The sequence below is a fragment of the Curtobacterium sp. NPDC087080 genome (assembly GCF_044745105.1).
Taxonomy (GTDB): Bacteria; Actinomycetota; Actinomycetes; order Actinomycetales; family Microbacteriaceae; genus Curtobacterium.
Genome location: NZ_JBIUZP010000001.1, coordinates 574,865 through 631,155 on the forward strand (window position 1 = coordinate 574,865; position 56,291 = coordinate 631,155).

A 56,291-nucleotide genomic window follows, 5' to 3' on the forward strand; every position below is an offset into this window, starting at 1 on the left:
GGCCACCCCGCGCCCCCCCCACCCCCCGTGTCTATTTCCCCCCCCCCCCCCCCCCGGCGGGGGGGCGGGGGCCCCGGGGCCCCCGCGCCTCCCGTTCGTTCGTGGGTCGCGTCCGTGTTCCTGGGTCGCTTCAGGCGATCCGCTTGAACGCCTTGTCGACGTAGCGGTCGACCGTGGCGCGCGCCTCGCGTGCGTACCGGTCGATGGTCGCCGTCCGCTCCGGGTCCGGCGCGTACTCGCGACCGAGTCGCGTGGTCGCGGCAGCGAGCACCGCGTCGGTCAGCTGCGGGTTGAGCGGCAGGATCGGCCCCTGTGTGTGCGTCCCGAAGGACGGACCCGAGACCGCTCCCTCGACAGCGGCACCGGCCTGGTTGCCGCCCCCGGAGACGACGTCCGCGAAGGGCTCCACGCCCGGGCCGAGCTCGATGCGCGTCGCGTGGTCCTCGAACCCGGCGAGACGCGTCGACGCTCCGGGCAGGAGGGGGTAGCGCGTGTCGAGCACGAAGTAGTTCACCCGGCGCTCGGCACCACGGACGGCCCGCGCGTCGAACACGCCGAAGCCCGCGACGGGCGAGCCCTCGGTGGGGACGACCTCGTTGGTGGCGAGGTCGAAGCCCCCGCCGACCGCCACGACGGGCACACCCGAGGCGGCGAGGTCGCGGAGCGGCGCCCCGATCCGCGTGACGTCGGCCCCGAGCGAGCGCATCGCGCTGAGCGGACCGTTGCCCACGACGACGACGTCGGCCGCGGTCGGCAGGTCGTCGCCCGGCGCGTACTCGACGACCTCGGTCGCGATGCCGGCGGCCTCGGCACGACGCGTGAGGGCCACGACGTTGCCGCGGTCCCCCGAGACACCCATCTGACGCGGGTAGACGTGCAGGATGGTCAGCCGTTCGGCCGTCATGCGGTCTTCTCCATGTCCCCGTGGCCCAGGGCCTTGCGGGCGATCATCATGATCTCGTAGTTGACGATGAAGTTCTTCGTGCCCGACGTCGTCGAGCCGAGCTGCTCCATGTGCCGGATCGCGGCCTCGACGTCGGGCTCGACCCGGCCGATGCGGACACCGGCGTGCTCGAGCGCGATCGCGATCTGCCACGCCTTGTCACCGGACACGACGTCCACGTGGTCGAGCTTCGAGAAGTCGATGTCGTAGATCCACGAGATGTCCGGCGTGCCCTCGTCGATCGCCATGAGGACCTGCTCCGGGCGGTCCGGCAGGGCGTCGAGGTTGAGCTGCAGGCTGGCTGCGTTCTTGAACATCGTGAACTCGGCGGACTCGCCGGCGATGGGCAGGCGCTCCCCGCGGCCGTACGCCGGCTTCATCGTACCGAAGGCCTTCGTCACGGCGTCCGCGCGGAACTGTGCGCCGAGCGCGGCACTCGCGGTCGCCGTCGCCGCAGCGGCGTCCACCGCGTAGTGCAGACCGCGCGCCGGCAGGCGGACGGGGATGTCGGTGCCGTCGAAGCGGATCGTCGCACCGTCGCCCGTGTTCACCACGACCTCGGACTCCGCCGGGTTCGGTTCACCGGCGGTCCGGTCGAAGTCGTCGGCGTTCTGCAGGCCGTTCGGGGCTGCGGCGACGACCTCGGCGCTCGCACCGAAGCGGAGCACGCGCTGACCCGAGCGGGCCGCGTACGCGTCGAGGAACTGGTCGTCGCGGTTCGTGATGACGTTCGCCGTCGACAGCGCCGCGGTGTCGAGCATCATCGTCGCGACGCGCTCGGTCTCGAAGAAGCGGTAGAGCTGGTCGACCTGCACGTTGAGCATCGTCACCGTCGACGGCGACAGGATGCCGGCGAGCTCGACCGCGAAGGCCTCGTCCACCTCGAGGATGCCGATGTCCGCCTTGAGCCGGCCGGTCAGCGACACCTCCGACAGCAGCGCCGAGGCGATGCCCTGCGGCAGGTTCGCGCCCGACGGGTTGGTGAAGACGCGGAGGCCGTGTGCACGGACGATGTCCGAGATCATGTGCGTCGTCGTGGACTTGCCGTTCGAGCCGAGCACGAAGACGACGCCGTTCGGGAACTGCTTCGTCACGTGCTGCAGGAAGTCCGGCACGAGCTTCAGGACGATGTAGCCCGGGTAGGCGGATCCGCCGCCCCGCGCACGAGCGAGGGCGCGGAGGATCCGCCCGACCAGGATCGGGATGAGGAAGCGCATCGGCCTACTCGAGGTAGTCGCGGAGCGACTGCGACCGGGACGGGTGGCGGAGCTTCGCCATCGTCTTCGACTCGATCTGACGGATGCGCTCGCGCGTCACGCCGAACGTGTCGCCGATCTGGTCGAGGGTCTTCGGCTGACCGTCACCGAGGCCGAAGCGCATGCGGATGACACCCGCCTCGCGCTCGGACAGGGAGTCGAGCAGGCTCTCGAGCTGCTTCTGCAGCATCGTGAAGCCCACCGCGTCGGCCGGCACGACCGCCTCGGTGTCCTCGATCAGGTCGCCGAACTCCGAGTCGCCGTCCTCGCCCAGCGGGGTGTGGAGCGAGATCGGCTCGCGGCCGTACTTCTGGACCTCGACGACCTTCTCCGGGGTCATGTCGAGCTCGCGGGCGAGTTCTTCCGGCGTGGGCTCGCGACCGAGGTCCTGCAGCATCTGGCGCTGCACGCGGGCCAGCTTGTTGATGACCTCGACCATGTGCACCGGGATGCGGATCGTGCGTGCCTGGTCGGCCATGGCGCGGGTGATCGCCTGACGGATCCACCAGGTGGCGTACGTCGAGAACTTGAAGCCCTTCGTGTAGTCGAACTTCTCGACCGCACGGATCAGACCGAGGTTGCCCTCCTGGATGAGGTCCAGGAACTGCATGCCGCGGCCGGTGTAGCGCTTCGCGAGCGAGACGACCAGGCGGAGGTTCGCACCGAGCAGGTGCGACTTCGCGCGCTGGCCGTCGCGGGCGACCCAGCGGAGCTCGCGCTCCTCGGGCTTCGACAGCCCGGTCGAGTGCTGCAGCTTGTCCTCGGCGAACAGGCCGGCTTCGATCCGCATCGCGAGCTCGACCTCCTGCTCGGCGTTGAGGAGCGCGACCTTGCCGATCTGCTTCAGGTAGTCCTTGACGGGGTCGGCGGTGGCACCGGTGATCGTCGTCGAGTAGACCGGGGCCTCGTCGTCGTCCGACTGCGAGATGACGAGCGCGCCCGCGGCGACCGCTGCTGCGGCGTCCGGCTTGGCGTCCTTCTCCTCGGTCTCGGTCTCCTCGACGTCGTCGGTCGTGTCGACGGCGTCCTCCGCGGGCTCGACGACCTCGTCGTCCTCGTCCTCGTCGTCGGCCTGCTTCTTGGCGCGCGTGCTGGTCTTCTTCGGTGCGGCCTTCGCTGCGGTCTTCTTCGCGGCGGTGGTCTTGGTGGCGCGCTTCTTCGGCGCAGCCTTCCCCTCGGCCGCGTCGGCGTCGTCCGCCGCGACGGCCTCGGGCTCGGTGTCCTTCGTGGGATCGATCGTCGTGCTCCGGGCAGCCATGCGATCACCTCTCTCGTCGTGCCACGTTCGTGGGGTCGTGGCCTCCCTCGCCGCCCAGGGCCTGGGCCGCGGTCTCCCGCGTCGTCAGGTCCTACCGTTCCGGGCAGCATGAGGACCCATGTCAAGTCCCCCGGTTCCCGCGGCGCGACGAGGCGACGTGGAGACGAGGGGCCCGAACGGGTCCGTCCTCCATTATTGCACGGCCTTCTTCCGCAGGCGCGCAACGAGTGCAACCCAGAGCGGTCCCACCCGTATTCCGTCCTGTGCGTGCATCTCTCGCCGGGTGCGCCTGCGCGCGAGCAGCAGCATGACGACGCCGAAACCGACGACCACGTACTGCACGGTGAGCGCGACGCGGAAGTTCTCCCAGGCGAAGACCGTCCGACCCGTCGCTCCCGACACGACGTCGAGCAGCGTCCCGATGAGGAACATCATCACGAAGGCGGCCAGGAAGCCGCCGACGTTCACGACCCCGTTGGCGGAGCCCAGCGACCCGACCGGGTTGAAGCTGCGGGCGAAGTCGAAGCCGATCAGCGAGCCGGGGCCGCCCACGCCCATCGCGAGCACGAGCAGGACGAGCAGCCACGTCGGCGGGTGCCCCGGCCAGAGCAGGACGGCGGTCCACACCACGCCGAGCGCGAGGACGATGCCGAGCACGAGGTTCGACCGACGGAGCGGGAACCGGGCACAGAGCACGCCGAGCACCGGCCCTGCGACGAAGCCCGTGACGACGATCACGGTGAGGAAGCCCGCGGCCTCGGACGGGCTGTACCCGAGACCGCGCAGCATCGGGACGCCCCAGAGCAGCGAGAACACCGTGCCAGACGACTGCGTGACGTAGTGGGACCAGAAGCCGAGCTGCGTGCCCGGGCGGCGCAGCGCGTGCCCGAACGTGTGGAGGGCGCCGCGCCACGAGTGCGACAGGGGCAGCGGGATCGTGTCGGTACGTACCGCCACCGGGCCGTTGCGGACGAAGACGACCGCCAGCACGAGGCCGACCAGGCTCGCGGCCGCGGCGACCCCGAACGCCGGGGTCCACCCCGCGGTGTGCAGGAGCACGGCGAACGGGAAGGCCGACAGGACCTGCCCGACCTGGCCGAGGTTGCCCGTCCACTGCGAGATCTGGGGCAGGATCCGGCCGCTGAACCACATCGGGACGAGACGGATCACCGAGATGAACGTCATCGCGTCACCGGCGCCGACGAGCACCCGACCCGCGATGGCCGGGCCGATGGTGGGCGAGAACGCGACGACCGCCTGCCCGACCACGAGCAGCGCGGCGCCGAGCAGGACGAGCCTGCGCGGACCCACCCGGTCGAGCGCGATGCCCACCGGGATCTGCAGACCGGCGTAGACGGCGATCTGCACGACGGCGAGGGTGGAGAGGACCGCTGCCGACACCGCGAAGCGGTCCTGCGCGTCGACCCCGGAGACGCCGAGCGACGAGCGCTGCACGACGGCGAGGACGTAGGCGAGGACCGCGACGCCCCAGACGAGGAAGGCACGGCGGGAGTTCACCCGACCAGGCTACCGACGCGCGCCCCGCACCCGACGCGGGCTGTGGAGGACGGGAGGCGCGGTGCGGGCTGTGGACGAGCCTCCAGGCCGGACGCGGTGCGGGTGCTCCCCGTCGGCCGTTCCGCGCGCCGCCGCCGGTGGACGGTCGCCGTCAGTCGGTCGGCGCGTCGCCGTCGGGACGGCGGTCGGCCAGGAAGCGCTCCAGCTCGGCCGCGATCGCGTCGGCGGTCGGGACCTCGCCGTCGACGTTCGTCAGGGGCGACGCGACCGGGTTGCCCTCCATGTACGTGTCGTGCCGTTCCTCGAGCACGCCGACCAGGCGCTGGAGCTCGGGGTTCCCCGCGACCTGCTCGTCGACCCGGGTCCGGAACTCGCGGTCCGACTCCCGCAGGGCGTCCGTCGGGAAGATCAGCCCCGTGGCCGCCGAGATGCTGGAGAGCGCGGTGACCGCGGCGTCGGGGAACTCGGTGTCGCCGAGGTAGTGCGGGACGAGCAGGACGAGCCCGGTGACCTGCTCGCCCAGCTGCGTCAGCCGGTGCTCGACCAGGTGCAGGACGTTCGCGGGGGCCTGGGTCTCCGGCTTCCAGACGCTCATCTGCTCGACGAGGTCGGCACGGGTACCGGACACCGTCAGGCTGATCGGGCGCGTGTGCGGGACCGGCATCGGGATGGACTGCAGCCAGGTGGTGTCCGCCACCTGCAGCCGCTCGGCGAGGCCCGTGACCGCGTCGACGAAGCGGTTCCACTGGAAGTCCGGCTCGTACCCGGTGAGGAAGAGGAACGGCTGCCCGAGCTCGTCGCGCACGAGGTGCAGGGCCAGACGCGGGGGCTCGACGGCGGTGATGTGGTCGTGCTCGAACGTGATGACCGGCCGACGTGCACGCCAGTCGAGCAGGACGTCGGGGTCGAACTCCGCGACGAGCTCGTGCTCGAGGCCGTCGAGGATCGAGGTCGCGACCTGCGCGACGGCGGACCCGGCGTCGACGAAGCCGGTCAGGCCCGCGACCAGGTGCAGCCCGGCCGGGACGGTCGGCGCGCCGTCGGGAGCGGAGTACAGGTCCTCGGGGTGGTTCACCGTCCCCATGCTAGGCGGCACCCCCGACCGACCCCGCGCGGCGACCCGACGCTCTCGGCGAACACCTGCTGGCTAGGCTTGGCGCATGGTCCGACCGACGCTCTCCACCACCACCTCGACCCCCTCCGACGTCGACGCCGACGTCCTCGTGCTCGGCGTCCGCGCGGGCACCGACGGCGGCGCCCCCGCGATCGCGACGAGCGCCGCCGGCGCGCTCGACGCACTCGCCGACCTCGACCTCGGCTCCGTCGGCGTCACCGGCGCGAAGGACCAGCTCGTCCGGCTGCCCGGCACCGGCGTCGCCGCGGCCGGCATCGCGCTCGTCGGCCTCGGCTCGACGGTCGACGCCGTGTCCGTCCGCGCCGCCGCCGGCAGCGCCGTCCGACAGCTGCCCCAGGTGTCGTCGATCGCCCTCGCGCTGCCCACCGACTCGGCCGAGCTCGTCGACGCCGCGCTCGAGGGCGCGGCACTCGGCTCCTACGCCTTCACCCGCCACAAGGGCACCGGCACGACCGCTCCGGCCCGGGGCGACCAGCGCATCGAGGTCGTCGCGCCGGCCGACACCGCCGCCGACGCCACCGTCCGCCCGGCGATCGTCGCCGACGCAGCGGCCCTGGTCCGCGACCTCGTCAACACCGCAGCCGGTGACCTCGGCCCGGCGGACGTCGCCGACGTCGCCGTCGCACAGGCGGAGGGCCTCCCGCTCACCGTCGAGGTCCTCGACGAGCAGCAGCTCGAGGAACAGGGCTTCGGTGGCATCCTCGGCGTCGGCCGCGGCTCGGAGCGCCCGCCGCGCCTGGTCGTCGTCCGCTACGAGCCGTCGTCGGCGTCGAAGCACCTCGCCCTCGTCGGCAAGGGCATCACCTTCGACTCGGGCGGCCTCTCGCTGAAGCCCGCCGCGTCGATGCTCGGCATGAAGACCGACATGACCGGCGCCGCGACCGTGCTCGCCGCGACGATCGCCGCCGCGCGCCTCGGGCTCGACACGAAGGTCACCGCGTGGCTCTGCCTCGCCGAGAACATGCCGTCCGGTTCCGCGACGCGCCCCGGCGACGTGCTCACCCTGAAGAACGGCAAGACCGTCGAGGTCACGAACACCGACGCCGAGGGGCGACTCGTCCTCGGCGACGGCATGGCGGCGGCATCGCTCGAGCAGCCCGACGCGATCGTCGACGTCGCCACGCTCACCGGTGCGCAGGTCGTCGCCCTCGGGGACCGGACGACCGGCCTGATGGGCAGCGACGACCTCGTCGCCCGTGTCCGCGCGGTCGCCGACGCCGTGGCCGAGCCGATCTGGCCGATGCCGCTGCCCGAGGAGCTCGACGCGCGCCTGGCCAGCGACGTCGCCGACATGGTCAACGCGACGGTCGGCAACCCGGCCGGCGGCATGCTCCTCGCGGGCAAGTTCCTCGAGCGCTTCGTCGGCGAGGGCATCGAGTGGGCGCACCTCGACATCGCCGGCCCCTCGGAGCACAAGGGCGGCGGGTACGGCTGGCTCGGCAAGGGTGCGACCGGCGTCATGGTCCGGACGCTCGTCGGGCTCGCAGAAGAGCTCCAGTCCAGGTAGTAGGTTGGTGACCGGCGGGCTGCGCACCGACGCGCGTCCGCCGGAACCAGCGGGACGGGACCGGAACCATGCGGTCCGACCGTCGGACGCCGCCGCCGCGGTGTCCAGTGGGGTCCGACCGGGATCCCGACACGCACGAGGGAGTTGCACCAGGTGACGGAACAGACTTACGACGTCGTGGTCCTCGGTGGCGGCAGTGGTGGCTACGCCGCTGCGCTCCGGGCCGCCGAGCTCGGCATGAGCGTCGCGCTCATCGAGGGAGACAAGCTCGGAGGGACCTGCCTGCACCGCGGCTGCATCCCGACCAAGGCGCTGCTCCACGCCGCCGAGGTCGCCGACGCCACCCGCGACGCGGAGAAGTACGGCGTGATCGCCGAGTTCGCCGGGGTCGAGGTGCCGAAGGTCATCGACTACCAGCAGGGTGTCATCAACTCGAAGTACAAGGGCCTGCAGGGGCTCGTCAAGGCCCGCGGCATCACCGTCGTCGAGGGCTGGGGCCGCCTGACCTCGCAGAACACCGTGCAGGTCGGCGACCAGACCGTCACCGGCAAGAACGTCGTGCTCGCCACCGGTTCGTACTCGAAGTCCCTGCCGGGCCTCGAGATCGGCGGCCGCGTGATCACGTCCGAGACCGCGCTGAAGATGGACTACGTGCCGAACAAGGTCGTCATCCTCGGTGGCGGCGTCATCGGCGTCGAGTTCGCCAGCGTCTGGAAGTCCTTCGGCGCCGAGGTCACCATCGTCGAGGGCCTGCCCCACCTCATCCCCGCCGAGGACGAGTCGATGTCGAAGCAGCTCGAGCGCGCGTTCCGCAAGCGCGGCATCGAGTTCTCGCTCGGCGTCCGGTTCGACCACGTCGACCAGCACGAGAACGGCGTCGTCGTGACGCTCGAGGACGGCAAGACGTACGAGGGCGACGTGCTCCTCGTGGCGGTCGGCCGTGGCCCGCTCACGCAGAACATGGGCTTCGACGAGGTCGGCGTCGCGATGGACCGCGGCTTCGTCACCACGAACGAGCGCCTGGCCACCAACCTGCCGAACGTGTACGCCGTCGGCGACATCGTCCCCGGCCTCCAGCTCGCGCACCGCGGCTTCCAGCAGGGCATCTTCGTCGCCGAGGAGATCGCGGGGCTGAACCCGGTCGTCATCTCGGACACGAACATCCCGAAGGTCACCTACTCCGACCCCGAGGTCGCCTCGGTCGGTCTCTCCCAGGCCAAGGCGGAGGAGGAGTACGGCAAGGACAAGGTCGACTTCTACGAGTACAACCTCGCGGGCAACGGCCGCAGCCACATCATCGGGACCTCGGGTGCCGTCAAGGTCGTCCGTGTCGTCGACGGCCCGGTCGTCGGTGTCTCGATGATCGGCGCGCGCGTCGGTGAGCTCATCGGTGAAGCCCAGCTCGCGGTGAACTGGGAGGCGCACCCGGAGGACGTCGCACCGCTCGTCCACGCGCACCCGACGCAGAACGAGGCACTGGGCGAGGCCTTCCTCCACCTCGCGGGCAAGCCGCTGCACGCGCTGTGACAACCACGTCCACCGTGCGCACCGAGACAATGACAACCACCACCACAGCAACCCGCGAACAGGAGCCCACCCGATGAGCGAATCCGTCAACCTCCCGGCGCTCGGCGAGAGCGTCACCGAGGGCACGGTCACCCGATGGCTGAAGAACGTCGGTGACCGGGTCGAGGTCGACGAGCCGCTGCTCGAGGTCTCGACCGACAAGGTCGACACCGAGATCCCGTCGCCGATCGCCGGCGTCGTCGAGGAGATCCTCGTCCAGGAGGACGAGACCGTCGAGGTCGGCACCGCGCTGGTCAAGATCGGCGACGGCTCCGGCTCCTCGGACGACCAGGGCGCGGACCAGGACGCAGCCGCAGCCGAGCAGAGCGAGCCCGAGACGGCACCGAGCACCGAGCAGGGCGAAGAGCAGAAGGCCCCCGAGCCGCAGCAGGCCGACCCGGCACCCGGTGGCCAGACCCAGCCGGCGGCCCCGCAGGCGCCGTCCGCTCCCCCGGTCCCCCAGGCTGCTCCGGTGCCGCCGCCCGCCGCCGTGCCGGCAGCGGTCCCGGCTCCGGCCGCCGCCCCGGCTCCGGCCGCTGCCCCGGCACCCGCCGCCTCGGGTGCGACCGCCTCGGCGTCGGTGCCGAACCCGAACCAGGACGCCTCGGCCTCCGGCTACGTCACGCCGCTCGTGCGCAAGCTCGCCAACGAGCAGGGCGTCGACCTGTCGACCGTCTCCGGCTCCGGGGTCGGTGGCCGCATCCGCAAGGAGGACGTGCTCGCCGCCGCCGCGAAGGCGTCGTCCGCCGGTTCGTCGGCTCCGGCCGCCGCTGCCGCCGGTCCGTTCGTGGCCGAGACCTCGCCGCTCCGCGGCACCCGCGAGAAGATGACGCGCCTCCGCAAGGTCGTCGCCGAGCGTGCCGTGCAGTCGATGACCTCGACCGCACAGCTCACCAGCGTCGTCGAGGTCGACGTCACGAAGGTCGCGCAGTTCCGTGACGCGAACAAGGCCGAGTTCCTCGAGAAGACCGGCTCGAAGCTCAGCTTCATGCCGTTCTTCGCCCTCGCGGCGTCCGAGGCGCTCAAGGCACACCCGAAGATCAACTCCACGGTCGAGGGCGACGAGATCGTCTACCCGGACCACGAGAACGTCTCGATCGCGGTCGACACCGAGCGTGGCCTGCTCACCCCGGTGATCAAGGACGCGTCGGGGCTGTCGCTCGCCGACTTCTCGAAGGCGATCGCGGACCTCGCCGAGCGCACCCGCAACAACCAGCTCAAGCCCGACGAGCTCGCCGGCGGCACGTTCACGCTGACCAACACCGGTTCGCGTGGCGCGCTGTTCGACACCCCCGTCGTGTTCCTGCCGCAGTCGGCGATCCTCGGCACGGGCATCGTGACGAAGCGCCCGGCGGTCGTGAAGGTCGACGGGCAGGAGGCGATCGCGATCCGTTCGTTCGTCTACCTCGCACTGTCGTACGACCACCGGATCATCGACGGCGCGGACGCGTCGCGGTACCTCGTCGCGGTGAAGAACCGCCTCGAGGAGGGCAACTTCGGCCCGAACCTCGGCTACTGAGTCGACGGTCCGATCCACACCGGACGGCCCCGGTCCCCTCAAGGGACCGGGGCCGTCCGGCGTCCCGGGTCCGGGCTCGGGGCTCGGGTCTCCGGGCTCCGGGTTCCGGGCTCCGGGTTCGGGCCTCCGGGCTCCGTCAGAGCAGGCTCGTCATCGCGGTCACGAGCCCGCCGGTGACCACGGTGCCGACCACGACGTGTCTGACCGGTACCCGTCGCCCGCGACCGAGCGGGACTCCTCGCTCCACGAAGTCCCGCACCACCTGCGCCACCGTCCCGACGACGTCCCCGGCGTCGATGGGAGCGGGTCGGCCGGCGCCGGGTTCCTCGTCGAGGAACACGGAGGCGGGTCTGCTCCACCGCACGGGCCTGGGCGGGGCGGCACCGACGACGAGGTCGAGCGCCTCGGAGATCGTCCCGGCGTCGCCGCTGCGAGCAGCATCGAGGACGGGGTCGAGGGTGTGGCGCGCCCCCGACCGGGCGTCCACGCGGTCCCACACCGCCCGGGCGGCGGTGACGAGCTGACCGGCGCCGTCGAGGTCGACGGACGCCGGGAGTGGGGGCAACCGCGATCCCGGACGACCGGCCGGTGGCACCGGCTGCTGTGGCTCTGGACCAAGTGGCGCTGCGTCGGTGCAGACCGGTGCTGCCCCGGATGGGTCGTCGGCCACGATGATCGCTCCGGCCTCGTCGACGCGCACGGCTCCGAAGGGCACGACGCCCAGTTCGACGGCGCCCGATCGTGCCCGTGCCGCGAGTTCGAGCAGGGGCACCGTGAGGGTCACCGCGACGCCCTCGGTCGGGACGCCGAGCGCATCGAGGGCGTCCTCGAGGGGCCTCGCGCTCGGGTGCAGGACCTCGGCCGCGAGGTGCCCGCGCAGGCACCTGCCGACGCGGGTCACCGGTACGAGGTGCGGACCGACGCCGGCGGCGCGGTCCGCGACCCACCTCGAGAACGCGACCGGGTCGCGGGAGCCACACCACCGGATGCCGTCTGCTGTCGTCGTCATGGTGACGAGCATCGCGGAGGCGGGGCGGGCCTCCAGGCCGGGGACGAGGGTCTGTGGACGGCGCCGTTCGCCCACAGCCTGGTGCCCAGCGGTCCACGAGCGATGGTCGAGGCCGTATCCTGGTCGCATGGCACGCAGCACTCCCCAAGCAACGACGGCGAAGGAGCCGGGTCGTCTCAAGCAGATGTACCAGGTCTTCACGATGACCCGTCGGGCCGACCCGAAGTCCGTCTGGTGGTTCCTGCTGGCGTTCGTCGGCCCCGTCGTGGCGGGCGTGCTGCTCGCGCTGCTCCTGCCGGGGCAGAACTGGCTCGCGATCACGCTGTGGATCGTCGCCGGTGTGCTGCTCGGTGTGCTGCTCTTCCTCATCGTCCTCGGTCGTCTCGCGGAGCGCGCCGCGTACTCGCAGATCGCCGGCCAGCCCGGTGCCGTCGGCGCGGTGCTCTCGAACTCCCTGCGTCGCCAGTGGCGCTCGAGCGAGATGCCCGTCGCCGTGCACGGCCGGTCGCAGGCCGCCGTCTACCGCGCGGTCGGCACCCCCGGCGTCGTCCTGATCACCGAGGGGCAGCGCGGCAACCTCAAGCGTCAAGTGGACGAGGAGCGCCGCAAGGTCCAGCGCATCGTCCCGAACGTCCCCGTGCACGTGGTCCACGTCGACGACGACGAGGACGGCGTGACGCTGCACAAGCTGCCGCGGGCGATGAACAAGTACAAGAAGGCGCTGAACCGCAACGAGGTCCTGGCGGTCGCGAACCGGCTCGACTCCCTCACGCACAGCCCGGCGGCCGCGATCCCGAAGGGCATGGACCCGATGCGGGCTCGTGCCGGACGGCCGCGCTGACCGTCCCTCACGACGTCACGACGACGCCCCCGACCGTGCCAGGTCGGGGGCGTCGCCGCGTTCGGGGCTCGCGGCGCAGCGCTCGGCCGTGCGGGTGACGGTTGTGTTGCCGAAGCGACGAGCGTTGGTACGGCTTGCCGGAACGACACGGCCGCTGTCGTACGACGACGGTCTTGTCGCATTGCCCCCGCTGGCGGTCGATCAGCGGGCCGAACGACACCACCGCTGTCGTTCGACGTCGACGGTGTCGTTCCACGTCGTTCACACGCAGCGACGCCGCCGTGCCCGCCGCCGCCCCCGCCGTTCGCGCCCCGGCCGCTCGCTCCCCGCCGCGCGCACCTCCCGCCGGATCAGCGCCGGACGAGGACCGTCCCGGCGATGCGGTCGTGCGCGCCCCGGCTGTCGCGGTCGATGATGAGCGCCGGGACGACCAGGCAGAGCAGCACCGTGCGGACGATCGGTCGCCACACCCCGACGTAGCCGCCGCGGATCGGGACGACCCGGAGCCCCACGCAGACGTGCCCGAAGGACCCGGAGAGCGTGCAGATGAACAGGACCTGCAGCGCGGCGAAGATCGCGAGCTGGATCCAGGTGTGCGCGATGTCGCCGGACCCCTCGAGCGGCGACCACACCCCCGTGACGTACGCGACGAGGTCGGCGAGGATGCCGTCGATGAGCAGTCCGACCACGCGGCGACCGATGCGGCCGACACTGCGCGGACCGTCCTCCGGGAGCCCGAGGTCCTTGCCCGGCCAGCCGTCCGGGTGCTCCCCACCGGGGTGTGCCGAGGACGCCGAGGGCGGGGTGGTGCTGCGGGCCATGCCTCAAGGGTAGGCGACTCCGTGCCCGTAACACGCACGAAACAATGCAGTCATGTCCGGGAAACCCGGTGTCAATAGCCTCGTCGGAGGGTGCACCCGCGGCACCTCCGACATCACCTACCCCCCAGGAGATCGACACACATGTTCAGCGATTCCTCTGAGGTGCTCGCCTTCATCAAGGACACGGACGTCAAGTTCCTCGACATCCGCTTCACGGACCTGCCCGGTGTCCAGCAGCACTTCAACATCCCGGCGTCGACGGTCGACGAGGACTTCTTCTCGGTCGGACAGCTCTTCGACGGCTCCTCGATCCGCGGCTTCGCGTCGATCCACGAGTCGGACATGCAGCTCATCCCGGACGTGACGACGGCGTACATCGACCAGTTCCGCGCCGAGCGCACGCTGATCATGATCTTCGACATCTACAACCCGCGGAACGGCGAGATCTACGGCCGCGACCCGCGCCAGGTGGCGAAGAAGGCCGAGAAGTACCTCGCGTCGACGGGCATCGCGGACACCGCGTTCTTCGCCCCCGAGGCCGAGTTCTACATCTTCGACGACGTCCGCTACTCGGTCACGCAGAACAAGTCGTTCTACTCGGTCGACTCCGAAGAGGGCGCCTGGAACACCGGCCGCGAGGAAGAGGGCGGCAACCTCGCGAACAAGACCCCGTACAAGGGCGGCTACTTCCCGGTCTCCCCCGTCGACAAGACGGCGGACCTGCGCGACGACATCACCCTCAAGCTGATCGAGGCGGGCTTCGAGCTCGAGCGCTCGCACCACGAGGTGGGCACCGGCGGCCAGCAGGAGATCAACTACAAGTTCGACACGATGGTCCACGCCGCGGACGACATCCTGAAGTTCAAGTACATCGTCAAGAACACGGCCGACCAGTGGGGCAAGGTCGCCACGTTCATGCCGAAGCCCCTCTTCGGTGACAACGGCTCGGGCATGCACACCCACCAGTCGCTCTGGTCGGACGGCAAGCCGCTCTTCTACGACGAGAACGGGTACGGCGGCCTCTCCGACCTCGCTCGTTGGTACATCGGCGGCATCCTGAAGCACGCCCCGGCGCTGCTCGCGTTCACGAACCCGTCGATCAACTCGTACCACCGCCTGGTCAAGGGCTTCGAGGCTCCGGTCAACCTGGTCTACTCGGCCGGCAACCGCTCCGCCGCGATCCGCATCCCGATCACCGGCACGAACCCGAAGGCGAAGCGCATCGAGTTCCGCGCGCCGGACGCCTCGGGCAACCCGTACCTCGCGTTCGCCGCGCAGCTGATGGCGGGCCTCGACGGCATCCAGAACCGCATCGAGCCGCACGAGCCGGTCGACAAGGACCTCTACGAGCTCCCCCCGGAGGAGGCCAAGGGCATCCCGCAGGTGCCGGGCTCCCTCGACGAGGCGCTCGACGCGCTCGAGGCGGACCACGAGTTCCTCACGAAGGGCAACGTCTTCACCGAGGACCTCATCCAGACGTGGATCGACTACAAGCGTGAGAACGAGATCCTCCCGCTCGCGCAGCGTCCGCACCCGTTCGAGTACGAGCTGTACTTCGGGGTCTGACCCTCGCTACCACAGAAGGGCCCCGCACCACACCGGTGCGGGGCCCTTCTGCGTGCGCGGTGCGCGCTGGGAGCGCGAGTGCTCCGCTGAAGCGACAGCGTTCGGCGAACCGTTCGCGGTGCACTGTCGCCTTCGCGGAGTCATCGGCGGGGAGGCGCGCGGCCGTGTCCGCGACGGCGCACGGGCAGTGGACGGGACCGCCTGGTGGCCCGGTGCCGGTCCGGCGGACCGGCGCCGCGCCTCCAGGCCGTCGCACGTTGCTTGCCCGTTCCTTCCCATCTCGGTTGCGATGGCAAGGAGGAACGGGCGTGCCTGGTCGGAACGGACCACCAGGTACGCCCGAAACGACCAGGTACGCCCGGAACGACTGAGTATGCCCGGAACCGCCAGGTACGCCCGGAACCGCCGAGTACGCCCGGAGAGCACGCACTCACGCGAGAGCGGGGCCCGCGCCGCCCCGGCACGGACCCCGCTCCTGGCGGTGACGACTACCGCGCCGTGGCCAGCACGTCGTTCGCCCCCGCCGCCACGCTCACGGGTGCACCCGTGACCGGCGTGGGCCGCCCCAGGGAACGGACGGACCACCCCGCCTCGACCCAGTCGGCGACCGGGAGGCAGTTGCGCGCGTCGATGACGACGCGACGCCCGACGAGCGACCCGAGCGCCACGGGCGACGCCTGGACGACCTCGTCCCACTCGGTGAGGACGAGCACGACGTCGGCACCCTCGACGGCGTCCTCCTTCGTGGCGGCGTAGGACAGCGTCGGGAAGGACCGCCGGGCGGTCTCGTTCGCCTCCGGGTCCCACAGCGTGACCTGCGCACCCCGGAGGTGCAGCGCGGCCGCCACGTTGAGCGCCGGGGAGTCGCGGACGTCGTCGGTGAGCGGCTTGAACGCGGCGCCGACCACGGCCACGCGGCGGTTCAGCACGGAGCCTCCGAGCGCCTCGATCGTCATGTCGATCACCCGCTCGCGCTGCCCCATGTTGATCTCGTCGACCTGCTGCATGAGCCCGACGACCCGACCGGCGCCGATCTCGTTCGCGCGGTGCATCAGCGCACGGATGTCCTTCGGCAGGCAGCCGCCTCCGAAGCCGAGACCGGCGTTCAGGAACTTCCTGCCGATGCGGACGTCGTGCCCGAGGGCATCGGCGAGCGTCGTGACGTCGGCTCCGGTGATCGCGCACATCTCGGAGATCGCATTGATGAACGAGATCTTCGTCGCGAGGAACGCGTTCGCGCTGACCTTCACGAGCTCGGCGGTCGCGAGGTCGGTCGAGATGACCGGGGTGCCCTCGGCGATCGGCGCGGCGTAGACCTCACGGATCACGGCGTCCGCCGCGGCCGAGGCGCCGCCCCAGACCAGTCGGTCCGGGTGGAGGGTGTCGTCGACGGCCTTGCCCTCGCGGAGGAACTCCGGGTTCCAGACGAGTTCGGCCTGGATGCCGGCGGGGCTGAACTCGCGGACGATGCCCCGCAACCGCTCGGCGGTCCCGACGGGCACCGTGGACTTGCCGACGATGAGCCCGGGGTGGGTGAGGTGCTCGGCGACCCCGCGGGTGGCAGCCTCGACGTAGGTCAGGTTCGCAGCGTGCGACCCGGCCTTCTGCGGCGTGCCGACGCAGACGAAGTGGACGTCCGCCGCGGCGACGGCCTCGGCGAGGTCGGCCGTGAAGCGGAGCTTCCCGGTGGCGACGTGCTTCGTGATGAGTTCGGGCAGGCCGGGCTCGTAGAACGGCACCTCGCCGGCGGACAGGGCGGCGAGCTTCGCGGGGTCGACGTCCACGCCGATGGTCTCGAAGCCCATCTCGGCCATGGCGGCCGCGTGGGTGGCGCCGAGGTACCCGGTGCCGATGACGCTGATGACGGGAGCCGGCCGCACGTCGGCGGCGTCGGTCTTCTTCTGAGCGGTCACTGCTTGACCTCCTGCAGGTCGTAGTCGGTGTCGGTGCGGGCGATGCCCTCGGCGAAGGTCGCCAGGCTGTCGGCGCGGGAGTCGAGGCGCCAGTCGTTGGTGGTGCGGGAGCCGTCGACGATGGTCGTGGCCACCTGGCTGAAGTAGGCGAAGCCGATGACGTCGCGGTTGGCGGGATCGGCGAGGGCGTCGAAGAGCGAGGCGATCCACTGCGACTTCTGGCTGTCCGAGACGGTGCCCCCGGTCTCGGTCGCGCCGATCTCGTTCAGCAGGATGTGCTTGCCGGGAGCAACCTGCCGGAGCTGCGCGAGGGTGGCGCCGAAGGTGTTCTGGAACGTGGGCTGCTCGGTGGCCGTGCGGTAGTAGCCGCTCATGCCGACCCAGTCGACGTAGTCCGCGCCCGGGTAGTACTGCCGCATGTAGTCGAGCGTCTGGTACGTCGCGTTGCCGAGCTTGTCGATGCGCGACGGCGACCAGTTCCAGATGACGTAGTCGTTCGCCCCGTTGGCCTGGAAGACGTCGTGCACGTGCTTCCACATCGCGACGTACGAGCCCGGCGCGTTCTGCTGCTTCGACCCCTCGGACCAGTTGTACCACTGGCCGTTCATCTCGTGGTCGAGGCGGATGACGACGGGCATGCCGTTCGCCTTCAGCGCCGACGCGTAGGACGCGAGGTAGTCGTCGAACTTCCCGGAGACGATGTCCTGGTTCGTGTAGCCCTCGACGTACGGCTGGTCGTTGCCGGTCTTCGCGGGGACGGTCTCCCACGTCATCATCGGCAGGCGGCCGTTCGCCCACGACCGCTGGACCGCGCTCGCGTTGAAGTCCTGGTCGAAGCCCTGGAAGTACCCGACCATGTTCGTGGCGCGGCCGACCTCCTGCGTGACGCGGTCGTACTCTGCCCAGTTGAACGGGGACTGCGTCGTGTAGAGCCCGTACCAGCGGGACTGCTGGCCGAGGATCTGTGCCTTGGTCGGGGTCGTGATCGGCTCGGACGCGACGGGGTCCTTCGACGTGCCGGCGTTCCCACCGGTCCCGCCGGACGCGCCGGAGCCGGAGCTCCCGCCGGAGCCACCGGCGGGGTTCCCCGCGGCGCCCCCGCCCGAGCCCTTCCCGGCGGAGGAGGAGCCGTCAGCGGCCCCGCCCGAGCCGGACCCGGCTGCCGACGCCTTCCCGCCGCTCGTCGCCGCACCGAGGTCGGACTGCAGCGAGGCGATCTGCGCCTTGAGGCGGGTGATCTCCTCGGCCCGCGAACCGGCCTGTGCTCCCGAGGAGTCGAGCTTGCCCTCGAGCTGCCAGATGGTCCGCTGCGCGGCGTCGAGCTTCGCACTGAGCTCGGCGACCGTGGGCTGCTTCGTCTTCGGCGGGGTGACGCCGAGGGCGGTCTGCACGGCACTCGACACGGGGCCGGCCGGCGAGACCCAGACGGTCCACGTGATCAGGCCGAGCACCAGGACGATCGCGGCCGTGCCGATGGCGGTACGACGGGCGTGCTTGCTGGACTGTGCCCACCACGTGCTGGTGGAACGGATGAGGTCAGACAATGAGGAACGCCTCCAGTGCGAAGACCGCGAACCCGATGAGGTACGGGATCGCCGCGTAGGGATTGACACGACGGGCCTTGGCGACCGCCGGACGAGCGGGCGCGGCGGGCGCGGACGCTGCCACAGCCGCCGACCGTCGCGTGGCGAGCACCGTCGCGGTCGAGTTCGTCGTGACGTCGGCCCCGAAGAGCTCGTCGAACGCGCGGTCGGCCGCGGCCTGGTCGTCGCCGCCGACACGCGAGCGGGCGGCGTCCGCCTCCGCACGCGAGCGGACGACGTCGGTGCGGTCCACCGGCGGCAGACCGGCGTCCACCGGCGGCAGACCGGCGTCGACCGGACTGACCGGCGGTGCACCGAGTGCGTTCGGCTGGACGGCGTCCGCCGGGTCCTCCTCCATCGGACCGCCGGCGTAGGCTCCGGCGCGGGTGCCCCAGCCGGACGCGTGCGCCAGCCGGAAGAAGCCGATGAGGCGGATCGGCATGAGGAAGAACGTCGACACGATGATGAACATCGGCAGGCGGAAGAAGTCGCTCGGCTTCTCGGCGAGGTGCCGCATCTGTCGGATCGCCATGCTCAGCACGCTCGACACGACCATGAGTCCGGCGACGTAGACGAACCCCGTCGAGAAGCCGTACTGCTGCAGGATGCCCTGGTACAGGTTCTCGCCCTGCCCGGTCACGGCGCGGTAGATCCAGCCGGCGATCACACCGAAGAGCATGAACGGCAGGATGATGTCGGTCAGGAAGAAGACCGCCAGGATCGGCGCGTGCCCGAGCATCCACGGCAGCATCCGCAGCGTGTTGTACTGCGAGCCGCGCGCCCAGCGGAGCTGCTGCTTGAACAGCTTCTTCACCTGCAGCGGAGCGTCCGTGTAGACCAGCGACGTGTACTGGTACACGGTCCGGTAGCCCTCCTTGAGGGTCAGGTTCGTCAGGGTCCGGTCGTCGGACACCTCGAGGAACACCCCCATGAACTTCTCGTGCATGAACCGGTCCATGACCCGGACGAGGATGTTCCGGCGGAACGCGATCGTCCGGCCCGGCAGGCACCCGATCTGGCCGAGCACGCTCTGCGCCGGCATCGAGTAGAGCGCCCGCGAGTTCTCGAGCCAGTCGGCCCACCGGGTGATCCACGAGCGCGTCGGCTCGAGGATGCGCTGGCGGGTGGTGACCCCGCCGACGGACTCGTCGGCGAACGGCTTCAGCAGCTCGGAGAGCGTGCCGGGCGTCCACACCGTGTCGGAGTCGACGAGCACGGTGATGTCACCGGTGGACATCTCGGTGCCGACCTTGACGGCGTTGCGCTTGCCCGGGATGGGCGTGTGGGTCCAGCGGACGAGCGGGGCGAACTCGTCGCACACCTGCTCCAACGCCTCGTTCCTCGCGCCGTTGATCACGACGATGATCTCGCCGGGACCCTGTTCGACCATGCGGCCGATCACGTCGCGGAAGAGGTCGATCGGCTCGTCGACGACGGGGACGACCACGCTGGTGGTGCCGGTGTAGGTGCCGGTGAAGGGGCGGTAGCGGGCGGACAGGAGGACCTTGAGCAGCCAGAGCAACCAGATCACCGCGGAGTACACGGCGAACAGGTAGAACTCGGGGTGCCCGTCGACCATCTGCCGGATCTGCAGAATGAAGGTGAACATCGATCCCTGCTTCAACGTTCGAGGTGGGGATTCCGCTTCATCGAGGAACCGTGGGCGGTTCGGGTGAGCCCATTGAGACAGAAGCTGGGTGTCGCCGCAACGCGACCCCTGTCCGGGGGTGTTTCCGGCACGTGACGGGGTACAACTCGGTCCCCCTCACGCGGCGACGCCGTTGTCCGCACTGCTGCTGACAGCAGGAAGGTGGACCGGTCCACCGTCCTGCAGCGCGCAACACCGCGCGCCGACCGGCCGGGAGGCGCGCCGCGGTTCGCGGGGGAACCCCAGATCAGAAGCCCTTACCCCTGTTCAGGGGTCACCTGGTCATCTCGGCTCGCCACGACCTCGTCGACCGTCGATCACGGTCCGGTCACGGCCCGACGGACCGATCGTCGCGGGGTACAGCACACCGTTCCCCGGGGGACACCGCGCGACGCCGGGAATTCATCATCGACGACACGTCACGTTCCGCGGCCGACGTCGCCTCGGGCGTGTCGCGGGGCGCTCAGGCGCCGTAGAACTCCCGCTCGAACACCTGACGGGCCCGTCGAGTGACCCCGAGGTAGTCGTCCTCGAGCCGCGACGCCGAGCCCGGCGGGTACTCCATCAGCCGGGCGATCCCCTCGAGCTGCACGCGGTCGACGGGCAGCACGTCGGTGGTCTTCCCCGACCAGAGCACGAGCGCACTCCGGGTGCGGGAGGCGAAGCGCCAGGCGGCACCGAGGCGTTCGGCGTCCTCCGGTGCGACGAGCCCGGCGGCGGTGGCGGCGTCGAGGGCCTCGAGCGTCGACGTCGTCCGCAGCCCCGGCACGGTCGTCGCGTGCTGCAGTTGCAGCAGCTGGACGAACCACTCCACGTCGCTGAGCGATCCGCGGCCGAGCTTGAGGTGCCGCGCCGGGTCCGCCCCGCGCGGCAGCCGCTCGGACTCGACCCGAGCCTTGATGCGCCGGACCTCGCGGACCGCCTGCTCGTCGATGCGCTCGGGGTACCGCGTGCCGTCGGCGAGGTGCTCGAAGTCGCGGAGCAGGGCGTCGTCGCCGACGGCGCCGCGGGCACGGAGGAGCGCCTGTGCCTCCCACGTCAGCGACCACCGGGCGTAGTAGGCGCCGTACGATTCGAGCGTGCGCACGACGGGTCCGTTCTTGCCCTCCGGCCGCAGGTCGGTGTCGAGCTCGAACGGGTGGATCGCATCGTCGGTCAACCGCGACAGCTCGCGCACGATCGTCTGGGCGGCGCGCGAGGCCTGCTCCGGCGCGAGGTCCCCGGACGCCCGGTACACGTAGAGGACGTCGGCGTCGGACCCGAAGCCGAGCTCCCGACCGCCGAACCGTCCCATCGCGACGATGCCGAACGCGAGCCCGGGCGGGGCGTCCCGTCGGGCGAGGGCGAGCGCACCGGCGAGGGTCGCCTCGGTGACGTCGGACAGCGCCGGGCCGAGCGCGTCGACGTCCAGGTGACCGAGGACGGCCGCCATGCCGAGCCGCAGGGTCTCCCGTCGTCGGGCGGACCGCACGAGGGCGGCGGCGCCGTCGACGTCGGCGCCGTGCCGCGCGGTCGTCGCGGAGTGCTCGGCGAGGAGCGACGCGAGGGGCCTCGGTCGGAGCAGCGCGTCCGGCTCGTCGAGCCAGGCGACCGCCTCGGGGAACCGTTCGAGCAGACCGGCGAGGAACGCCGACTCGGACAGCACGGTCGTCAGGGAGTGCGCGGCGCCCGACGAGTCGCGGAGCATGCGGAGGAACCAGCTCGACTCCCCCAGGGTGTCGCTGAGGCGACGGAAGGCCAGGAGTGCGCGGTCCGGAGCCGGCCCCTCCGCCATCCACCGCAGGAGCACCGGCAGCAGGTTCCGCTGGATGGCCGCACGTCGGCTCGTTCCCTGGGTGAGCGCACGGATGTGGCCGAGGGCGCCGGCCGGGTCCGCGAAGCCGATCGCCCCGAGCCGGTCCGCCGCCTGGTCGTTCGTCAGCACGATGTCGCCGTCGGTCGCCGCGACCGCGGACAGCAGCGGACGGTAGAACAGCCGCTCGTGCAGTCCGCGGACCTCGAGCTTCACGCCCCGCCACCGCTGCTCCAGCGCGGCGGCCGAGGTCGCGAGACCGGTCGACCGGGCGAGCACCCGCAGCTCGTCCTCGTCCGCGGGCATCAGGTGCGTGCGCTGCAGTCGCCGGAGCTGGATGCGGTGCTCGAGCAGGCGCAGCAGGGCGTAGTCGGGTCCGAAGCGTGCCGCCTCGGGACGACCGACGTAGCCGGCGGCGGCCAGGGCGTCCATCGCCTCGAGGGTCGAGCGGACCCGCACGGACTCGTCGTCGCGGCCGTGCACGAGCTGGAGCAGCTGCACGGTGAACTCGACGTCGCGCAGGCCGCCGGGTCCGAGCTTGATCTGCCGGTCGACCTCGTCGTCGGGGATGTGGTCGGTGACCCGCTCACGCATCCGCTGGACCGACTCGACGAACCCTGGTCGGCCGGCGGAGCTCCACACGAAGGGGGCGACCGCGGCCGCGTACCGCTCCCCCAGGTCTCGGCTGCCGGCGATCGGCCGCGCCTTGAGCAGCGCCTGGAACTCCCACCCCTTCGCCCAGCGCTCGTAGTACGCCACGTGCGAGTCGAGCGTCCGGACGAGCGCGCCGTCCTTGCCCTCCGGCCGGAGGTTCGCGTCGACCTCCCACAGCGCGGGCTCGGCCGCGAGGTCGGTGATCGCGTGCGTCGCCGCGATGGCCAGGCGCGTTGCGATGAGGACGGCGCGGTCGGTGCCGACGCCGGTGTCCGCGTCGTCGTCGCGGGTCGGCTCGGTGACGAAGATGACGTCGACGTCGCTGACGTAGTTGAGCTCGCGGGCGCCGGCCTTCCCCATGCCGATCACCGCGAGGGGCGTGGCCTCGACGTCGGCGGCGGGGAACGGGACCTCGCGTCGTGCGACGGCGACCGCCGCCTCGAGCGCCGCGCCCGCCAGGTCGGCGAGCCCCGCGGCGACCGCCGGGAACACCTCGGTCGGGGCGGGGTGCAGCACGTCGAACAGGGCGATCTGCGCCAGGTGCCGCCGGTAGCGCACGCGGAGCCGGAGCCGGGCGTCCTCACCGGTCGTGTCGGCCACCGCCTCGGCCAGCGACGCCGTGTACGCCTCCTGCGACCACGGCGCGGCGACCGGTTCGAGCAGCAGGGCGATCTCCGTCGGCCGGCGGTGCAGGAACTCGCCGAGGCCCGTCGACGCACCGAGCAGTCGGACGAGCCGCTCCGTGGCGGCCGGGTCCGCCAGGACCGGCCGGAGCTCGTCCGGCGCACGCTCGAGCAGCCGCTCGAGCAGCCGGAGCGCGCCGTCGGGATCGGCCGTGGACTCCCACAGCGCCGGGGCGTCGGTGACCGGCACCCGCACGTCGGGGCCGAACCGCGCCTCCAGGCCGGCGATCCGTTCCAGGCTCTCGGACAGCTCCGCGAAGCCCAGGCGGGCCATCTCGGAACGGGACGTCCTCGTCCGACCGGTCATGCGTGGCGCTCCCGGCGGCTGCTAGAGCGCGCCGAGGTTGGTGCGGAGCTCGAACGGCGTGACCTGGTCGCGGTAGGCCTTCCACTCCTGCCGCTTGTTGAGCAGCACGAAGTTGAAGACCTGCTCGCCCAGCGTCTCGGCGACGAGCTCCGAGTCCTCCATCAGGCCGAGCGCGTGGTCGAGGCTGGCCGGGAGCTGCTTGTAGCCGAGGGCCTTGCGCTCGGCGTCGGACAGGCTCCAGACGTTGTCCTCGGCCTCCGGCGGGAGCTCGTAGCCCTCGTCGATGCCCTTGAGGCCCGCCGCGAGGAGCAGCGAGTACGCCAGGTACGGGTTCGCGGCGGAGTCGATGCCGCGGTACTCGACGCGGGCGGACTGGCCCTTGTTCGGCTTGTACAGCGGCACGCGGACGAGCGCCGAACGGTTGTTGTGGCCCCAGGTCACGAAGGACGGGGCCTCGTCACCGCCCCACAGGCGCTTGTACGAGTTGACGAACTGGTTGGTCACCGCGGTGATCTCCGGCGCGTGCTTCAGCACACCCGCGATGAAGTGCTTGGCCGTCTGGGACAGCTGGTACTCGCCACCGGCCTCGTAGAAGGCGTTCTGGTCGCCCTCGAAGAGCGACACGTGCGTGTGCATGCCCGAGCCCGGCTGACCCGACAGCGGCTTCGGCATGAACGTCGCGTAGACGCCCTGCTCGATAGCGACCTCCTTGACCACCGTGCGGAAGGTCATGATGTTGTCCGCCATCGTCAGCGCGTCGGCGTAGCGGAGGTCGATCTCGTTCTGCCCCGGCCCGGCCTCGTGGTGGGAGAACTCCACCGAGATGCCGAGGTCCTCGAGCATCCGCACCGAGCGGCGGCGGAAGTCGTGGGCGCTGCCGCCGGGGACGTTGTCGAAGTAGCCGGCCTGGTCGACGGGCTGCGGGCCGCCGTCCGCCCAGTCGCGGCTCTTCAGCAGGTAGAACTCGATCTCGGGGTGCGTGTAGAACGTGAACCCGCGGTCGCTCGCCTTCGCCAGCGTCCGCTTCAGCACGTTGCGCGGGTCGGCCACCGCCGGCTGACCATCGGGCGTCGTGATGTCGCAGAACATCCGGGCGGTCGGGTCGACCTCGCCCCGCCACGGCAGGATCTGGAACGTCGAGGGGTCCGGGTGCGCCAGGACGTCGGCCTCGTAGGACCGCGTCAGGCCCTCGATCGCGGAACCGTCGAACCCGATGCCCTCCGCGAAGGCACCCTCGACCTCGGCCGGGGCGATCGCGACGGACTTCAGCGTGCCGATGACGTCGGTGAACCAGAGTCGGATGAACTTGATGCCCCGCTCCTCGATGGTGCGGAGCACGAAGTCCGTCTGCTTGTCCATGGACGCCCTTTCCGTGGTGCTGCTGGGGCCTCCAGCCTATTGGTCCTCGTCGTCCCAGCGCTCGTTGTTCGCCTTGATGCGGTCCAGGGCGTGTTGCGCTTCCTCACGGGTGTCGAACGGGCCGATCCGGTCGCGCTGCGGCGACTGCGGGCCCTGCTCCACCTCGTGCGTCTTCTCGTTGAACCACCACTGGGACTCGATGCGTTCGTCGCTCATGGCGCCACCGTACCCACGGGGGTCGGGCCGTGCCCGGGTGCGGCGCGCGGCAGGTGCGCGGCAGGTGCACGGCAGGTCCGCAGCCGAGTCTCGGGCTGCGCGACGGTTCTCGCGCATCGGGGCGCGCGATCGGTCGCTCAGCGCGAGACTCGCGGGGTCGCGGAGCGAGACGGGACGGGGGCGGGCCGGGCCGGGGGCGGGCCGGGCCGGGGTGGTCCTGAGGGCGGGTTCGAGGCAGGGGCGTCGCCGGTGCCCCGGGTGGCGCCGCGGGACGCCGGCGTCACCGCCGGACGCCCTCGGCACGCCGAGACGCCGTCGGATGTCGCGGCGTCTCGGCACCGACGGGGCGTCTCCCGCCGACGCCGGCGTCCCGACGCGACCGAGGTGTCCCGTGCGCACGCCGGCGTCCCGCACCCGTGCCGGTCGGGTTCCCGCGCGCACGCCGGCGTCTCGCGCACCAACGGGGTGTCCCGCGCGGACACCCGGGGCCCGCGGGACGACCGCGCGCCGCACCCGGTTAGAGTGGTCGGCATGCCCCGGGACGCACACGGACACCTGACCGCCGGCCGGATCTCCCCCCAGCGCCCCGTGCCGAAGGACATCGAGCGTCCCGAGTACGTCGGGCGTGCCGAGCCGCACGAGCACGGCCTCGGCGACACCTACACGCCGGAGGAGGTCGAGCGCATCCGGACGGCCGGTCGCATCGCCTCGCAGGCCATCGACGCCGTCGGCGAGGCCATCCGCCCCGGGATCACCACGGACGAGCTCGACCGGATCGGGCACGAGTTCGTCGTGTCGCACGGCGCCTACCCCTCGACGCTCGGCTACCGCGGGTACCCGAAGTCGCTCTGCTCGAGCCTCAACGAGGTCATCTGCCACGGGATCCCGGACGACACCGTGCTGCAGGAGGGTGACCTGGTCAACATCGACATCACCGCCTACAAGGACGGCATGCACGGCGACACGAACCGCACGTTCGTCGTCGGGCAGGCCTCGCAGGAGGTCCAGGACCTGGTGGACCGCACGCGCACCGCGCTCGAGCGCGGGATCAAGGCCGTGGCCCCCGGGCGCCAGGTCAACGTCATCGGGCGGGCCATCGAGGCCTACGCGAAGCGTTTCGGCTACGGCGTCGTCCGTGACTACACGGGCCACGGCGTCGGCCGGGCGTTCCACTCCGGGCTGATCATCCCCCACTACGACGCGCCCCGCTTCGACGACGTCATGGAGCCGGGGATGGTGTTCACCATCGAACCCATGCTCACGCTCGGCGGCATCGAGGCAGACATCTGGTCGGACGACTGGACCGTGAGCACGCGCGACAAGTCCTGGACCGCACAGTTCGAACACACCCTCGTCGTCACCGAGCGCGGCGCGGAACTCCTCACCGTCTCCTGACGGTCACTCTCGAAAGGCACCGCTTCTCATGACCTCCCTCGCAGTCGGCGTCGACATCGGCGGTACGGGCATCAAGGGCGCGATCGTCGACGTCGCCACCGGCGAGCTGACGACCGACCGGATCAAGAAGGCCACCCCCGAGGGCGGCAAGCCGCACGACATCGTCGCGGTGGCGAAGTCGATCCTCGACGAGCTCGCCCCGGCTGCGGACGTGCCCGTCGGGGTCTGCTTCCCCGCGATCGTGCGCGACGGCAAGACCATGTCCGCCGCGAACGTGTCGAAGAAGTGGATCGGCTTCGAGGCCGAGGCGCTGTTCGAGAAGGAACTCGGCCGCTCGATCCACTTCGTCAACGACGCGGACGCCGCCGGGTTCGCCGAGCAGCAGTTCGGTGCCGCGAAGGGCAAGGACGGGCTCGTCGTCGTCACGACCCTGGGCACCGGCATCGGCACGGCGCTGATCAACGACGGTGTGCTCATCGTCAACTCGGAGCTCGGCCACCTGGAGATCGACGGGCACGACGCCGAGACGAAGGCCTCGTTCGCGGCGAAGGAGCGGGACGAGCTGTCCTGGAAGCACTGGGCGAAGCGCCTGCAGAAGTACTACTCGACGCTCGAGGCGCTGCTCTCCCCCGAGCTCTTCGTCGTCGGCGGTGGCGTGTCGAAGCACCACGAGGAGTTCCTGCCGCTGCTCGACCTGCAGGCGGACATCATCCCCGCGACCCTCCGCAACAACGCCGGCATCATCGGCGCGGCGACCCTGGCGGCCCGGAGCAAGTAGCGGCCGCGAGCGGGCAGGACATGCCGCGCGTGGTCCGTCGATCGGGTGCGATCGGTCAGGGAGCGGCATCGAGCGTGACAGATCTGGCCCGCTCGGCGGCCGAGGGAGCCTGGGAGTCCGGGAGCCTGGCCGCCGGCACGCCAGGCAGGACACCGGGTCGCGGTGGCAGCGGTAGACTCGGCACTGCGAACGGGTCGGTGAGACGGTCGCGTCGCTCCCCCGGGAGCGCCGAGGAACGTCCGGGCTCCACAGAGCAGGGCGGTGGGTAACACCCACCCGGAGCAATCCGCGAGACAGTGCCACAGAAAGCAGACCGCCGGCGGCGACGTCGGTAAGGGTGAAACGGTGGTGTAAGAGACCACCAGGGGTCCGGGTGACCGGATCCGCTCGGTAAACCTCGCCCGGAGCAAGGTCAGACAGAGGACGACGAGGCTGCTCGCTGAGTCCTCGGGTGGACCGCTGGAGGCCGGCGGCAACGTCGGTCCGAGAGAGATGGCCGTCACCGCGAGAGCGGGACAGAACCCGGCGTACGGCCGGCCCGTTCGCACCCACGCACCACGTGCGCGCCCCGCGATACGACGACGGACGGGAGGCGCGTGGCGGTGCCGCCACGAGCCTCCCGTCCGTCGGGTCCGGCGCGTCTACAGGCCGGACTCGGCCGTGCGCACCAGGATCGCGTCGCTGTCGGGGCACAGCACGACGTCGTCGGGCGCGGCCCGACGGATGTCCTGCAGGTCTGAGTTCGTGAGGGTCACGCCGGAGGCGGTGGACACCCCGCCCTGCAGCAGGGACGCACCGAAGCCGTAACGCGCACGCTGGCGGTCGTAGAGCGCCAGCAGGTCCTCGGGCACCTTCGCCGCGACGGCCGCACGGCTCTGCACGGCGGACTCGCGGTCGGCCTCGACGCGGGCGATCTCGGTGTCGCGCTCGGCGACCAGGGTGGCACGGTCGGCCTCGACCTGGGCGAGCTTCCCCTCGATGTCCCCGACGCGGGCGCGGTGCACGTCGAGTTGCTCCATGACCTCGAGCTCGGCGGTCTCGAGGTCCCCGATGCGACGACGGAGGGACGCCATCTCGCTCTCGAGCCCGGCGGCGTCCTTCGCGCTCGCCACGTTCTGCAGCATCGTGGTGTCCCGTTCGATGCGGGCCTGCGCCGTGGCGGTGTCGGACTCCAGACGGGCGAGCTCCCGCTCGGCGTCCTCGACCAGCCCGGTCGCGGCGGCGAGCTCGGCGCGCAGCGAGGCGGCGGTCGTGCCGAGCTCGGTGAGCCGGTCGCCCTTCTGCAGGGCGGTGATGCGGTGCGACAGACGGGTCACGTCGTTGTCGAGGCGCTGGAGGTCGAGGAGGACGACCTGGTCCTCGGGTGCTGCCTTCACGGTCGGTCTCCTTCGTGGGCGGGTGCGGGGGTGGGGGTGCCGGCCACAGGCTCGGCGGCTGCGGTCGGCTCGGCGGGCGCGGGCGCGACGGGCTCGGCCGCGGGCAGGACGGCGAAGTCCCAGGGATCGGTGCGCAGGTCGCTGACGGTCACCCGGACCCCGGCGAGCCGTCGGAGCTGCTCGGCCGCGACGTCGAGCCAGAGCCACTCGGTCGCCCAGTGCGAGGTGTCGACCAGCGCGGGACCGTCGGTGAGCAGGGCCTGCTCACGGAACTCCGACGCCGGGTGGTGGCGCAGGTCGCTCGTGACGTAGACGTCGGCAGTACGGACGGCGGGCTCTCCGAGCAGGCTGTCGCCGGCTCCGGCGCACAGGGCGACGGTCCGGACGGCCCGGTCGAAGTCGCCCGAGACACGGACACCGGTCGCGGTGGGCGGGAGCAGGTCGACGAGTTGCCGCGCGAGCGCGCCGAGGGTGGTGCCGTCGGGCAGGACCCCGACGCGCCCGATGCCGGTCGAGGGGTCGGCACCGGGCTCGATCGGGCGCTGGTCGACGAGCCCGAGCCGGTCCGCGAGCACGGCGGAGGTACCGGTCGTCACGACGTCGGCGTTCGTGTGCGCGGCGAGCAGGGCCGTCCCGCCCCGCACGAGCGTCGCCAGGACACGACCCTTGGCGGTCGTCTCGTCGATCGTGGTGACCCCGCGCAGCAGGAGCGGGTGGTGCGTGAGGAGCAGGTCAGCACCGAGGGCAACGGCCTCGTCCGCGGTCGCGGGCACGGCGTCGACGGCGAGGTGCACGTGCTCGACCTGCTGGTCCGGGTACCCGGAGACGAGCCCGACGGCGTCCCAGGACTCGGCGCCGGCGGCGGGCCACAGGTCCTCGATGACGGCCTGGAGTTCGCGGAGCGTCGGCATCCCGTCAGTCTACCGAGACGCGGGCGCGACGAGGTCGCTCGTGCAGGGCCGGGGCGCTCAGCGGCGGCCGAACAGCGAGCGCAGGCGGGCGACGAGTCGCGTCCACCAGCCGCTGTCCGCTCCGGCCGTCGTCGGCGCGGAGCCGTGGTCGTCGTCATGGTCCGCCTTGCTCGAGCTCGCGCTTGCGCTTGCGGGCAGCGACACCGCGTCCGGCAGCACGACGGGGGTGCTCGCCGTGACGCCCTCGTGCGCGGTCAGCGCCGCCGCGAACGCCGCCCGGTCGATGACGGTGGGGCCGGTCGCCGGCTGGACCAACGGGGTGGGCCGGGTCGAGGCCGACAGCGGCGATCCGACCGGGAGGCCCAGGGCCGGCCGGACGGGCGCCTTCCGTTCCGGGGCGGTCACCGCGGCGCCGGTGGCGTCGGTGGTGACGGTGCTCGTGCTCGCGGCCAGGGTCGCGCTCAGGCGGTCGGCGCTCGGCGGCGTCGTGGCACGCTGCACCGGACGGGTCGGCGTCGTCACGTCGGCGCGGGGCGCCGCGGCACGAGGGGCCACGGCTCCGCGCAGGGGCGTCGGGATCGGCGTCGTGGCAGCGCGTCGGAGAGCGGCTCGGTCACGGCGTGCTGCCTCGTCAGCGGCATCGGCGAGCAGGTCCGCGAACACCGAGCGGGCGAAGGCACGGGCAGCCTCGACCTCGGCGTCGTCGAGGTGGGCGACGGTGGCCTCCCACGCGGCGAGGCGTGCGAGGTCCTCGTCGCGGCGGGCGACCTCGTCCTCGAGCAGCACGATGCGCTCGATCGTGCTGCGGCCGCTCGTGGCGGAGACCTCGACCGCCAGGTCCTCGATGCGCAACGCGATGCGGGCGGGCGGCTCGGGGAACGACGGGGCGCAGACGGCGACGTGCCGTGCACGGTCGCGGCGACGGAAGGCGGTGGTGTCGGCGGGCTCGGCGGCTGCGGGCCGCGCGGTGTCGGCCGGCTGCGCGGTGTCGGCGAGCTCGGTGGCGGCGAGCTCGGTGTCGGCCGGCCGCGCGGTGTCGGCGGCGGGCTGCTCCGGGACGGCGTCCGTCGTCACCGGGCGCTGCACGGGACCCGTGACCGGCGGCACCACGAGGTCCGCCAGGTACGGCGCGCGGGTGGCCGGGACGTCTCGGAGCCACTCCTCGAGCTCGCGACCGAACGGGTCGACGAGGGGGGTGCGTGCACCGGGCTGGGTCTCCATGTGACGCAGGATAGATATCACACGGGCCGGGAGCGGGGAGATCCGCGGTGTGTCGCGCATCCCGAGCCCTCGGACGTCACGTTCCGGGCCGGAGGTGAGCGGCGTGTCGCGGCCTCGGGAGCGACTCCGCGAAGCCGTCGAGCATGCGCCGTCCCTCGAGCCAGGCGCCGACGCCGCTGGCCACGTTCACGTGCTGCCGGTCCCCCACGCGGAGCACCCGGGACCCGAGCACGCCGGCGAACTCCACGGCGCGGTCGGCGGAGCAGTACGGGTCGTCGTCGCTGACCACGAGCACGGTCGGTACCGCGACGGCGCGCTGCGGGGCGTGGAAGCGGGCGGCCTCGGCGGGGAACACCGGGGCGTCCGGGTCCGGGGGCGCCACGAGGAACGCGCCGAGGACCCGCCCGGCGCCGTGCCCTGCGGCGTGCTCCGCCAGCCACCGGGCGACCGCCAGGACGCCGAGGCTGTGTGCGACGAGCAACGGCGGCCGCGCGCAGGCGTCGACGGCCACGGAGATCGCGCGGTCCCAGTCGTCGGGCTCGGGCTCCGACCACGACGACGGCGCGATGCGCACGGCGGCCTCGCCCCGCTCGTCCTGCCAGCGGGACTGCCAGTGCTCGGCGTCCGATCCCCAGATGCCCGGGACGACGACCCACGGGTGCCGGTCCGCCGGGCGCAGCTGCTCCTCCATCCCGGGAAGCGTAGCGGGGCGGCCGGCGACCACGGGCGTCAGGCGTGCAGGGTGTCGCGCGGGTACTCGCCGAAGCGCTTCGCGTACGCGGCCGAGAAGCGACCGAGGTGCGCGAAGCCCCACCGGACGGCGACGGCTGCGACGGTGAGCTCGGTGGGGGCACCCCGACGGAGTTCCTCCCGCACTCGGTCCATCCGGATGCCGCGGAGCATCGCGTTCGGCGCGGTCCCGACCTGGCGCTGGAACGCCTGCTGCAGTCCACGCACGCTGAGCCCGACGTGCTCGGCGACGTCGGTCGTGGTGATCGGGGTGTGCGCGTAGGCGTGCATGTACTCGATCGCCTCGCGGACGCGGCTCGTCGCGCCCTGCGGCACCGTGACCTCGGGTGCGAGCTGCTCGTGCGGGAAGGTCCGGAGCATCGCCAGGGCGGTCTCGCGAGCGGTCTCGGCCATGACGAGCGGCGACGGCGCCGTCGCGCCGAGGACGACCTGCGCTGCCCGCCGTACCTGGGCGTTCCACAGCCGCAGGTCGTCGGTCCCGGGCCGGGCGGTGTGGTCGAAGACGATCGCGCCCGCGCTACCGCCGTGTTCCTCGGCGGCGATTCCCTCGAGGAACCGCCGGTCGAAGTGCACGAGGTTCTGGCGGACGTCCTCGACCTCGAACACGAACGGTCGTCCGGCGGGGAACACCAGCGCGTGCCCCGGAGCGAAGGACGCTTCGTCCCGCCCGATGTCGACCGTGCCGCCGCCGTCGGTCGTCCACATGACGGCGTAGTCGTCGCCGGACGACGCTTCACCCGTCGCCTGCGCGTCGAAGTGCGTCGACCGGAAGGACATCGAGGCGTCTCCGACCGCCTTGAAGCGGTAGCCGAAGGTCCGCGACGTGTGGCGGGCCGCGAAGTGCGCGCCGTCGTACGCGTCGGAGAACAGCTGGAGCGCCGCACCCAGGTCGGTGCCCGCGGCCTCGTAGCGCATCCGCGAGTCTGCGCGCGTCTCGGTCGTCACCTGGCCGAGCGTGTCACGACGACCGCCGATCGGCACGCGCGTCGGCGGCGCGTGCGCGGACCGGCTCCCGCCGTGCGGGAACCGGATGATCGGCGGTCCGGCGCGCGGACCGGACGATCGGGCGTCAGTGCCGCCCGCGGCGGACGGTCCAGCGGTTGCGGTCGTCGACCCGCTCGTAGCGCAGGTCGTCGACGACCATCTGCACGAGCGCGAGCCCACGGCCACCCTCGGCCAGCGCGTCGGGCAGGGACGCCGCCGACGGGTCGACGAGCACGGGCACGCCGTCGTCCGACAGCGACACCGTGACGTCGTCGGGGCCGACGTCCATCCGGAGCGAACAGGACACGCGACCACCGCCCGCACCGTGCTCGATGACGTTCGAGGCGAGCTCGACGAGGGCGAGCTCGAGCGCCATCCGGTCCTCCTGGGACAGGTCGGGCTCGTGGTCCCACACCGAGGACAGGAAGGTGTGCACCGCCGTCACGTCGTCGGGCGGGCAGGCGAGGTCGAGGACGTGCTCGCCCTTGGTCACCGTCATCCCCAGTTCGTCACCGCGGCGTCCCCGTCCGGGTACGTCCGCAGGATCTTGTCGATGTTGGAGAGCTTGAGCACCATCTGCACCTGCTCCGAGGGGGCTGCGAGCCGGAGGTCTCCCCCGGCCTGCCGAGCGGTCTTGAGGCAGCCGACCAGGGCGCCCAGTCCGGACGAGTCCATGAACTCGACGCCGGAGAGCTCGACGACCAGACGCGCGCGTCCGCCCTCGACGACCTTCGCGACGGTCTCGCGGAAGGCACCCGCGCTCACCATGTTCAGTCGTCCGCTGCACTCGAGCACGGCGGTGTCGTCTGTTGCCTCGTGTACGACGATGTCCATGCAGGGGCCTCCTCGGTTCGGTACGGGTGCACCAGCAACCTACCGGGTGCGAGCCGTCAAGCGGTACGGCCTCGCCGCGTCGCGAGGACCTGGACGACGACGGCGGCCGCCATGAGCGTCACCATCACCGCCCCCATCGCGGTCGCGCTCCCGCCGAGCACACCCGCGAGCGGGGTGCCCAGCCCCCCGAGGCCGAACGTGAGACCGCCCTGCAGCGCGGCGGCGGTCCCGGGGTGCGCAGCGCCGACGTGCTGCGTCCGGGTCATCGCCGCGGGGAGCACGAAGCCCCAGGCGCCCGTGACCACCGCGAGCGCGCACCACACCGCCACGGGCCCCAGCCCGGCGAGGGCGGCGACCAGCACGACCGCACTGCCGAGCGTCCCCGTGGCGAGACCGGCGGTCAGCAGGGTGTCCTCGGAGAACCGCCCGACCACGCGCCGGAACACGAGCGTCGTGACGACCATCATCGAGGCGTTCGTGGCGAACACGAGCGTGTACAGCGCTTCCGAGAAGCCGTACTGCTGCTGGAACACGAACGAACTCGTCGCGATGTAGGCGAAGAACCCGATCGTGGACAGCACCCCCGTCAGCACGTACGCCCGGAACCGCCCGATCGCGAGCAGGTCGCGGATGCGTCGCCCGTTCGCCCGGAACCCGGTGCCGCCCCGCGCTGCCGGCGGCAGGGTCTCCCCGAAGCGCAGGACCACCGCGACGGTGAAGGCCGCGCCGAGCACCGCGAGGACGACGAACATCAGGCGCCACGAGCCGACCGTGAGCACGGCACCGCCCGCCAGCGGTGCGACGACGGGGCCGATCGCGTTGATCGCGGCGAGGGTGCCGAACACCTTCGCGGTCCGCGGTCCGGTCGTCGTGTCGGACACCATCGCGCGCCCGGCCACCGCTCCGGCCGCTCCGGCGAGCCCCTGCAGCACCCGGGCGACGACGAGGATGCCGGCGTCGGGCGCGAGCGCGCACCCGATCGAGGCCAGCGCGAAACCGGCGGTCCCGACGAGCAGCAGCGGCCGACGTCCGATCCCGTCGCTCACCGGTCCGGCGAGGAGCTGCCCGACGGCGAACGCGACGAGGAACGCCGTGAGGGACAACTGCACGACGCCCGGCGTCGTCCCGAGCTCGCGCGCGATCGTCGGCAGCGCCGGGATGTACATGTCCGTCGCGAAGGGCGACACCCCGACGATGAGCGCCAGCGGGACGATCGGCGGCAGGACCCCGCTCGTCTGGGTCGTCGGTCCGGTCCCCGCGCGCTCCGTCGTCACCGACGCCACGCTACGCCCGTGCGGATCGACCCGACGACGGACGGGAGGCGCGGTACCGTCCGGCACCGCGCCTCCCCTTCGTCTCGCGGTCGCGTCCGCGTCCGCGTCCGCGTCCGCGACCAGCGGGCTCAGCCCGTGTTCTGCAGGCCGGCCGCCACGCCGTTGACGGTGAGCAGGAGCAGGCGGTGGTCGCCGTCCGTCGGGTCGGTGCTGCCGGAGGTCCGGATCGCCCGCAGGGCACGGAGCTGCAGGTGCGACAGTGCGTCGACGTACGGGCTGCGCAGGCGCACGGCACGGGCGAGCACCGGGCGGTCCTCGAGCACGTCGCTGCCGCCGGACACCCGCAGCACCCACTCGCGGGTGCGGAGCATCTCGTCGAGCACCTTCGCGGCGAGGTCGTCGCGGTCGGCGAGCTCGAGGTAGCGGCGGGCGATCTGCTCGTCGGTCTTCGCGAGCGACATCTCGACGTTCTTGATCATCGCGCCGAACAGCGGCCACTCGGCGTACGCGGCGCGCAGGGCGTCGACGTCGCCGACGGCCTCGAGCGCGGAACCCAGGCCGTACCAGCCGGCCAGGTTGATGCGCGCCTGCGTCCACGAGAACACCCACGGGATCGCACGGAGGTCCTCGAGCGACTCGACGCTCAGGCCGCGTCGGGCGGGGCGGGAGCCGAGCGGCAGGAGGCCGATCTCCTCCATCGGGGTCACGCGGGCGAACCACGGCGCGAAGCCGTCGGCCTTCACCAGGTCGTAGAAGGCGCGGCGCGAGACGTCGTCGAGCTGCTGCGCGAGGTCGGCGAAGCGGGTCGCCGCGACGGCCGTGCGCTCCTCGTTCGACGGCGACGACGCGAACAGCGTCGCCGAGGCCATCTGCTCCAGGTGTCGTGCCGCGATGTCCTGGTCGCCGTACTGGGCGAAGATGACCTCGCCCTGCTCGGTGAGCTTGAGCCGTCCGTCGATCGACCCCGGCGGCTGCGCGAGGACGGCCTCGTTCGCCGGACCGCCGCCACGGCCGAGCGACCCGCCGCGGCCGTGGAACAGCGTCAGCTCGACGTCGTGCTCCCGCGCCCAGTCGGCGATCCGCGCCTGGGCGTCGTACAGCGCCAGGTTCGCCGACACCGGGCCGACGTCCTTCGAGGAGTCGGAGTAGCCGAGCATGACCTCGAGCCGGCGCCCGGTCGCCGCGAGCCGCCGCTGGAACGGCTCGGTGCGGACGGCCTCGTCGAGGATGTCGACGCTCGCGTGCAGGTCGGCGAAGGTCTCGAACAGCGGGATGACGTCGAGCACGGGGGCCGCGTCACCGCAGGCGGCCCGGGCGAGTTCGTGCACGTTCGCCAGGTCGGCGGCCGACTGCGTGAAGGAGACGATGTAGCGGTGCGCCGCCCGGACGCCGTAGCGCTGCTGGAGGTCGGCGACGGTGCGGAACACCGAGAGGACCTCCTCGGTCGTCTCGGACAGCTCGCCACCGGCGTGGATCTCGGCCAACGCGGTGCGGTGCACCTGGGAGTGCTGGCGCACCTCGAGCTCGGCGAGGTGGAAGCCGAACGTCTCGACCTGCCACACGAGGTTCTGCAGGTCGCCGTTCGCCGTCCGGACCGCACCGGCGGCGACGAGCGACGCCTGGATCACCCGGAGGTCGGCGAGGAGCTCCTCGGGACTGCCGTACGCCAGGCCGTCCTGACCGCGGCGGGTGGCGCGGAGTCGGGCGGCGACGAAGAGCAGTGCGCGGCGGTGGGTCTCGTTCGGGGCGCGGACACCGATGCGCTCGGCGATGCCCGGGTCGAGCTGCTCCTGTGCGGCGACGAGGGCCTGCAGGCCGGCGTCCGCGGGGGTCTCGGCTGCGTCGAGCGTCAGTGCCGAGCCGATACGGGTCGCAGCGCGGGCGAGGCCGAGCAGGATGTGCTCGGCGGCGATGTCGGCGGCCTGCTTCGTGACGGCGGCGGTGACGTGCGGGTTGCCGTCCCGGTCGCCGCCGATCCACGTGCCGAAGCGCACGAAGGCCGGGGCGGTCACCGGCACCCGACCGGCGTCGTCCCCGAGCAGCCGGTCGTCGAGCAGGCGGTAGACCTGCGGCACGATCTCGAACAGGGTCTGGTCGAACACGCTCATCGCCGTGCGGACCTCGTCGAGCGGGGTCGGGCGGGTCGTGCGGAGCGGCGAGGTGCGCAGGAGGGTCGTGATCTCCTCGAGCAGCCGACGCTCGTTCTCGGCACGCGCGGTCGCGTTGCGGGAGCGGTCGCGCTCGTCGATCAGGTCCGTGATGCGACGCACCGCCGTGGTCACCGCGCGACGGCGGGCCTCGGTCGGGTGCGCGGTGAGCACCGGGTGGAACCGCAGGTCGGCCAGGCGCGCGGCGGCCTCGTCCTCGCCGACCTGCTCGACGAGTGAGGCGTAGGTGGCGGGGAACGAGTCGCCCGGCAGTCCGCCGTCGTCACCGCGGGCCCGGAGGACGCGCACGCGGTGGTGCTCCTCGGCCAGGTTCGTCAGGTGGAAGTAGGTCGTGAAGGCCTGGGCGACGGCTTCGGCCCGCTCGGCGGACATGCCGGCGACGATCGCCTCGGCCCGGGCGGCACCCTCGGCGTCGGAGCCCTCGTACGCCTCGATGACCGCGGCGCGCAGGCTCTCGACGTCGCGCAGCAGCTCGTCGCCACCGGTCTCCCGCAGCACCCGCCCGAGCAGGTTGCCGAGGTACCGGACGTCCGCGCGCAGGTCGCTGTCGACCGCGCCGCTGACGTCGTCCCGTGCGCGCCCGTGGCGCGTCGATCCGTCGATCGCCGTCATGGGTTCCTCTCACGTTGCGCCGGGACCGTGTCCCGGGTCTCCAGCACTGTACCGGCGCGCGCGGGCACGTGACGACGACCGTCCGGACGGACCGCGGGCGACACGATCGGGCGACACGATCGGGCGGGGAGCAGCAGCCGGTCAGGCGGGGAGCAGCGACGCGACGCGGTCGTCCTCGGCCGTCGGGCGACGCACCGACGCCACGAGCGCCCGGTCCAGGCTCGCCGCCAGCTCGACCTCGGCGAGCACGGCATCGCGTTCGGCGTCGGACCAGGGTGCCGCGTCGAGCTGCGCCCGGTACGTGTCCTCGAACGCCGCGGGGTCGGCCACCTGGTCGAAGATCGTGAAGAGCACGCCGTTCGTGTCGAAGCCGAACCGGTCCTCGAGCAGCCGCGCCAGGGTGGGGCCGCCGGTCAGGTCGCCGAGGTACCGGGTGTAGTGGTGCGCGACGAACGCCCCGGGCGAGGTCGCCGCGACGGCGCACAGGCGACGGACGTACGCGGTGGTCGCCGCGGTCGGGCAGCAGAGCTCGGACCAGTCGGGCCCGACCAGGTACTCGAGGTCGGCGCGGATCGCCGGCATCCGGGTGAGCTGCGTCGTGACAAACGGTGCGGCGACGGGGTGGTCGGCCATCCGTTCGGCCGCGCGCTCGAGGGCGTCGTACACGACCGCGTACTGGCCGAGCAGGTCGGCGTAGTCGGCGATGTCGCACTCCCCCGCGAGCAGGTCGTGCGCACCCCCGGTCCACACGGCCGGGCCCGCAGCGGTGCGGGAGCGCCGGCGCAGGAGCTCGGAGAACGGCGTCACGGTCGGACTCATGAGGTGAGGCTAACCTCAGTAGCTGGCAAGGTCGAGCACCGGAAGAGGAATCCCAGGATGAGTCCCACGCGCACCCAGCACGTCTTCGTCGTCGAGCGGACGGAGCGCCTGACCCCGCACATGGTCCGGGTCCACCTGGGCGGCCCGGCCTTCCGGGACTTCGTCGACGGCGCCGACCCGGACCGACTCGCCGCCACCGACGGGTACGTCAAGCTCCTGCTCGCGCCGCCGTCGAGCGGCCTGACCCCGCCCTACGACCTCGAGGCGCTGCGCGAGTCCCTGCCGAAGCACGAGCGGCCCGCGCGCCGGACGTACACGGTCCGCTCCGTCGACCACGTCGCCGGGACCATCGCGATCGACTTCGTGGTGCACGGCGACGAGGGCCTCGCCGGACCGTGGGCCGCCGCCGCCGAGCCCGGTGACCTGCTCGCCCTGTCCGGGCCCGGTGGCAGGTACGCACCGTCGCAGGACCCGTCCGTCACCCACGTGCTGCTCGGCGACGACAGCGCGCTGCCCGCGATCGGTTCGGCCCTCGCCGCGATGCCTGCCGACGCGCGCGGCGTCGCGCTCGTCGAGGTCGGCGGCGCAGCCGACGAGCAGCCGCTCGCGCACCCGGTCGGCGTCGACCTGCGGTGGCTGCACCGGGACGCCGCCGGCGCCGAGCCGGGCACGCTGCTGGTGGCCGCCGCACGGGAGCTGCCCCGTGCCTCCCGGCCGGTGCAGGTCTTCGCGCACGGCGAACGGACCGCGGTGAAGGCCCTGCGGCGGCTGCTGCAGGACGACTGGGGGCTCGAGAAGGCGGAGCTGTCCCTGTCCGCGTACTGGGCCCTCGGCCGGGCCGAGGACCGGTTCCAGGAGGAGAAGCGCGAGCCCGTGGGCGTCATCTTCGCGGACTGACCGGGACGCCGCCGGGCCGCGGGCAGCGGGCGCGGGCCACCCGTCGGCCGGGAGGCACGGGGTACGTCGGTGGCGCGCGCTAGCGTCCGGCACGTGGTCACCCCTCGTGCCGTCCCCGCCTGCTGCGTCCCCGGTTGCGACGCGCCCTGCGCCGACGGCTTCGCCGCCGTCCTGCCGCTCTGCGGTGGGCACGTGACGCTGGTCGCGGACGCGGCGGCCGAGCACGTCGGCACCGAGGACGCCCTGCCGGGTCCCTGCCCGCTCTGCGGCTCCCGGGTCGGGGTGCGGTGGCCGAGCGCCGTGCTCTGCGCGACGTGCGAGTGGCCGTGGGGCGACGTGCCGGACGGCGAGCTGCCGCCACCGCGGGTCGACGTCGTGTACTACCTGCGGCAGCGCGACGACTTCGGCGACCGCGTGAAGATCGGCACGACCACGAACCCGCGACAGCGGCTCGCTGCGGTGCCGCACCAGGAGCTCCTCGCGTTCGAACGGGGTGACCGGCACCTCGAGCGGCGGCGGCACGCGGCCTTCGCGGACGACCGGTTCCCCGGCACGGAGTGGTTCCGGACGACCCCGGCGCTGCTCGACCACGTCGCACGGGTCGCCGGCGGCGTCGAGGACCCGTGGACGCTGCACGCCCGCTGGACGAGCGAGGCGCTGGCGCTGCGCGGGTGACGCGACGTCGCCCGCGCAGCGCTCCGCTCTCAGGCCGCGGCCGCCGTCGTGCGCTGGCGGTCGGCCGCCGGGTCGTCCCGCAGGAACCGGTCGGCGGTGCGCAGGGACAGCGCCATGATCGTGAGCGCGGGGTTCGCGATGACGGCGCTCGGGAAGACCGAGTTGTCGCACACCCACAGGTTCGGCACGTCCCACGAGCGACCGGCCGGGTCGACGACGGACGACCCGGCGTCAGTACCCATGCGCGCGGTGCCGATCGTGTGGGCGGTGCGTTCGAGCACCCGGACGTCGGTCCCGCCGGCGGCTTCGACGATGGCGGTCATCGTGCGCACGGCGTGGGCGCGGATCGCGTCCTCGTTGGAGCCCGGCGAGAACGTCACGCGGGCCCGCGGCACGCCGTGCTCGTCGAGGTCGTCGGAGAGCACGAGCCGGTTGTCGTCGTACGGCAGGCACTCGGCGTTGATGCCGACCCCGGCCGTCCGCGGGTAGTCGCGCATCGCCCGGACGAGCTCGGCACCGCGGAGGCCCCCACCGCGGACCAGCGTGGTCGCGAAGGTCAGGGGCTGGACGCCCAGGCTCTGGATCAGGTACCCGCCGGCGAAGTCGGCGTCCGCCGGCCGGACGAAGTCCTCGGTGATGATCGACGACGGGTAGCCGCGGTACGAGCGCATCGACTCGTCGAACGTCGCCCACACCTGGGTGGCCCCGTGCGCAGTGAAGTTCCGGCCCACCTGCCCGCTGCTGTTCGCCAGCCCGGTGTGCAGGAGCAGGCGCGGCGTCTCCACCCCGCCGGCGGCGAGCACCAGGGAGCGGCACCGCTGACGACGTTCACGGCCGTCGCGCGTGTAGCGCACCGCGCACACCCTGCCGTCGCCGTCGAGCTCGATGCCGTGCACGAACGAGTCGGGGCGGATCTCGGCGCCGAACGCGACGGCGGCGGGCAGGTAGGTCGTGTCCATCGACACCTTCGACCCGTTGCGGCAGCCCTGGTGGCACGAGCCGCAGGACACGCAGGCCTGGCGCAGCCCGTGGTGCTCCTGCACCCGGTCCTCGGTGGTCAGCGCGACCGGCGCGTCCGTCGCGGTGATGCCGAGCGCCGCGGTGCCGCGCATCATCATGTCCGACGAGGCGTTGCGCGCCGGCGGACCCATCCGGTACCGGCGCTCCGGGTCCCACGGGTAGTGCGCGGGCCCGGCGACGCCGACCTCGTGCTCGACCCGCTCGATGTACGCGGTCAGCTCGGCGTGGTCGACCGGCCAGTCCTCACCCTGCCCGCTCTCCGTGCGCAGGCGCAGGTCGTGCGTGCTCGGGCGGGGGGTGAACGCACCCCAGTGCAGGGTGGACCCGCCCACGCCCGTGCCGCTGTTGTTCGGACCGAAGGCCGTCGGGGCGGCACCACCGCTGATGCGCTCGTCCATCCAGTTGATGTCCGCGGGCGCCTCGACCTCGTCGGGGGTGTGGTCGCCCGGCTCGGTGTTCCGACCGGCCTCGAACGCGACGACGGTCAGGCCCTCGCGGGCGAGCCGGGCGGTGAGCGGGGCTCCGCCGGCGCCCGTGCCGACGACGACGACGTCGACGACCTCGTCGTCCTGGTGGTGGCGCTGTGCGTCGAGTCTCATCGTGCTGCTCCCTCGGGTTCCCACGCTTCCCGCTGCCCGGCGCCGAGCAGCTGGAAGCCCTGCTTCCGGACGCCGTCGCCGCCGTTGGCGAAGCCGTCGTAGTCGATCTCGGACATGGTGGCGGGGTGGGCGAGCCACTGCTTCACCAGGTCCACGCTCGCGTCCTCGAACCAGACGCGCAGCTGCTCGGCGTCGAGCGGACCGTCCGAGCGGTACCGGCCGGCGGCGACGTCCTCGAGGGCCGAGGACAGGTCGTCGGTCGACACCGCTGCGAGCACGTCGAGCGCGCCGCGGTAGGCGTCGACGTCGGTCGGCATGCCGTCCGGCCGCCATCCGTCGCCCTGCCCTGCGGCGAGCTGGCGGTCCACGCGGAGGGCGAGGTCCACCTCGCCGTCGCCCGACTGCGGCACCACGATCCGCGCGACGTCCCGGAGCACGTCGAGCTGCTCGGGCGTCAGGGCGTCGGGCGTCGCGGCGGGGTCGTCGGGCAGTGCGCGCACGGCCAGCACCCCGCGGGTCCTGGCGCTCACGCGCGGCGACGCGATGACCCGGGCCTGGTCCGCGGGGACCACCGGGCCGTGCGCGATCCGACGTTCCCAGAAGTCGCGGACGAGCGTGGCGACCTCCTGCGGGCGCTCCCACGGCAGCAGGTGCGCGGCGCCCGCGACCTCGTGCAGCTCGGCGGCCGGCCAGTGCGGCATCGTCAGGCGTCGCTGCGCGTCCGCGGCGAGGTCGCCGTCCTCGGCACCGGCGAGCACGAGCGCGGGCACGGGGTTCGGCTCGGCCGTGGTCGACCAGTCCTCCCGACTGCCGCGGAGCAGCCAGTCACGCCAGGCACGCGGGTCGGTGCGCTGCACGTCCTGCACCGCCTGCTCGTGGCGGTCGGGGGGCAGGACCTCGGCGGTGTTCGCGTCGACGAACTCGACCGCGTGGTGCGGCTCGATCGGACCGTCCGCGGCCCAGGAGAGCATCGAGCTGCGGCGGCTCTCGTCCATCGGCTCGGGCGCGAGGGGCGAGGCTGCGAGGAGCACGACGGCGCGCAGCCCGAACAGCCCGTTCGCGCCCGAGACCGTCCGGTCGGCGACGACGGTCGCGACCTTGCCGCCCATCGAGTGGCCGATGACCACCCACTCGGTCGCACCGCTCGCACCGATCGCACGCTCGACCAGCACGGCCATCTCCTCGACGGTCGTGCCACCGGACGCCGGGCTCCGGCCGAAGCCGGGCAGGTCGATCCCGACGAGGTCGAGGGTGCCGGCGAGCTCCGAACGGAGGAGGGCGAACTCCTCCGAGCTCGAGCCCAGCGCGTGCAGGCAGAAGGCGGTCGCTGTCATCCTTCGTTCCTACCGTCCGTGACGCGCGGGACCCAGGCTGCTGTACCCCGCCGCCGTACCCCGACCGGCGGTGTCAGGCGGACGGGTGGGCGTCGTAGACCGACAGCAGCATGGCCGCGCCGAGGCGAGCGACCCGCGCGGGCTGCGCCGACCGCTGCACGGCCGACTCGACCCGGGCTCCCTCGACGAGCAACGAGAGCGCCTGCGCCACGTGCGACGGCACGCCAGCCCGCGCGCAGAGCTGTGTCAGGTGCGCCTCGACGTCGGCGAAGTGCGCCTGCGCGAGCTCCGCGATCGCCGGGTCCGTACGCCCCAGCTCGGCGTGACCGTTGATGAACGCGCACCCGCGCCACCCCTCGTCCGCGAAGCACTGCTCCAGGTACCCGAAGACGCCGAGGACCTCGTCCCGCGGGTCGTCGGAGTCGCGCGCGATGCCGTCGAGCGCACGACGCCAGGCACCGTGCCAGCGCTGCAGCACGGCGACCACGAGCGCCTGCTTCGACGGGTAGGCCGCGTCGAGCTCGTCGCGGTCGAGCCCCGCCTCGGCCGCGATGTCCTCGAGCGTCACCGGTGTCACGCCGTGGCGCGTGAAGAGCGTGTCGGCGGCGGTCGACGCCCTGCGCTGCGCCGGGGTCTCGCGGGTGGTGGGGGTGAGGGTGAGGAGCGTCATCGGCCTTCCGGAGATCGGTTCCGCGCGCCTAGCGACCGGACACCCGCGGGGCGTCGAGCGCCTCGGCCAGCAGGGCGCGCATGTCGATCGGCTGGGTCGGTGCGTCCGCCGCTGCCGACCGGCGCACCGGCAGGAGCGTGTCGGCCACGGAGCGGTCCGCTCCGGGCAGCGCCCGGGTGCCGCGGGACAGTCGGGAGCCCCGGATGCCGAGCTCGTTGCGCGGGATGCTCATGCGGAGAGCCCGAGCACGATCGCGGCGGAGGCGGCGGCGGTGACCGACACCAGACCGGTCGTCACCGCGGCGACCTGGAGTCCGTGCAGCCGACGGGCCTGACGGAGCTCGGAGAACACGACGTCGGCGCCCGCTCCGGCTGCTCGTCGTCGCGCGGCCGACGAGACGGCGTCGCGGGCGGTCCTCGGTCCGGTGTGCACTCCGGCGGCGGTGGTGGTCACGGTCATCGTCCTCGGGTCGGTGGGGCCGGCCGTTCCGGCACCCGTCCACCGAGGACGCTAGGAGACCGGGGCCGGCCGTGGACGTCGTCCGACCGACGACGACGATTCCCGGACGTCCCCGGCGTCCGCGGCGACGACGAGTGGACATCCGCTCCCGCGCGGACCGGTTCGTCCACCCCCGCACCGGGGACACGCGCATCCGGACAACGCCGCGCCACGCGGACAGAATGCACGGGACCCATGAACCCGACACCACCGCCCCGCATCGACGTCGAGACGCAGAGCACCGACCTCGACGCAGCACGCGACTTCCTCGCCACCGCCTACGCGGGCAACGAGTGGCGCGCCGACGCGACCGCGCAGCCCTTCGCGTTCCGGTACTCGGCGGTGGGCGACGCCGCGATGTCGCTGCGGTCGATCCGCTTCGACGGCCGCCTCGAGGGCGTGATGACCCCGTCCGACGACTTCGTGGTGCAGTGGACGACCCGCGGCTCCGCCACCGTCGGATCGGGAGACGACCGGATCGTCGTGGAGCCCGGTCGACCGCAGCTCTGGCCGCAGCAGGGCGCGGCGTTCTCGTACCAGGACTACGACCAGCGCATCGTCCAGGTGAACCGGAGCGCCCTCGAGGAGGTCGCCGGCGAACGGGGGACGGCGCCGGGGCAGCTCGTGCTCGACCACACCGTCCGACCGGACGAACGGGCCGTGCGCGTCTGGCGGAGCAGCGTCCAGCTCATCTCGCAGACCGTCCTCGACCGCCGAGCGTCCCCGCTGCTGCAGGCCGAGATGGGTCGACTCGGGGCCCTGGCGCTGCTGGAGCTCTACCCGGTCGTCAGCTCGTCGCTCCCCGACGAGCTCCTGCTCCCCCGCAACGCGCACGTCCGACGGGCCGTCGAGTACGTCCACGAGCACGCGCACCTGCCGATCACGAGCACCGACCTGGCACGCGTCGCCTCGCTGAGCCTCCGTGCCCTGCAGACGGCCTTCCAGCGGACCTTCGAACTGTCCCCGAACGCCTACATCCGGCAGGTCCGGCTCGACCGTGTGCGCGACGCGCTGCTCGTGGGCGACCCTGCCACGACGAGCATCGCCGAGGTCGCGCGGGAGTGGGGGTTCGCGCACGCGGGCCGCTTCTCCGCGACCTACCAGGAGCGTTTCGGGGAGTACCCGCGGGACACCCTGCGCCGGTCCGGCCGTCAGCGCGCGTAGGCGTCGACGAAGAGCGGCCCGCGGAGGTCCCGCAGCGTGTCGACGAGCCGCTCGACCGTCCGGCCGGAGATGCCGGACACCTCGAGGTCGTGGGGGCCGAGTGCGGGCAGGCGGCCGGTCCGGATGCGGACGACCTCCCACCCCACGGCGCGGACGGCCCGGTCCTTCCGGCGGTCGGTCTCCTGCCGGGGTCCGACGTGCTCGAGCCCGTGCCGGCCGGTGCTGTCGTACTCGATCGCGACGCGGAGCTCGGGGAGCACGATGTCCGGCCAGGCCTCGACGTGGTCGAAGAACGGGCGGTCGAGCCGGATCGCGGTGTGGTCGAACGTGAACGTGAAGCGGTCCCGGAGCGCCTGCCGGAGATCAGCCTCGACCGCGGACGCCGGAGCGGGGGCGCACACGCTCGTGAAGGAGTCACCCGAGGGCAGCCGCGGCGTCCTCGGGCAGATCGACCGCGGGACGGGCTGCGCCGAGCGACCGCCACCGGTCCGGACCGGGCGACCCGGACGTCCCGGTGTCCGTGACCCGGACCGTGCGGACGCCACCGCACCACTCGGTACCTGGCTCGGCGCCGGTCTCGTCACCGGGACCGGACCGCGTGCCGGGGCGGCGGGCAGCGTCTGCCGCCCGCGGACCCGCTCGGCCCGCTGCGGGGGCGGGACCGCGGCAGGCCAGTCCGCGGGGAGCACCGGCCACCGTCGCGGGGTCGCCTGCAGGTGGCACTCCGGGCACCACACCGACCTGCGGCGCTCGCGGCCGGGGCGTGCACGCTGCTCGGCCGGCGTCGCGACGAAGACGTGTCCGACGTCGCACTCCCACGTCAGCAGGACCTCGGCCGCGGGCGGCACCTGCGTGAGCACCACGCCGTGGTTCCACTCCGGGTGGTACTGCCGTACGAGCACCGGCCAGGACGCCCAGGCCGACCGGAACTCGCCGACGGCGTACGGCACGGCGGTGCCGCGCGACCACTGTCGCCGTCGCCACCACGCGTCCACCGGTTCGACCACGGAGCCACCGTAGGGAGCACCGCCGACACCGGCGTCCGGACGGCCTCGGCGGCAGGGCGTGTCAGGAGCCGAGCGCGTTCCGGACGTACCCGACCAGGGCGTTCGCGTGCCCGTGCCCGAACCCGTGCTCCTCCTTGAGCCAGGTGACGACCTCCATGTGCCGGTGGCCGTCGAGCTGCTCCACGACGAGGTCGAGCCAGTCCTGCACGGGACGCCCGTAGGTCTTCTCGATGCTCGGGAAGTACGAGGCCGGGCCCTTCGGCTTCGCGCCGTCGGCCGGTGGCTCGGGCGCGGTCACACGGTGGGTCGTCACGGCCGTCAGGCTAGCCCGGACACACCGGGAGGACCAGGGGCCGACCGCCGTCCGCCTCGGCGTCAGCGCAGCAGGTCGTCCCGCCGGCTCCGCTGGACGGTGTCGCTCGGGTGCTCGCCGAACCGCTCGGCGTACGCGGCGGCGAACCGACCGAGGTGCGCCCACTGCCACCGGCGGGCGACGTCGGCCACGAGGAGGTCCCCACCGGACGTCTCGAGCTCCCGGTGCGCACCGTCGAGCCGCTCGGCGCGGAGCCTGGCCATCGGCGACTCCCCGAACCGCCGGTGCATCGCGTTCTGCAGTCCCCGCTCGCTGATCCCCACCGCGTCCGCGATGTCCCGGAGGGTCACGGGCTGGTCGGCGTGCGTGCGGATCCACTCCGCGGCACGGTCGGCCGAGCCGCGACCGGTCGGCGTCGGGCTCGGCACGACCGGGAAGGCCTCCACGACGGCGTCGGCGATCGCGGTGTTGACGGCCTGTCGCGCCGAGTCGGCGAGCGCCGCGTCCATGACCGGTCCGCCGTGCGCACGGATCACGTCGCGCAGGGTCCGCCGGGCGGAGTCGTCCGTGGACTCCAGCGCGAGGACGACCGGACCCGTGGGCACGTGTCCCCGGCGCACGAGCGCGCGACGGAGCACGCGGTCGGAGAGGTGGACCATCGTCACCGTGCGGACGTCGGCCGTGAAGGCGTAGCGGCGCGAGGCGGAGAGCAGGACCGGGACGCCCGGTTGCACGGCGAGTGCTTCGCCGGTGTCGACGTCCTCGATGGTCGCGCTGCCGTCGCCGACCCAGAAGACGATGTGCTCGTCACGGGGCCGCATGGTGCCGGCGCGCGTGCCCTCGACCTCGGCACGTCTGACCGAGACCTCGGTGTCGCCCGCGCCGAGGTAGCGGAAGGTGTCCAGGGCGCTGTCGATCCCGTCGGCGGTCCCGTAGATCGTGTCGAGTTCGACGCCGCGGTCCTCGCTGACGGCGACCACCCGGAACCGGCGGAACGTGGGGCGTTCGGTGCCCGGTGCCTGCACAGTCACGACCGCATCGTCTCAGCACCGGCGCTCCTCGTACGCTTTCCGGACAGGTGTGTCGCGCGGTGGGCGGGTCACCAGCGGATGCGGGCGAACTCCTCGCGCAGTCGGCGCGCACGACCGGGGTGCACCTGCTCGACCCAACCGATGCGGCCGAGCAGGTGCGCGCGGAAGTCCGTGTGGCCGTGGCGGTCCTGGGACGCCGGTCCGTGCACCACGCAGTTGTGCAGGAGCGCGTGCAGCCGGTCGACCTCCCGCCGACCGGGCGACGGCCACTCGTTGACGACGACACCCGTGACCGACTGCCGGGAGCCCCGACGCCGCACGCGGGTCTTGTGCGGGTTGAGGCGGTGGCCCTGCTCGGTCACGATCCGCTCGACGCCGCGCAGGAACGCTCCGGACCTGGCGGCCAGCCGGTGGTCGCCGCTGAAGGTCAGGTCGTCGGCGTACCGCGTGTAGTGCCCGCCGGCCGCCGAGGCCCACCCGGCGAGCCGGGCGTCGAGGTGCCGGAGCGCCGTGTTGGCGAGCGCCGGCGAGGAGGGCGCGCCCTGCGGCAGGTGGGCGACGGCGAGCGCCTGGCGCAGGGCCGCGCGTTCCTCGGGACTCCCGCCGGCGGGCATCGCGGTGAGGACGTGCGGCGGGACCCGGTGGGTGCAGAGCCCGGTGAGCACGTGCGCGAGCGGCTCCGCGTACCCGGCGGACCGGAACACGCCGTAGACCGTCGGCGCGGTGACGCTGGCGAAGAACGTGGTCAGGTCGGCGGTGAGCACGACCTCCCGGCCCGTGTGCGCCGCGGCCCCGGTGACCACGCTGCGGCCGGGGACGAAGCCGTGGGCGGCATCGTGCACCGGGAGCCGGACCAACAGGCCGTCGAGGACCGCGCGCTGCGTCCTGCGGAGCAGGTCCATCGGCTTCTCGAGCAGCCGCGGTACCCGTCCGGGGCGGAGCACCCACTCGTGCCGGACGTGGTGGAGCGGACTGCCCGCCGGGGCGTGGCGGTTCCACGCCCTGGTGTCCGCGAGCCAGAGCAGCCGGCCGACGGTGACGTCGAGCGCACGGGCGAGCTCGGGGAGCGTGTCGACGAGCAGCGGGCTGTCGGTCTCGGGTCGTGCCCGGACGGCGGTCGCGCGGCGGGCGAGCACGCGGACCGGACGCCGGGCCTCGCGGGAGCGGTGCAGGGCGGCGAGCTGCGGTGCGGTCGCGAGCACCGCGGCGAGCTGGCGGGGCGCGTCGACCGGTGGTCTCGGGTACGCGTCGAGGGCCGCCGCGACGGCTCGTCCCACGTACGCCCGTTCCACGCCGACGACGGTGTACCCGGCAGCGGTCAGGTCGTCGACCGTCCAGTCGTCGGCGGTGAGGAAGGCGTCGGCGAGCGCCGCCGCCACGACGGTGAGGGGCGTGGGGTTCCCGGGGGACCCGTCGGTGCCTCCGTGCGGCGTGGCGCGCGGAGCGCGCTCTCCCGCTCGGGGCGTGTCGTCCTGCTGGTCCTGCGTGCCCCGGGGTGACCCCGGAGAGGTCGACGCGTCACGCGCGTCGGCCGCCTCCCCCGGGAACTCCACCCGGCCAGCGTACGGCGAGCAGCCGTCGGACGGGAGGCTCGTCGCCGGCCCGGTGCGGACCTCCCGTCCGTCGTCGGGTCGGCCCCCGCTAGCGGCGTGGCCGGCCGAGCAGGACCGTGCCGACCAGGGCGGCGACGCCCGCCCAGACGAGCGGACGTGTCACGCGGCGGCGCTTCGCCACCCAGCCACCGTCGGTCGCGTTGTGGGCGTCGGCGGGCTCGTACAGGTTCCCGTCGCTCGGGACGCCCTTGCCGCGGAGCGCGAAGGTCTCGACCATGGGCTTGGTGATCTTGTGGAACAGGCCGGGGAACACGTACTGCAGCGGCACGAGCGACGCCTGGATGCGTCCGACGAACCGGTAGCGCTTCGGGTGCAGTGCGGCCTGCACGACGGCCTTCCCCGCGCGCTGGACCGACACCGTGGGCGGCAGCGGGTGCGAGGTCTTGCCGGTGTAGTTCGCGCCGTTCTGGTAGATCGGGGTGTCGATCGTCGAGGGCAGCAGGGCGGTGAACCGGATGCCGGTGCCGGCGTACTCGTCGCCGAGGACGTCGACCAGGCCGAGGGCGGCGTGCTTGCTGGTGACGTACGCCGACTGGTAGGGCGCGGAGAGCAGCGACTGGATGGACCCGACCAGGACGTAGGTGCCCTTCCCCCGCTGCTTCCAGTGCGGCAGCAGGGCGGAGATCGCGTGCAGGTGTCCGTAGAGGTTGGTGTCGACGACACGCTTGAACGCCATCGTCGGGGTCTGTTCGAACAGCCCGTAGACGAACAGCGCGGCGTTGCCGACGAACACGTCGATCCGGCCGAACCGCGCGGTCGTGGTGGCGACCAGGGTCTGCACGGCGCGCTCGTCGGCGACGTCGGTGGGGATCGCGACGGCCTCGGCCCCGAGGGCGCGGCACTCGGCCGCGGCGGCTTCGAGCGAGCCCTGGCCCCGGGCGGCGAGCACGAGCGTCGCGCCCTGCCGGGCGAACTCGTGCGCAGCGGCCCTCCCGATGCCGCTCGATGCTCCGGTGACGACGACGATCTTCCCGCGGAACCGTTTGGTCATGTCTGCGTTGCTACCCGGCGGCGGCTCCGGTGGCACCCAGGCGCGGTGTTCCCTCAACCTGCGCGGCGCGGCCACACCGTGTAGCTGACCGCCCAGAGCAACTCGATCCCGAGCACGACCCCGAGGACCGGGAGCCAGCCGACCAGCGCCTCGGTCCGTGACCCGGTGCCGAACGCGAGCAGGAAGGCGCCGACGACGGCGGCGCTGATCGCGACGGCGAGGAGCGTCCGCAGCACGTCGGCCCAGCATGCTCGGGTGTACGCCCAACCGGTCGGTCTCGTCGGCAGCGGGCGGCCGTGCCGCCGGTGCGCGAACCGGGAGTCGGCCCAGCCGACCATCCGCCGCCCGTAGGCGAGCGAGACGCCGATGTAGAGGGCGGCGAGACCGTGCATCCAGTCGGCCCGTCCGCCGCGCGCCAGGTCGAGGGCCGTGACGGCGAGGAGTGCCGCGTCGATCACGGGAGCGGTCCCGAGCACGAGGGCACCGGCACGGGGGCGCCCGGCGACGTACCGGAGGGCGAGGCCGGCGACGACGGCGACCCAGAAGCCCACCTCGCAGGCGATGACGGCGGCGATCAGCATCAGCAGATCTTTTTTGGTACGACTGTGTTCACACCGCCATGCTAGTACAGCTGTGTACGATCAGCCCGTGCCCAAGCTCATCGACCACGACGAACGCGATCGCGAGATCGGCGAGGCAGCCTGGCGCGTCCTCGCACGCGAGGGCCTCACCGCCCTCTCCGTCCGGAACGTGGCCGAGGAGGCCGGGATCGCGACGGCCTCGCTCCGCCGCGCGTACCCGACACAGGACGCACTGCGGGTGGCCTGCCTCCGACGGGTCTTCGAGCACGTGCAACGCCGACTCGACGCACTGCACGCCGCGCGTCGACCGCACGACGATCCCGTGGAGTTCGCGGCACGCTGCCTGCGGGAGCTGCTCCCGCTCGACCACGAACGCCGGGTCGAGGCCGGCGTGTGGGTGACGCTCGGCTCCCTCGCACTCACCGACGACGGGGTGCGCGCGGCGTACGACGAGGCCCACGCCCTGCTGCGGGGTGCGTGCGCGGCCCTCCTCGCCCTCGCACGCACACCCACGACGACCGAGGGCCGCGCCGACGTCGTCGTGACGCCCGACGCCGCGCGCCTGCACGCCCTCGTCGACGGCCTGACGCTCCACCTCGTGCACGCACCCGCCGACGCCGACGCCACCTGGGCGGTCGACGTGCTCACCGCCGAGGTGCGACGCCTCGCCGCGACCAGCTCGACCTGACGCCTGCGCCGCGCGCCGCTCGACGGGCGCACACGCCGCGCACTTCCGACGCAGGGGTCGAGGTGCGACGATTGGCGCATGCCGAAGGACGAGCTGACGGTCGAGGAAGCGACGGCGATCGCCGAGCACGCCCGGTCCGGGTCGCTGCCACTCGACGACCCGGAGGTCCGCCGGGTGGTCGAGCAGGCCAACCGGACCCTGGTCCGGGCGCAGATGTGGGGCGAGGACCGCAGCCCGAAGCTCCGTCGACGCCGACGGTGGCTCGCCGCGGGTGCCCTCGTGATGGTGCTCGTCTGGGTGGCCGGGTTGCTCGTGCCGCTGGCGTTCCGACTCGGACTCTGAGCACGGCGGCGATCGTCCCGTGAGCGCGGCTCAACACGCCCGGCCCTCGGAGTGGGGTTGCCCGGAGCACCCGGTGCGGGTTGACTCGACCGTGTGACGAGCACCGCGGACCGCCCGTCGTCGGCGCGGACGTGGACGACCTCGGTCCGCGACGACACGGGGCCGATCGTGCTCGCCGGCCTGCGCAACTCGTGGGCGCCGCTGGCGAAGCAGACCGTCATCGCGGCGTTGATCGTCGGAGCGGCCGTCGCGAGCGCGTTGTCGCCGTGGCTGCTCGTGACCGACGCCCCCTGGATGTGGACCGGCGTGGGCATCGCCGTGGCGGGTCTCGTCCTCGCCGCCGTCGCAGCCCGTTGGCCCGCCGTGCTCCGCGTCGAACTGGTGATCCCCGCCATCGACTTCGTCGCGGTGGGGCTGCTCCGGTACGGCACCGGGGACAGCCGATCGGTCTTCACCACGATCGTCGCGCTGCCCCTGATCTGGGTCGCGGCGAACCCCGGTCGCCGGAACATCTCCTGGCCGGTGCTGGGGACGGCCGGCACGCTCATGCTGCCGTACCTGATCGCCCCGCAGGACCCACAGGGCAGCGAGTTCGTCCGACTGTTCACCGTCGTGGTCGTCTTCGGCGCGATGGCGGCCGTGACGAACGAGCTCGCGCGGCAGGCGAACCTCCAGCTCGCCGCGGTGCAGCGTCGACGACGCGTTGCCGAGGGCGAGATCGACCGTGCAGCCCTCGTCCAGCAGTCGCTCCTCCCGACCACCGCCGCCGGGCTGCCCGACGAACTCCGCGCCGTGGGCGTGTGCATCCCCGCCCGGACCGTCGGCGGTGACTTCTACGACTGGTTCCCGACCCCCGGCGGGGCAGCCTTCACGCTCGGCGACGTGATGGGCAAGGGCGTCGGCGCCGGCATGATCGCCGCGGCCGTACGCTCCTTGATCCGCAGCACGGTGGACGAGTCCGACCCCGCGGTCGCCGTCCGCCGCGCCGCGACCGGGCTCGCCACCGGCACGTCCGACCTGACCAGCGGGCAGTTCACCACGTGCTTCCACGTCCGGGTCGACCGCGACGGGCACGCCCGGTGGGTGGACGCGGGGCACGGACTGACGGTGCTGCGGAGCGCCGACGGATCGGTCCGCCCGCTGCGGTCCGCGCACCTGCCGATCGGCGTCGGTACCGCTTGGACCGCCGAGGACACCGTCCTCGAGCCGGGCGACGTCATCGTCACCGTCAGCGACGGGGTCCTCGACCTGTTCGGCGGTGACCTCGACTCGGTCGACCGCTTCGAGGCGTGGGTCGCCGAACGCGACCACCCGCAGCAGGTCGTGGACGGCATCGCCGACCTCGCGCACGCCGGCGAGCACCCCGACGACGTGACGGTGCTCTGCGTCGGCTACCGCCCCTGAGGCCGTGACCGCCTCCTTGTCCCTCGAACTGTGGACTGGCCACGGGTCCGATCACGGGTGATGATCGTGCGTCCCGTCCACCGACGGGCACGAGGACAGGAACACCGACATGCCGCACGACCACACGCCGGACGACGCCGAACACCCCGTCGACCGACGCCGCTTCCTGACGCTGGGCCTCGGTGGTGCTGCGACCGCGACGGCCGCTGCCACCGCCGCGCTCACCGCGGACGGCCGGGCCGAGGCAGCCACCACGACGTCCGCAGCCACGCTGCTCGCCGCGGACGAGTTCGACGGCGCCGCGGGCACCGCACCGAACCCTGGCATCTGGCGGTTCGACACCGGCGCCGGCGGGTGGGGCAACGCCGAGCTGCAGACCTACACCGACTCGCGGCGCAACAGTGCGCTGGACGGCGCGGGCAACCTCGTCATCACGGCGCGACGCGAGGCCGACGGCACGTACACCTCCGCCCGGCTGAAGACCGAGGGCACCTTCACCGCGCAGTACGGCCGGATCGAGGCGCGCATCCGGATCCCGCGCGGACAGGGGATCTGGCCCGCGTTCTGGATGCTCGGAGCGGACATCGGACAGGTCGGGTGGCCGACCTGCGGCGAGATCGACGTGATGGAGAACGTCGGGTACGAGCCCGGCATCGTCCACGGCACCGTGCACGGCCCCGGCTACTCCGGAGCGAAGGGCCTGTCGGCCGCTGCGACCCTGCCGAACGGTGCAGCCTGGGCCGACGCGTACCACGTCTTCGGGGTCGACTGGCGCCCGGGGTCGGTGACGTGGCTCGTCGACGGCGTCGCGCAGCGCACGGTCACGCGGGCCGACGTGGGGTCGTCGCCGTGGGTCTTCGACAAGCCGTTCTTCGTGCTGCTCAACGTCGCGGTCGGCGGCACCTGGCCCGGGTCGCCGGACGCGACCACGCGGTTCCCGCAGCAGATGCTGGTCGACTGGGTGCGGGTCTGGCAGCAGTCCTGACGGCGGACGGGAGATCCCCACCGGTCTCGGCCCGACAGCCGCTGGCGCGTCTGCCGGGAATCGGCCGGCGTGGCCCCTGCTGAACTGCGGTCACGCGCCTCCCGTCCGTCGACCGCTCAGCGCCGGGCGCGTGCCAGCAGCCAGAGGTACGTCGCGTGGCCGACCAGGGCCAGGCCGAAGAACACCGCCGCGACCGCGTAGACGCGGTCGAGCTTGCCCTGGCCGATCACGAGCATCACGACGCAGAACACGACGGCGGCGGCGAGGACGCCGACCTGGATCGTCGACCAGATGCGGCGGAAGCGGGGCATGCCGGAGTCGTCCACGACCCCATTCTGCCCGACGCCCGTCGCGCGCCCGCGTCGCCGCGGTCTACTTCTCCGGGTCGTGGCCCCAGTTCATGAGCGAGTACCGCCACCGCGAGTCGTGCGAGTCGCCCTTCGGCTCCTGCTTCGCGTGCCGTGCCACGTAGCCGACGACCTTCCGCATGTGGGCGTAGTCGTCGTCGGTGTAGTCGCCCTGCTTCTTCTCGAGGATGCGGACGATGTGCCGACCGCTCTCGTGCCCGGTGGACTCGCCGCCGCCGTCGGACTTCTGCCCGACCTCCTTCGACTCGTCCGTGTCGAGCCACTTCTTCAGCTCCGACGCGGTCATGTTCACCGCGTCGGCGAAGTCGTCGCGCGTCTGCTTCTCGTCGTGCTGGTCGTCACTCATGGGCGCCAGCGAACGCGTCCGGCCTGGGTGTCCACGCAGCGCTGCGTGTCCCCCGTTCCGGTGCGCTGATCGGACGCCGCTCCACTTCCGTCCAGGCCGGTGCGGGTTGTGTGTCCCCCGAACACCCCACGACAGGAAGCGAGAGCGACATGCGCGCAGTGGTCTGGCACGGCATCGGGGACATCCGTCTCGACGAGGTCCCGGAGCCCACCATCCAGCACCCGGAGGACGCGATCGTCCGGATCACCCGCAGTGCGATCTGCGGAACGGACCTGCACTTCGTCCGCGGCACCATGGCACCGATGGAGGAGGGCACGATCCTCGGGCACGAGGCCGTCGGTGTCGTCACCGAGGTCGGGGACGCCGTCCGCGGGTTCAGCGCCGGGGACCGCGTGGTCATCAACTCGACGATCTCGTGCGGCGCGTGCCGGTACTGCCGGATGGGCAAGACCGCGCAATGTGACGTCGCCAACCCGAACGGCCCGCAGGCCGGCACGAGCTTCTTCGGCGGCCCGCAGTCGACCGGGCCGGTGAACGGCCTGCAGGCCGAGTACGTGCGCGTGCCGTTCGCCCGCAACACCATGCACCCACTGCCCGAGAACGTGAGCGACGAGCAGGCGATCCTGCTCTCCGACATCTTCCCGACGGGCTGGTTCGGTGCCGAGCTCGCCGGCGTGACCCGCGGCGACGTCGTGGTCGTCTTCGGTGCCGGCATCGTCGGCCAGTTCGCCGCTGCCTCCGCCTACAAGCTCGGCGCGGCCCGCGTGATCGTCGTCGACGGCGAGGAGACCCGGCTCGCCGCGGCGCTCGCGCAGCACTGCGAGGTCGTCGACTACAACCGCGAGGACCCGGTGCAGGCGATCATGGACCTGACCAACGGCATCGGTGCGGACGCCGTGATCGACGCCGTCGGGGTCGACGCCGAGCGCCCGAAGCAGGGCCCCGCCGCGGTGTCCGACGAGCAGGCCCAGCAGTTCGACGCCGAGGTGCAGCAGGTCGCGCCGGACGCCTCGCCGGACGGCTTCGGCGAGCAGCAGCAGTGGAAGCCCGGCGACGGCCCGTCCCAGGTCGCCCAGTGGGCGGTGGCGTCCGTCGCGAAGTACGGCCGCATCGGCATCATCGGCGTCTACGGCCCGACCGCGCAGTCGTACCCGATCGGCGAGGCGATGAACAAGAACCTGACGATCCGGATGGGCAACTGCGACCACCACTCGGTCACCCCGCCGCTCATCGACCTCGTGGCGTCGGGTCAGTTCGACCCGACCGCACTGATCACCGAGCACGAGCCCATCGGCGACGCGATCGCCGCGTACGAGGCCTTCGACCGGCGCGAGCCCGGCTGGGTCAAGGTCGAACTGGAGGCCACCCGATGAGCGCACCCGACCGGGCAACATCCGCCGACCAGTACGCGTTCGGCGACCCGCGCAGCCGCTACCCCGACGTCTCCCCCGAGCCGCAGACGCAGGAGGAGCCGGGCCTGCAGTCGCAGATGGACCCGATCCCCGACCTCGGCGAGTCGAGCTACCGGGGTACCGGGCGACTCGAGGGC

Annotated in this window: 52 protein-coding genes and 1 other RNA gene (1 of these 53 cut by a window edge); 17 read left to right on the plus strand and 36 right to left on the minus strand. The window is 72.6% G+C overall.

Features of this window, described 5'->3' with window-relative positions; all coding sequences use genetic code 11:
- Positions 1-130: 130 nt before the first annotated feature.
- The 5 genes from ACIPEQ_RS02685 to ACIPEQ_RS02705 form a co-directional block, all read right to left on the minus strand.
- Positions 131-904: a type 1 glutamine amidotransferase gene (locus ACIPEQ_RS02685; RefSeq protein WP_402713914.1), complete on the minus strand. Its 774-nt coding sequence runs from the start codon at positions 902-904 to the stop codon at positions 131-133.
- Positions 901-2,160 carry a MurT ligase domain-containing protein gene (locus ACIPEQ_RS02690; RefSeq protein WP_402713916.1) on the minus strand — a complete coding sequence of 420 codons (1,260 nt, stop codon included), beginning with the start codon at positions 2,158-2,160 and terminating at the stop codon, positions 901-903. The genes ACIPEQ_RS02685 and ACIPEQ_RS02690 overlap by 4 nt, the downstream gene beginning before the upstream one ends.
- Before the next feature lie 4 nt (positions 2,161-2,164).
- Positions 2,165-3,457: an RNA polymerase sigma factor gene (locus ACIPEQ_RS02695; protein WP_402713917.1), complete on the minus strand. Its 1,293-nt coding sequence runs from the start codon at positions 3,455-3,457 to the stop codon at positions 2,165-2,167.
- A 192-nt stretch (positions 3,458-3,649) separates the two neighbouring features.
- Positions 3,650-4,975: a nitrate/nitrite transporter gene (locus tag ACIPEQ_RS02700; RefSeq protein WP_402713919.1), complete on the minus strand. Its 1,326-nt coding sequence runs from the start codon at positions 4,973-4,975 to the stop codon at positions 3,650-3,652.
- Between the two features lie 151 nt (positions 4,976-5,126).
- Complete coding sequence (locus ACIPEQ_RS02705) at positions 5,127-6,059, minus strand: PAC2 family protein (protein ID WP_209825125.1); 933 nt, start codon at positions 6,057-6,059, stop codon at positions 5,127-5,129.
- Positions 6,060-6,135: 76 nt separating this feature from the next.
- On the opposite strand from ACIPEQ_RS02705, the gene ACIPEQ_RS02710 reads away from it, so the two are divergent.
- From ACIPEQ_RS02710 to sucB, 3 genes are all read left to right on the plus strand, one after another.
- A complete protein-coding gene (locus ACIPEQ_RS02710) occupies positions 6,136-7,617 on the plus strand; it encodes a leucyl aminopeptidase (RefSeq protein ID WP_402713922.1) in 1,482 nt (493 codons plus the stop codon).
- Positions 7,618-7,770: 153 nt separating this feature from the next.
- Positions 7,771-9,144: a dihydrolipoyl dehydrogenase gene (lpdA, locus tag ACIPEQ_RS02715; RefSeq protein ID WP_126890782.1), complete on the plus strand. Its 1,374-nt coding sequence runs from the start codon at positions 7,771-7,773 to the stop codon at positions 9,142-9,144.
- A gap of 73 nt (positions 9,145-9,217) precedes the next feature.
- The gene (sucB, locus tag ACIPEQ_RS02720; protein ID WP_402713924.1) at positions 9,218-10,702 is read left to right on the plus strand and encodes a 2-oxoglutarate dehydrogenase, E2 component, dihydrolipoamide succinyltransferase; all 1,485 of its coding nucleotides are present in this window, start codon (positions 9,218-9,220) and stop codon (positions 10,700-10,702) included.
- A gap of 136 nt (positions 10,703-10,838) precedes the next feature.
- Here sucB and ACIPEQ_RS02725 read toward each other — a convergent pair whose 3' ends face one another.
- Positions 10,839-11,711, minus strand: coding sequence for a hypothetical protein (locus ACIPEQ_RS02725; protein WP_402713925.1), 873 nt, complete (start codon positions 11,709-11,711; stop codon positions 10,839-10,841).
- A 127-nt stretch (positions 11,712-11,838) separates the two neighbouring features.
- Here ACIPEQ_RS02725 and ACIPEQ_RS02730 point away from each other — a divergent pair, with 127 nt between their 5' ends.
- Entirely contained in the window at positions 11,839-12,552 is a 714-nt protein-coding gene (locus ACIPEQ_RS02730) for a DUF4191 family protein (protein WP_058728606.1), read from the plus strand.
- 350 nt (positions 12,553-12,902) lie between these two features.
- Here ACIPEQ_RS02730 and ACIPEQ_RS02735 read toward each other — a convergent pair whose 3' ends face one another.
- Positions 12,903-13,373, minus strand: a complete 471-nt coding sequence (locus tag ACIPEQ_RS02735; protein ID WP_058728605.1) for an RDD family protein — start codon at positions 13,371-13,373, stop codon at positions 12,903-12,905.
- A 141-nt stretch (positions 13,374-13,514) separates the two neighbouring features.
- Between ACIPEQ_RS02735 and glnA (ACIPEQ_RS02740) the strand changes: the two genes are divergently transcribed.
- Positions 13,515-14,939 carry a type I glutamate--ammonia ligase gene (gene glnA / locus ACIPEQ_RS02740; protein ID WP_092387442.1) on the plus strand — a complete coding sequence of 475 codons (1,425 nt, stop codon included), beginning with the start codon at positions 13,515-13,517 and terminating at the stop codon, positions 14,937-14,939.
- 488 nt (positions 14,940-15,427) lie between these two features.
- Here the strand turns inward: glnA (ACIPEQ_RS02740) and ACIPEQ_RS02745 are convergent, their stop codons facing one another.
- The 6 genes from ACIPEQ_RS02745 to ACIPEQ_RS02770 form a co-directional block, all read right to left on the minus strand.
- Entirely contained in the window at positions 15,428-16,852 is a 1,425-nt protein-coding gene (locus ACIPEQ_RS02745; protein ID WP_250367563.1) for a UDP-glucose/GDP-mannose dehydrogenase family protein, read from the minus strand.
- Positions 16,849-18,396 carry a glycoside hydrolase family 26 protein gene (locus ACIPEQ_RS02750; RefSeq protein WP_402713927.1) on the minus strand — a complete coding sequence of 516 codons (1,548 nt, stop codon included), beginning with the start codon at positions 18,394-18,396 and terminating at the stop codon, positions 16,849-16,851. The genes ACIPEQ_RS02745 and ACIPEQ_RS02750 overlap by 4 nt, the downstream gene beginning before the upstream one ends.
- A complete protein-coding gene (locus ACIPEQ_RS02755; protein ID WP_402713928.1) occupies positions 18,389-20,044 on the minus strand; it encodes a glycosyltransferase family 2 protein in 1,656 nt (551 codons plus the stop codon). The genes ACIPEQ_RS02750 and ACIPEQ_RS02755 overlap by 8 nt, the downstream gene beginning before the upstream one ends.
- Before the next feature lie 502 nt (positions 20,045-20,546).
- A complete protein-coding gene (locus tag ACIPEQ_RS02760) occupies positions 20,547-23,519 on the minus strand; it encodes a bifunctional [glutamine synthetase] adenylyltransferase/[glutamine synthetase]-adenylyl-L-tyrosine phosphorylase (protein WP_402713930.1) in 2,973 nt (990 codons plus the stop codon).
- Positions 23,520-23,540: 21 nt separating this feature from the next.
- A complete protein-coding gene (glnA, locus tag ACIPEQ_RS02765; RefSeq protein ID WP_209825144.1) occupies positions 23,541-24,878 on the minus strand; it encodes a type I glutamate--ammonia ligase in 1,338 nt (445 codons plus the stop codon).
- A 36-nt stretch (positions 24,879-24,914) separates the two neighbouring features.
- Positions 24,915-25,094, minus strand: coding sequence for an SPOR domain-containing protein (locus tag ACIPEQ_RS02770; RefSeq protein WP_058729959.1), 180 nt, complete (start codon positions 25,092-25,094; stop codon positions 24,915-24,917).
- Between the two features lie 531 nt (positions 25,095-25,625).
- Here ACIPEQ_RS02770 and map point away from each other — a divergent pair.
- The 3 genes from map (at position 25,626) to rnpB (ending at position 27,812) form a co-directional block, all read left to right on the plus strand.
- Entirely contained in the window at positions 25,626-26,489 is an 864-nt protein-coding gene (gene map, locus ACIPEQ_RS02775) for a type I methionyl aminopeptidase (protein ID WP_402713931.1), read from the plus strand.
- 28 nt (positions 26,490-26,517) lie between these two features.
- On the plus strand, positions 26,518-27,267 hold the full coding sequence (gene ppgK / locus ACIPEQ_RS02780) for a polyphosphate--glucose phosphotransferase (RefSeq protein WP_066654024.1): 750 nt from the start codon (positions 26,518-26,520) through the stop codon (positions 27,265-27,267).
- Positions 27,268-27,457: 190 nt separating this feature from the next.
- Positions 27,458-27,812: RNase P RNA component class A (gene rnpB, locus ACIPEQ_RS02785), an RNA gene on the plus strand.
- Between the two features lie 96 nt (positions 27,813-27,908).
- Here rnpB and ACIPEQ_RS02790 read toward each other — a convergent pair.
- The 10 genes from ACIPEQ_RS02790 to ACIPEQ_RS02835 form a co-directional block, all read right to left on the minus strand.
- The gene (locus ACIPEQ_RS02790) at positions 27,909-28,643 is read right to left on the minus strand and encodes a zinc ribbon domain-containing protein (RefSeq protein ID WP_402713933.1); all 735 of its coding nucleotides are present in this window, start codon (positions 28,641-28,643) and stop codon (positions 27,909-27,911) included.
- Entirely contained in the window at positions 28,640-29,554 is a 915-nt protein-coding gene (locus ACIPEQ_RS02795) for a Nif3-like dinuclear metal center hexameric protein (RefSeq protein ID WP_402713934.1), read from the minus strand. Before ACIPEQ_RS02795 ends, ACIPEQ_RS02790 begins: the two co-directional genes overlap by 4 nt.
- A gap of 57 nt (positions 29,555-29,611) precedes the next feature.
- Positions 29,612-30,775: a hypothetical protein gene (locus ACIPEQ_RS02800; protein WP_402713936.1), complete on the minus strand. Its 1,164-nt coding sequence runs from the start codon at positions 30,773-30,775 to the stop codon at positions 29,612-29,614.
- Between the two features lie 76 nt (positions 30,776-30,851).
- Entirely contained in the window at positions 30,852-31,466 is a 615-nt protein-coding gene (locus tag ACIPEQ_RS02805) for an RBBP9/YdeN family alpha/beta hydrolase (RefSeq protein ID WP_402713937.1), read from the minus strand.
- A 38-nt stretch (positions 31,467-31,504) separates the two neighbouring features.
- Entirely contained in the window at positions 31,505-32,470 is a 966-nt protein-coding gene (locus ACIPEQ_RS02810) for an AraC family transcriptional regulator (RefSeq protein WP_402713939.1), read from the minus strand.
- A 124-nt stretch (positions 32,471-32,594) separates the two neighbouring features.
- Positions 32,595-33,008, minus strand: coding sequence for an ATP-binding protein (locus ACIPEQ_RS02815; protein ID WP_250367572.1), 414 nt, complete (start codon positions 33,006-33,008; stop codon positions 32,595-32,597).
- A complete protein-coding gene (locus ACIPEQ_RS02820) occupies positions 33,005-33,343 on the minus strand; it encodes an STAS domain-containing protein (RefSeq protein WP_126892432.1) in 339 nt (112 codons plus the stop codon). Before ACIPEQ_RS02820 ends, ACIPEQ_RS02815 begins: the two co-directional genes overlap by 4 nt.
- A gap of 56 nt (positions 33,344-33,399) precedes the next feature.
- The gene (locus ACIPEQ_RS02825) at positions 33,400-34,617 is read right to left on the minus strand and encodes a multidrug effflux MFS transporter (protein ID WP_402713941.1); all 1,218 of its coding nucleotides are present in this window, start codon (positions 34,615-34,617) and stop codon (positions 33,400-33,402) included.
- A gap of 128 nt (positions 34,618-34,745) precedes the next feature.
- Entirely contained in the window at positions 34,746-37,397 is a 2,652-nt protein-coding gene (locus ACIPEQ_RS02830; RefSeq protein WP_402713942.1) for a phosphoenolpyruvate carboxylase, read from the minus strand.
- A gap of 141 nt (positions 37,398-37,538) precedes the next feature.
- Positions 37,539-38,216 (minus strand): heme oxygenase (biliverdin-producing), encoded by a 678-nt coding sequence (locus ACIPEQ_RS02835; protein ID WP_402713944.1) that lies wholly within the window; start codon positions 38,214-38,216, stop codon positions 37,539-37,541.
- Between the two features lie 57 nt (positions 38,217-38,273).
- Between ACIPEQ_RS02835 and ACIPEQ_RS02840 the strand changes: the two genes are divergently transcribed.
- A complete protein-coding gene (locus ACIPEQ_RS02840) occupies positions 38,274-39,113 on the plus strand; it encodes a siderophore-interacting protein (RefSeq protein WP_402713945.1) in 840 nt (279 codons plus the stop codon).
- Between the two features lie 93 nt (positions 39,114-39,206).
- A complete protein-coding gene (locus ACIPEQ_RS02845) occupies positions 39,207-39,788 on the plus strand; it encodes a GIY-YIG nuclease family protein (protein ID WP_209676926.1) in 582 nt (193 codons plus the stop codon).
- A 29-nt stretch (positions 39,789-39,817) separates the two neighbouring features.
- Here the strand turns inward: ACIPEQ_RS02845 and ACIPEQ_RS02850 are convergent, their stop codons facing one another.
- From ACIPEQ_RS02850 to ACIPEQ_RS02870, 5 genes are all read right to left on the minus strand, one after another.
- Positions 39,818-41,407 (minus strand): GMC family oxidoreductase, encoded by a 1,590-nt coding sequence (locus tag ACIPEQ_RS02850; protein ID WP_126892508.1) that lies wholly within the window; start codon positions 41,405-41,407, stop codon positions 39,818-39,820.
- Complete coding sequence (locus ACIPEQ_RS02855; protein ID WP_402713947.1) at positions 41,404-42,741, minus strand: alpha/beta fold hydrolase; 1,338 nt, start codon at positions 42,739-42,741, stop codon at positions 41,404-41,406. Before ACIPEQ_RS02855 ends, ACIPEQ_RS02850 begins: the two co-directional genes overlap by 4 nt.
- Positions 42,742-42,814: 73 nt before the next feature.
- Positions 42,815-43,411, minus strand: coding sequence for a TetR/AcrR family transcriptional regulator (locus ACIPEQ_RS02860; RefSeq protein WP_402713948.1), 597 nt, complete (start codon positions 43,409-43,411; stop codon positions 42,815-42,817).
- 28 nt (positions 43,412-43,439) lie between these two features.
- Positions 43,440-43,643, minus strand: a complete 204-nt coding sequence (locus ACIPEQ_RS02865) for a hypothetical protein (RefSeq protein ID WP_126892511.1) — start codon at positions 43,641-43,643, stop codon at positions 43,440-43,442.
- Entirely contained in the window at positions 43,640-43,864 is a 225-nt protein-coding gene (locus tag ACIPEQ_RS02870) for a hypothetical protein (RefSeq protein ID WP_126892512.1), read from the minus strand. Before ACIPEQ_RS02870 ends, ACIPEQ_RS02865 begins: the two co-directional genes overlap by 4 nt.
- Before the next feature lie 240 nt (positions 43,865-44,104).
- Here ACIPEQ_RS02870 and ACIPEQ_RS02875 point away from each other — a divergent pair, with 240 nt between their 5' ends.
- Positions 44,105-45,073 carry an AraC family transcriptional regulator gene (locus ACIPEQ_RS02875; protein ID WP_402713950.1) on the plus strand — a complete coding sequence of 323 codons (969 nt, stop codon included), beginning with the start codon at positions 44,105-44,107 and terminating at the stop codon, positions 45,071-45,073.
- Here the strand turns inward: ACIPEQ_RS02875 and ACIPEQ_RS02880 are convergent.
- From ACIPEQ_RS02880 to ACIPEQ_RS02905, 6 genes are all read right to left on the minus strand, one after another.
- Positions 45,061-46,080 carry a hypothetical protein gene (locus ACIPEQ_RS02880; protein ID WP_402713952.1) on the minus strand — a complete coding sequence of 340 codons (1,020 nt, stop codon included), beginning with the start codon at positions 46,078-46,080 and terminating at the stop codon, positions 45,061-45,063. The genes ACIPEQ_RS02875 and ACIPEQ_RS02880 overlap by 13 nt on opposite strands.
- 61 nt (positions 46,081-46,141) lie before the next feature.
- Complete coding sequence (locus ACIPEQ_RS02885) at positions 46,142-46,393, minus strand: DUF4287 domain-containing protein (protein WP_209825181.1); 252 nt, start codon at positions 46,391-46,393, stop codon at positions 46,142-46,144.
- Between the two features lie 62 nt (positions 46,394-46,455).
- Complete coding sequence (locus ACIPEQ_RS02890) at positions 46,456-47,424, minus strand: helix-turn-helix transcriptional regulator (RefSeq protein WP_402713954.1); 969 nt, start codon at positions 47,422-47,424, stop codon at positions 46,456-46,458.
- A 68-nt stretch (positions 47,425-47,492) separates the two neighbouring features.
- Positions 47,493-48,977 (minus strand): reverse transcriptase domain-containing protein, encoded by a 1,485-nt coding sequence (locus ACIPEQ_RS02895; protein ID WP_402713956.1) that lies wholly within the window; start codon positions 48,975-48,977, stop codon positions 47,493-47,495.
- 88 nt (positions 48,978-49,065) lie between these two features.
- Positions 49,066-50,028, minus strand: a complete 963-nt coding sequence (locus ACIPEQ_RS02900) for an SDR family NAD(P)-dependent oxidoreductase (RefSeq protein WP_402713957.1) — start codon at positions 50,026-50,028, stop codon at positions 49,066-49,068.
- A gap of 53 nt (positions 50,029-50,081) precedes the next feature.
- Positions 50,082-50,609 carry a hypothetical protein gene (locus ACIPEQ_RS02905; protein WP_402713959.1) on the minus strand — a complete coding sequence of 176 codons (528 nt, stop codon included), beginning with the start codon at positions 50,607-50,609 and terminating at the stop codon, positions 50,082-50,084.
- Positions 50,610-50,676: 67 nt separating this feature from the next.
- Between ACIPEQ_RS02905 and ACIPEQ_RS02910 the strand changes: the two genes are divergently transcribed.
- The 4 genes from ACIPEQ_RS02910 to ACIPEQ_RS02925 all read left to right on the plus strand — a co-directional run bounded on the left by ACIPEQ_RS02910 (position 50,677) and on the right by ACIPEQ_RS02925 (position 54,028).
- A complete protein-coding gene (locus ACIPEQ_RS02910) occupies positions 50,677-51,297 on the plus strand; it encodes a TetR/AcrR family transcriptional regulator (protein ID WP_402713960.1) in 621 nt (206 codons plus the stop codon).
- A 78-nt stretch (positions 51,298-51,375) separates the two neighbouring features.
- Complete coding sequence (locus ACIPEQ_RS02915; protein WP_126892260.1) at positions 51,376-51,639, plus strand: hypothetical protein; 264 nt, start codon at positions 51,376-51,378, stop codon at positions 51,637-51,639.
- 93 nt (positions 51,640-51,732) lie between these two features.
- Positions 51,733-53,043, plus strand: a complete 1,311-nt coding sequence (locus tag ACIPEQ_RS02920; protein WP_402713963.1) for a PP2C family protein-serine/threonine phosphatase — start codon at positions 51,733-51,735, stop codon at positions 53,041-53,043.
- Between the two features lie 109 nt (positions 53,044-53,152).
- The gene (locus ACIPEQ_RS02925) at positions 53,153-54,028 is read left to right on the plus strand and encodes a family 16 glycosylhydrolase (protein ID WP_402713965.1); all 876 of its coding nucleotides are present in this window, start codon (positions 53,153-53,155) and stop codon (positions 54,026-54,028) included.
- Between the two features lie 116 nt (positions 54,029-54,144).
- On the opposite strand, the gene ACIPEQ_RS02930 is transcribed toward ACIPEQ_RS02925, so the two are convergent.
- Positions 54,145-54,354, minus strand: a complete 210-nt coding sequence (locus ACIPEQ_RS02930; protein ID WP_058729470.1) for a hypothetical protein — start codon at positions 54,352-54,354, stop codon at positions 54,145-54,147.
- A 46-nt stretch (positions 54,355-54,400) separates the two neighbouring features.
- Positions 54,401-54,742, minus strand: a complete 342-nt coding sequence (locus ACIPEQ_RS02935) for a DUF3140 domain-containing protein (protein ID WP_402713967.1) — start codon at positions 54,740-54,742, stop codon at positions 54,401-54,403.
- A gap of 149 nt (positions 54,743-54,891) precedes the next feature.
- Between ACIPEQ_RS02935 and ACIPEQ_RS02940 the strand changes: the two genes are divergently transcribed.
- Positions 54,892-56,115, plus strand: coding sequence for a zinc-dependent alcohol dehydrogenase (locus tag ACIPEQ_RS02940; RefSeq protein WP_402713969.1), 1,224 nt, complete (start codon positions 54,892-54,894; stop codon positions 56,113-56,115).
- Positions 56,112-56,291 carry the 5' portion of an SDR family oxidoreductase gene (locus tag ACIPEQ_RS02945; protein WP_402713970.1) on the plus strand. The gene runs 741 nt beyond the window's last position, so 180 of the gene's 921 nt are visible here — the first part of the coding sequence; its start codon is at positions 56,112-56,114; its stop codon lies off the right edge, out of view. Before ACIPEQ_RS02940 ends, ACIPEQ_RS02945 begins: the two co-directional genes overlap by 4 nt.

Excerpts from the sequence above, each read along its gene's own strand:
- ACIPEQ_RS02940 (WP_402713969.1), top strand. The coding sequence starts at position 54,892 with ATGCGCGCAGTGGTCTGGCACGGCATCGGGGACATCCGTCTCGACGAG.
- ACIPEQ_RS02860 (WP_402713948.1), bottom strand. The coding sequence starts at position 43,411 with ATGACGCTCCTCACCCTCACCCCCACCACCCGCGAGACCCCGGCGCAG.
- ACIPEQ_RS02905 (WP_402713959.1), bottom strand. The coding sequence starts at position 50,609 with ATGCTGATCGCCGCCGTCATCGCCTGCGAGGTGGGCTTCTGGGTCGCC.
- ACIPEQ_RS02800 (WP_402713936.1), bottom strand. The coding sequence starts at position 30,775 with ATGGAGACCCAGCCCGGTGCACGCACCCCCCTCGTCGACCCGTTCGGT.
- ACIPEQ_RS02835 (WP_402713944.1), bottom strand. The coding sequence starts at position 38,216 with ATGAGTCCGACCGTGACGCCGTTCTCCGAGCTCCTGCGCCGGCGCTCC.
- ACIPEQ_RS02690 (WP_402713916.1), bottom strand. The coding sequence starts at position 2,160 with ATGCGCTTCCTCATCCCGATCCTGGTCGGGCGGATCCTCCGCGCCCTC.
- ACIPEQ_RS02695 (WP_402713917.1), bottom strand. The coding sequence starts at position 3,457 with ATGGCTGCCCGGAGCACGACGATCGATCCCACGAAGGACACCGAGCCC.
- glnA (WP_209825144.1), bottom strand. The coding sequence starts at position 24,878 with ATGGACAAGCAGACGGACTTCGTGCTCCGCACCATCGAGGAGCGGGGC.
- ppgK (WP_066654024.1), top strand. The coding sequence starts at position 26,518 with ATGACCTCCCTCGCAGTCGGCGTCGACATCGGCGGTACGGGCATCAAG.
- glnA (WP_092387442.1), top strand. The coding sequence starts at position 13,515 with ATGTTCAGCGATTCCTCTGAGGTGCTCGCCTTCATCAAGGACACGGAC.
- ACIPEQ_RS02770 (WP_058729959.1), bottom strand. The coding sequence starts at position 25,094 with ATGAGCGACGAACGCATCGAGTCCCAGTGGTGGTTCAACGAGAAGACG.
- ACIPEQ_RS02805 (WP_402713937.1), bottom strand. The coding sequence starts at position 31,466 with ATGGAGGAGCAGCTGCGCCCGGCGGACCGGCACCCGTGGGTCGTCGTC.
- ACIPEQ_RS02710 (WP_402713922.1), top strand. The coding sequence starts at position 6,136 with ATGGTCCGACCGACGCTCTCCACCACCACCTCGACCCCCTCCGACGTC.
- ACIPEQ_RS02705 (WP_209825125.1), bottom strand. The coding sequence starts at position 6,059 with ATGGGGACGGTGAACCACCCCGAGGACCTGTACTCCGCTCCCGACGGC.
- ACIPEQ_RS02830 (WP_402713942.1), bottom strand. The coding sequence starts at position 37,397 with ATGACGGCGATCGACGGATCGACGCGCCACGGGCGCGCACGGGACGAC.
- ACIPEQ_RS02875 (WP_402713950.1), top strand. The coding sequence starts at position 44,105 with ATGAACCCGACACCACCGCCCCGCATCGACGTCGAGACGCAGAGCACC.
- ACIPEQ_RS02760 (WP_402713930.1), bottom strand. The coding sequence starts at position 23,519 with ATGACCGGTCGGACGAGGACGTCCCGTTCCGAGATGGCCCGCCTGGGC.
- ACIPEQ_RS02935 (WP_402713967.1), bottom strand. The coding sequence starts at position 54,742 with ATGAGTGACGACCAGCACGACGAGAAGCAGACGCGCGACGACTTCGCC.
- ACIPEQ_RS02735 (WP_058728605.1), bottom strand. The coding sequence starts at position 13,373 with ATGGCCCGCAGCACCACCCCGCCCTCGGCGTCCTCGGCACACCCCGGT.
- sucB (WP_402713924.1), top strand. The coding sequence starts at position 9,218 with ATGAGCGAATCCGTCAACCTCCCGGCGCTCGGCGAGAGCGTCACCGAG.
- ACIPEQ_RS02795 (WP_402713934.1), bottom strand. The coding sequence starts at position 29,554 with ATGCCGACGCTCCGCGAACTCCAGGCCGTCATCGAGGACCTGTGGCCC.
- ACIPEQ_RS02730 (WP_058728606.1), top strand. The coding sequence starts at position 11,839 with ATGGCACGCAGCACTCCCCAAGCAACGACGGCGAAGGAGCCGGGTCGT.
- ACIPEQ_RS02925 (WP_402713965.1), top strand. The coding sequence starts at position 53,153 with ATGCCGCACGACCACACGCCGGACGACGCCGAACACCCCGTCGACCGA.
- ACIPEQ_RS02840 (WP_402713945.1), top strand. The coding sequence starts at position 38,274 with ATGAGTCCCACGCGCACCCAGCACGTCTTCGTCGTCGAGCGGACGGAG.
- ACIPEQ_RS02865 (WP_126892511.1), bottom strand. The coding sequence starts at position 43,643 with ATGAGCATCCCGCGCAACGAGCTCGGCATCCGGGGCTCCCGACTGTCC.
- ACIPEQ_RS02815 (WP_250367572.1), bottom strand. The coding sequence starts at position 33,008 with ATGACGGTGACCAAGGGCGAGCACGTCCTCGACCTCGCCTGCCCGCCC.
- ACIPEQ_RS02820 (WP_126892432.1), bottom strand. The coding sequence starts at position 33,343 with ATGGACATCGTCGTACACGAGGCAACAGACGACACCGCCGTGCTCGAG.
- ACIPEQ_RS02900 (WP_402713957.1), bottom strand. The coding sequence starts at position 50,028 with ATGACCAAACGGTTCCGCGGGAAGATCGTCGTCGTCACCGGAGCATCG.
- ACIPEQ_RS02855 (WP_402713947.1), bottom strand. The coding sequence starts at position 42,741 with ATGACAGCGACCGCCTTCTGCCTGCACGCGCTGGGCTCGAGCTCGGAG.
- ACIPEQ_RS02915 (WP_126892260.1), top strand. The coding sequence starts at position 51,376 with ATGCCGAAGGACGAGCTGACGGTCGAGGAAGCGACGGCGATCGCCGAG.
- ACIPEQ_RS02685 (WP_402713914.1), bottom strand. The coding sequence starts at position 904 with ATGACGGCCGAACGGCTGACCATCCTGCACGTCTACCCGCGTCAGATG.
- ACIPEQ_RS02755 (WP_402713928.1), bottom strand. The coding sequence starts at position 20,044 with ATGTTCACCTTCATTCTGCAGATCCGGCAGATGGTCGACGGGCACCCC.
- ACIPEQ_RS02850 (WP_126892508.1), bottom strand. The coding sequence starts at position 41,407 with ATGAGACTCGACGCACAGCGCCACCACCAGGACGACGAGGTCGTCGAC.
- ACIPEQ_RS02725 (WP_402713925.1), bottom strand. The coding sequence starts at position 11,711 with ATGACGACGACAGCAGACGGCATCCGGTGGTGTGGCTCCCGCGACCCG.
- map (WP_402713931.1), top strand. The coding sequence starts at position 25,626 with ATGCCCCGGGACGCACACGGACACCTGACCGCCGGCCGGATCTCCCCC.